Source organism: Mycobacterium sp. NGS56 (assembly GCF_059812425.1).
The window spans coordinates 55953-112939 of the sequence record NZ_JCALCQ010000001.1 but is presented as its reverse complement, the minus strand read 5'-3'; the positions used below and the strand labels follow the sequence as shown (position 1 = coordinate 112939).

Annotated in this window: 51 protein-coding genes (2 of these 51 cut by a window edge); 28 read left to right on the top strand and 23 right to left on the bottom strand. The window is 64.2% G+C overall.

Annotated elements, in window-relative coordinates:
• The 4 genes in view from AC5Y4F_RS00540 to AC5Y4F_RS00525 are tightly spaced (at most 12 nt apart) and all read left to right on the top strand, a layout consistent with a single transcriptional unit that may run on beyond the window.
• Positions 1-1281, top strand: partial view of a flavin-containing monooxygenase gene (locus AC5Y4F_RS00540; protein WP_499994549.1) — the 3' portion only. It extends 654 nt beyond the left edge of the window; only the last 1281 of its 1935 coding nucleotides appear in the window; its start codon lies beyond the left edge, outside the window; its stop codon occupies positions 1279-1281.
• A complete protein-coding gene (locus AC5Y4F_RS00535) occupies positions 1278-3596 on the top strand; it encodes a hydantoinase B/oxoprolinase family protein (RefSeq protein ID WP_499994547.1) in 2319 nt (772 codons plus the stop codon). The genes AC5Y4F_RS00540 and AC5Y4F_RS00535 overlap by 4 nt, the downstream gene beginning before the upstream one ends.
• Complete coding sequence (locus tag AC5Y4F_RS00530; protein ID WP_499994545.1) at positions 3593-5728, top strand: hydantoinase/oxoprolinase family protein; 2136 nt, start codon at positions 3593-3595, stop codon at positions 5726-5728. Before AC5Y4F_RS00535 ends, AC5Y4F_RS00530 begins: the two co-directional genes overlap by 4 nt.
• Before the next feature lie 12 nt (positions 5729-5740).
• On the top strand, positions 5741-6658 hold the full coding sequence (locus AC5Y4F_RS00525) for an SDR family NAD(P)-dependent oxidoreductase (RefSeq protein ID WP_499994541.1): 918 nt from the start codon (positions 5741-5743) through the stop codon (positions 6656-6658).
• A gap of 6 nt (positions 6659-6664) precedes the next feature.
• Here the strand turns inward: AC5Y4F_RS00525 and AC5Y4F_RS00520 are convergent, their stop codons facing one another.
• Entirely contained in the window at positions 6665-7561 is an 897-nt protein-coding gene (locus AC5Y4F_RS00520) for an amidohydrolase family protein (RefSeq protein WP_499994539.1), read from the bottom strand.
• A 276-nt stretch (positions 7562-7837) separates the two neighbouring features.
• Between AC5Y4F_RS00520 and AC5Y4F_RS00515 the strand changes: the two genes are divergently transcribed.
• Positions 7838-8101: a hypothetical protein gene (locus AC5Y4F_RS00515; protein ID WP_499994536.1), complete on the top strand. Its 264-nt coding sequence runs from the start codon at positions 7838-7840 to the stop codon at positions 8099-8101.
• A gap of 62 nt (positions 8102-8163) precedes the next feature.
• On the opposite strand, the gene AC5Y4F_RS00510 is transcribed toward AC5Y4F_RS00515, so the two are convergent.
• The 6 genes from AC5Y4F_RS00510 to AC5Y4F_RS00485 form a co-directional block, all read right to left on the bottom strand.
• The gene (locus AC5Y4F_RS00510; protein WP_067937825.1) at positions 8164-11082 is read right to left on the bottom strand and encodes an MMPL/RND family transporter; all 2919 of its coding nucleotides are present in this window, start codon (positions 11080-11082) and stop codon (positions 8164-8166) included.
• Entirely contained in the window at positions 11079-11627 is a 549-nt protein-coding gene (locus tag AC5Y4F_RS00505) for an MmpS family transport accessory protein (protein WP_067937822.1), read from the bottom strand. The genes AC5Y4F_RS00510 and AC5Y4F_RS00505 overlap by 4 nt, the downstream gene beginning before the upstream one ends.
• Before the next feature lie 80 nt (positions 11628-11707).
• Positions 11708-12394, bottom strand: a complete 687-nt coding sequence (locus AC5Y4F_RS00500) for a TetR/AcrR family transcriptional regulator (RefSeq protein WP_499994530.1) — start codon at positions 12392-12394, stop codon at positions 11708-11710.
• 410 nt (positions 12395-12804) lie between these two features.
• Entirely contained in the window at positions 12805-13614 is an 810-nt protein-coding gene (locus AC5Y4F_RS00495; RefSeq protein WP_499994528.1) for an aspartyl/asparaginyl beta-hydroxylase domain-containing protein, read from the bottom strand.
• Positions 13615-14708: 1094 nt separating this feature from the next.
• Positions 14709-15413 (bottom strand): methyltransferase domain-containing protein, encoded by a 705-nt coding sequence (locus tag AC5Y4F_RS00490; protein WP_499994524.1) that lies wholly within the window; start codon positions 15411-15413, stop codon positions 14709-14711.
• 285 nt (positions 15414-15698) lie between these two features.
• On the bottom strand, positions 15699-16421 hold the full coding sequence (locus AC5Y4F_RS00485; protein ID WP_499994521.1) for a ubiquinone/menaquinone biosynthesis methyltransferase: 723 nt from the start codon (positions 16419-16421) through the stop codon (positions 15699-15701).
• 377 nt (positions 16422-16798) lie between these two features.
• Here AC5Y4F_RS00485 and AC5Y4F_RS00480 point away from each other — a divergent pair, with 377 nt between their 5' ends.
• Both AC5Y4F_RS00480 and AC5Y4F_RS00475 read left to right on the top strand, forming a co-directional pair.
• Positions 16799-16927 (top strand): hypothetical protein, encoded by a 129-nt coding sequence (locus tag AC5Y4F_RS00480; protein ID WP_255405045.1) that lies wholly within the window; start codon positions 16799-16801, stop codon positions 16925-16927.
• A 577-nt stretch (positions 16928-17504) separates the two neighbouring features.
• A complete protein-coding gene (locus AC5Y4F_RS00475; RefSeq protein WP_067937809.1) occupies positions 17505-17834 on the top strand; it encodes a hypothetical protein in 330 nt (109 codons plus the stop codon).
• Positions 17835-17840: 6 nt separating this feature from the next.
• Here AC5Y4F_RS00475 and AC5Y4F_RS00470 read toward each other — a convergent pair whose 3' ends face one another.
• Positions 17841-18266: a thiol-disulfide oxidoreductase DCC family protein gene (locus tag AC5Y4F_RS00470; protein WP_067937807.1), complete on the bottom strand. Its 426-nt coding sequence runs from the start codon at positions 18264-18266 to the stop codon at positions 17841-17843.
• A gap of 277 nt (positions 18267-18543) precedes the next feature.
• Here AC5Y4F_RS00470 and AC5Y4F_RS00465 point away from each other — a divergent pair, with 277 nt between their 5' ends.
• The 3 genes from AC5Y4F_RS00465 (at position 18544) to AC5Y4F_RS00455 (ending at position 24059) form a co-directional block, all read left to right on the top strand.
• Complete coding sequence (locus AC5Y4F_RS00465; RefSeq protein WP_499994517.1) at positions 18544-21159, top strand: ABC transporter ATP-binding protein/permease; 2616 nt, start codon at positions 18544-18546, stop codon at positions 21157-21159.
• Positions 21156-22892 carry an ABC transporter ATP-binding protein gene (locus tag AC5Y4F_RS00460; RefSeq protein ID WP_067937803.1) on the top strand — a complete coding sequence of 579 codons (1737 nt, stop codon included), beginning with the start codon at positions 21156-21158 and terminating at the stop codon, positions 22890-22892. The genes AC5Y4F_RS00465 and AC5Y4F_RS00460 overlap by 4 nt, the downstream gene beginning before the upstream one ends.
• Positions 22893-22979: 87 nt before the next feature.
• Positions 22980-24059 (top strand): phosphotransferase family protein, encoded by a 1080-nt coding sequence (locus tag AC5Y4F_RS00455; protein ID WP_067937853.1) that lies wholly within the window; start codon positions 22980-22982, stop codon positions 24057-24059.
• 70 nt (positions 24060-24129) lie between these two features.
• Here AC5Y4F_RS00455 and AC5Y4F_RS00450 read toward each other — a convergent pair whose 3' ends face one another.
• The 3 genes from AC5Y4F_RS00450 to AC5Y4F_RS00440 are packed head-to-tail and all read right to left on the bottom strand — an operon-like array spanning position 24130 to position 26658.
• Complete coding sequence (locus AC5Y4F_RS00450; protein ID WP_499994514.1) at positions 24130-24558, bottom strand: pyridoxamine 5'-phosphate oxidase family protein; 429 nt, start codon at positions 24556-24558, stop codon at positions 24130-24132.
• A gap of 56 nt (positions 24559-24614) precedes the next feature.
• On the bottom strand, positions 24615-25436 hold the full coding sequence (locus AC5Y4F_RS00445; RefSeq protein ID WP_067937799.1) for a mycofactocin-coupled SDR family oxidoreductase: 822 nt from the start codon (positions 25434-25436) through the stop codon (positions 24615-24617).
• A 37-nt stretch (positions 25437-25473) separates the two neighbouring features.
• Positions 25474-26658, bottom strand: a complete 1185-nt coding sequence (locus AC5Y4F_RS00440; protein ID WP_067937797.1) for an acyl-CoA dehydrogenase family protein — start codon at positions 26656-26658, stop codon at positions 25474-25476.
• A 127-nt stretch (positions 26659-26785) separates the two neighbouring features.
• Between AC5Y4F_RS00440 and fabG the strand changes: the two genes are divergently transcribed.
• From fabG to AC5Y4F_RS00415, 5 genes are read left to right on the top strand one after another with little or no spacing between them, the layout of a single operon-like run.
• Complete coding sequence (gene fabG, locus AC5Y4F_RS00435) at positions 26786-27520, top strand: 3-oxoacyl-ACP reductase FabG (protein WP_067937851.1); 735 nt, start codon at positions 26786-26788, stop codon at positions 27518-27520.
• Positions 27517-28743, top strand: a complete 1227-nt coding sequence (locus AC5Y4F_RS00430; RefSeq protein WP_067937795.1) for an acetyl-CoA C-acetyltransferase — start codon at positions 27517-27519, stop codon at positions 28741-28743. The genes fabG and AC5Y4F_RS00430 overlap by 4 nt, the downstream gene beginning before the upstream one ends.
• Positions 28740-29966, top strand: coding sequence for a CoA transferase (locus AC5Y4F_RS00425; RefSeq protein WP_067937793.1), 1227 nt, complete (start codon positions 28740-28742; stop codon positions 29964-29966). The genes AC5Y4F_RS00430 and AC5Y4F_RS00425 overlap by 4 nt, the downstream gene beginning before the upstream one ends.
• On the top strand, positions 29963-31156 hold the full coding sequence (locus AC5Y4F_RS00420; protein WP_067937791.1) for an acyl-CoA dehydrogenase family protein: 1194 nt from the start codon (positions 29963-29965) through the stop codon (positions 31154-31156). The genes AC5Y4F_RS00425 and AC5Y4F_RS00420 overlap by 4 nt, the downstream gene beginning before the upstream one ends.
• A gap of 4 nt (positions 31157-31160) precedes the next feature.
• A complete protein-coding gene (locus tag AC5Y4F_RS00415; RefSeq protein WP_499994507.1) occupies positions 31161-31874 on the top strand; it encodes a GntR family transcriptional regulator in 714 nt (237 codons plus the stop codon).
• Here the strand turns inward: AC5Y4F_RS00415 and AC5Y4F_RS00410 are convergent.
• Entirely contained in the window at positions 31871-32827 is a 957-nt protein-coding gene (locus AC5Y4F_RS00410) for a GlxA family transcriptional regulator (protein ID WP_067937787.1), read from the bottom strand. The genes AC5Y4F_RS00415 and AC5Y4F_RS00410 overlap by 4 nt on opposite strands.
• Before the next feature lie 76 nt (positions 32828-32903).
• Here AC5Y4F_RS00410 and AC5Y4F_RS00405 point away from each other — a divergent pair, with 76 nt between their 5' ends.
• The 3 genes from AC5Y4F_RS00405 to AC5Y4F_RS00395 all read left to right on the top strand — a co-directional run bounded on the left by AC5Y4F_RS00405 (position 32904) and on the right by AC5Y4F_RS00395 (position 34308).
• The gene (locus tag AC5Y4F_RS00405; RefSeq protein ID WP_067937784.1) at positions 32904-33560 is read left to right on the top strand and encodes a DJ-1/PfpI family protein; all 657 of its coding nucleotides are present in this window, start codon (positions 32904-32906) and stop codon (positions 33558-33560) included.
• 1 nt (position 33561) lies between these two features.
• A complete protein-coding gene (locus AC5Y4F_RS00400) occupies positions 33562-33870 on the top strand; it encodes a hypothetical protein (RefSeq protein ID WP_499994501.1) in 309 nt (102 codons plus the stop codon).
• Between the two features lie 75 nt (positions 33871-33945).
• On the top strand, positions 33946-34308 hold the full coding sequence (locus AC5Y4F_RS00395; protein WP_499994498.1) for an Rv1352/Rv1906c domain-containing protein: 363 nt from the start codon (positions 33946-33948) through the stop codon (positions 34306-34308).
• Here AC5Y4F_RS00395 and AC5Y4F_RS00390 read toward each other — a convergent pair.
• The 6 genes from AC5Y4F_RS00390 to AC5Y4F_RS00365 all read right to left on the bottom strand — a co-directional run bounded on the left by AC5Y4F_RS00390 (position 34305) and on the right by AC5Y4F_RS00365 (position 41374).
• Complete coding sequence (locus AC5Y4F_RS00390; RefSeq protein WP_499994496.1) at positions 34305-35825, bottom strand: class I adenylate-forming enzyme family protein; 1521 nt, start codon at positions 35823-35825, stop codon at positions 34305-34307. The genes AC5Y4F_RS00395 and AC5Y4F_RS00390 overlap by 4 nt on opposite strands.
• The gene (locus AC5Y4F_RS00385) at positions 35818-37383 is read right to left on the bottom strand and encodes a class I adenylate-forming enzyme family protein (RefSeq protein ID WP_067937776.1); all 1566 of its coding nucleotides are present in this window, start codon (positions 37381-37383) and stop codon (positions 35818-35820) included. The genes AC5Y4F_RS00390 and AC5Y4F_RS00385 overlap by 8 nt, the downstream gene beginning before the upstream one ends.
• Positions 37373-38842 carry a class I adenylate-forming enzyme family protein gene (locus tag AC5Y4F_RS00380; RefSeq protein ID WP_067937773.1) on the bottom strand — a complete coding sequence of 490 codons (1470 nt, stop codon included), beginning with the start codon at positions 38840-38842 and terminating at the stop codon, positions 37373-37375. Before AC5Y4F_RS00380 ends, AC5Y4F_RS00385 begins: the two co-directional genes overlap by 11 nt.
• Complete coding sequence (locus AC5Y4F_RS00375) at positions 38842-39636, bottom strand: enoyl-CoA hydratase/isomerase family protein (RefSeq protein WP_197520646.1); 795 nt, start codon at positions 39634-39636, stop codon at positions 38842-38844. Before AC5Y4F_RS00375 ends, AC5Y4F_RS00380 begins: the two co-directional genes overlap by 1 nt.
• Entirely contained in the window at positions 39627-40439 is an 813-nt protein-coding gene (locus tag AC5Y4F_RS00370; RefSeq protein WP_067937771.1) for an enoyl-CoA hydratase/isomerase family protein, read from the bottom strand. Before AC5Y4F_RS00370 ends, AC5Y4F_RS00375 begins: the two co-directional genes overlap by 10 nt.
• Before the next feature lie 113 nt (positions 40440-40552).
• Complete coding sequence (locus AC5Y4F_RS00365; protein WP_067937770.1) at positions 40553-41374, bottom strand: enoyl-CoA hydratase/isomerase family protein; 822 nt, start codon at positions 41372-41374, stop codon at positions 40553-40555.
• Positions 41375-41549: 175 nt separating this feature from the next.
• Here AC5Y4F_RS00365 and AC5Y4F_RS00360 point away from each other — a divergent pair, with 175 nt between their 5' ends.
• A complete protein-coding gene (locus AC5Y4F_RS00360; protein WP_067937767.1) occupies positions 41550-42245 on the top strand; it encodes a hotdog family protein in 696 nt (231 codons plus the stop codon).
• Positions 42242-43150: an enoyl-CoA hydratase/isomerase family protein gene (locus tag AC5Y4F_RS00355; protein ID WP_067937766.1), complete on the top strand. Its 909-nt coding sequence runs from the start codon at positions 42242-42244 to the stop codon at positions 43148-43150. The genes AC5Y4F_RS00360 and AC5Y4F_RS00355 overlap by 4 nt, the downstream gene beginning before the upstream one ends.
• Positions 43151-43169: 19 nt before the next feature.
• Here the strand turns inward: AC5Y4F_RS00355 and AC5Y4F_RS00350 are convergent, their stop codons facing one another.
• Positions 43170-43970 (bottom strand): TetR/AcrR family transcriptional regulator, encoded by an 801-nt coding sequence (locus tag AC5Y4F_RS00350; protein WP_499994489.1) that lies wholly within the window; start codon positions 43968-43970, stop codon positions 43170-43172.
• Positions 43971-44161: 191 nt separating this feature from the next.
• On the opposite strand from AC5Y4F_RS00350, the gene AC5Y4F_RS00345 reads away from it, so the two are divergent.
• Both AC5Y4F_RS00345 and AC5Y4F_RS00340 read left to right on the top strand, forming a co-directional pair.
• Positions 44162-44959: an SDR family NAD(P)-dependent oxidoreductase gene (locus AC5Y4F_RS00345; protein WP_067937762.1), complete on the top strand. Its 798-nt coding sequence runs from the start codon at positions 44162-44164 to the stop codon at positions 44957-44959.
• A 43-nt stretch (positions 44960-45002) separates the two neighbouring features.
• Positions 45003-46019, top strand: a complete 1017-nt coding sequence (locus tag AC5Y4F_RS00340; protein WP_499994486.1) for a dihydrodipicolinate synthase family protein — start codon at positions 45003-45005, stop codon at positions 46017-46019.
• A gap of 61 nt (positions 46020-46080) precedes the next feature.
• Here the strand turns inward: AC5Y4F_RS00340 and mbp1 are convergent, their stop codons facing one another.
• Complete coding sequence (gene mbp1, locus AC5Y4F_RS00335) at positions 46081-46320, bottom strand: microaggregate-binding protein 1 (RefSeq protein WP_067937758.1); 240 nt, start codon at positions 46318-46320, stop codon at positions 46081-46083.
• A 353-nt stretch (positions 46321-46673) separates the two neighbouring features.
• On the opposite strand from mbp1, the gene AC5Y4F_RS00330 reads away from it, so the two are divergent.
• From AC5Y4F_RS00330 to AC5Y4F_RS00305, 6 genes are read left to right on the top strand one after another with little or no spacing between them, the layout of a single operon-like run.
• On the top strand, positions 46674-47519 hold the full coding sequence (locus AC5Y4F_RS00330; protein ID WP_499994484.1) for an enoyl-CoA hydratase: 846 nt from the start codon (positions 46674-46676) through the stop codon (positions 47517-47519).
• A gap of 33 nt (positions 47520-47552) precedes the next feature.
• Positions 47553-48755: an amidohydrolase family protein gene (locus AC5Y4F_RS00325; RefSeq protein ID WP_499994480.1), complete on the top strand. Its 1203-nt coding sequence runs from the start codon at positions 47553-47555 to the stop codon at positions 48753-48755.
• A gap of 31 nt (positions 48756-48786) precedes the next feature.
• Positions 48787-50412, top strand: coding sequence for an acyl-CoA synthetase (locus AC5Y4F_RS00320; protein WP_067937753.1), 1626 nt, complete (start codon positions 48787-48789; stop codon positions 50410-50412).
• Positions 50409-51239, top strand: a complete 831-nt coding sequence (locus AC5Y4F_RS00315; protein ID WP_067937847.1) for an amidohydrolase family protein — start codon at positions 50409-50411, stop codon at positions 51237-51239. Before AC5Y4F_RS00320 ends, AC5Y4F_RS00315 begins: the two co-directional genes overlap by 4 nt.
• 2 nt (positions 51240-51241) lie before the next feature.
• Entirely contained in the window at positions 51242-52288 is a 1047-nt protein-coding gene (locus AC5Y4F_RS00310) for an acyl-CoA dehydrogenase family protein (protein ID WP_499994478.1), read from the top strand.
• On the top strand, positions 52289-53482 hold the full coding sequence (locus AC5Y4F_RS00305) for an acyl-CoA dehydrogenase family protein (RefSeq protein WP_499994476.1): 1194 nt from the start codon (positions 52289-52291) through the stop codon (positions 53480-53482).
• A 79-nt stretch (positions 53483-53561) separates the two neighbouring features.
• On the opposite strand, the gene AC5Y4F_RS00300 is transcribed toward AC5Y4F_RS00305, so the two are convergent.
• The 3 genes in view from AC5Y4F_RS00300 to AC5Y4F_RS00290 are tightly spaced (at most 33 nt apart) and all read right to left on the bottom strand, a layout consistent with a single transcriptional unit that may run on beyond the window.
• The gene (locus tag AC5Y4F_RS00300) at positions 53562-54719 is read right to left on the bottom strand and encodes a thiolase family protein (protein WP_499994474.1); all 1158 of its coding nucleotides are present in this window, start codon (positions 54717-54719) and stop codon (positions 53562-53564) included.
• The gene (locus tag AC5Y4F_RS00295; RefSeq protein WP_067937845.1) at positions 54716-55933 is read right to left on the bottom strand and encodes a CaiB/BaiF CoA transferase family protein; all 1218 of its coding nucleotides are present in this window, start codon (positions 55931-55933) and stop codon (positions 54716-54718) included. Before AC5Y4F_RS00295 ends, AC5Y4F_RS00300 begins: the two co-directional genes overlap by 4 nt.
• A 33-nt stretch (positions 55934-55966) precedes the next feature.
• On the bottom strand, positions 55967-56987 hold the 3' portion of the coding sequence (locus tag AC5Y4F_RS00290; protein ID WP_067937746.1) for a cytochrome P450. 188 nt of this gene lie beyond the right edge of the window; only the last 1021 of its 1209 coding nucleotides appear in the window; the start codon falls outside the window, past its right edge — the gene reads right to left on this strand; the stop codon is at positions 55967-55969.

Below are 56987 nucleotides of genomic sequence, written 5' to 3'. Positions count from 1 at the left end.
CGCGCGCACAACCAGGCCTACTTCGACTGGGTCGCCGACGAACACGACATCCGCGATCACATCGAGTTCGACACCGAGGTGCGCGCGCTCACCTGGGATGAGGACCTGGCCAAGTGGAAGATCGACGTCAGCGGCCCCAACGGTGACCGCACGATCGAGTCGAACGCGGTCATCACCGCAGTCGGCTTCCTGTGCCAGCCCAACATGCCGAAGATACCGGGGATGGCCGACTTCAAGGGGCGGTCGTGGCACTCGTCGCGCTGGCCCGAGGAAGTCAAGCCGGACGGCAAACGCATCGCCGTGATCGGGACCGGTTCCACCGGATACCAGATGGTCCCGGAACTGGCGCTGACCGCCGAACATGTCGTCGTGTTCCAAAAGGAAGCGTCATGGGTGTTCGGAATCCCCGGTTACCGCGCGCCGTACCCCCCGCAGGTGATGTGGTTGGAGCGCAACCTCCCATTCCACAAGAACTTCATGCGGCTGCGCGGCGTGGATGTGACCAGCGGCTGGGACATCACCACAGATCGCGATCCCGACTACACCGCAGATCCCCAGGCGATCAGCGAGTTCAACAAGCAAATGCGTGACAACGCGATCGAGTTCCTGGCCGAGAAACTGCCCGACGATACGCTGCGGGCCAAGATGACCCCGGACTACCCGGTGTGGTCACACCGCCCGGTTCTCGTCGACACTGACTACAACGTGTTGGACGCCCTGAACCGTGACAACGTGACCCTGGTGACCGAGGCCATCGCCGAGGTCAACGAAACCGGCATCAAGACCGTCGACGGACAGCAGCACGATGTCGACATCATCGTCTACGCCACCGGCTTTCGTGCCAACGACTATCTGTTCCCGATGCGCGTCACCGGCCGGGAAACGACGCTGGAGCAGACGTGGGCGCGTACCGGCACGTGTGCGTACCGATTCTGCATGGTGCACGGCTTCCCTAATCTGTGGATGCTGCATGGCCCGAACACAATTGGCGGAATCACTCCCGGTCCGTGGGTGGAGCTTGCCACCCAATTCGCGCTGAAGTGCATCGACCGTCTCATCAACAACGACGAGAAGTCAATCGACGTCAGCGAACGGGCCTACCGCAAATACATGGCCGAAGTGTTCGAGCGGCAGAAGACCAAGGCTTGGAGCGATCCGCGCGCCGACAGCTATTACCAGGGCCAGGGCGGCGCTCCCTCGGCAGTCATGTCCCCATACCCACCGGGGATCATCTTCAGGCTCATGCGCTATCCGGACTTCGGCGAAATGGAGATCCGGTGACCGCAACCGGCGCGAGCGTCGAGGATTTCGTCTGGGACGGTCTGGTCCACAGTTATCGGCCACGGGATGACTGGCAGACCCGACTGTCGCCGAAGTTGAAGCTCGCGACCGAAGCCGCGGATGACATCGACCCAGTGACCTTCGAGGTGCTGCGAAATCGGTTGTGGACCATCAATATTGCACACGGCGACACGCTGACGAGGATGTCGGGGTCACCGGTGTTCCAAGGCCTCGACTTCAACATGTCGATCCTCACCGAGGACGGTGAGGCCGTCATGAGCGCGCCGTTCGTTCAGTATCTCAACGCTGGCGCGCCCCTCGTCGTCCGTTACCTGATGGAACACTTCAGCGACGCGCCGGGCATCGAGGACGGCGATGTATACCTCGCCAGCGACCCGTGGATCGGTGCGTCTCACCAGATGGACGTCTGCGTGGCCGCACCGCTGTTCATCGATGGCGAGTTGTTCGCCTGGGTGTCCAACGCCGCTCATCAGTACGACCTCGGCGGGATCGTCCCCGGCGGCTGGCCGCAGAACGCGCCCGACGTGTACAGCGATCCGGTCATGTTCCGGCCGTTCAAGCTGATCGAGAGTGGTGTGCTGCGTGACGATCTCGAGCAGATGTACCGGCGTCAGTCGCGGGTGCCCGATATGGTCGCGCTCGACTTGCGGGCACAGCTGGCCGGCTGCCAGTTCGCCATCCGCCGCCTGCAGGAGACGTGCGACGAATTCGGTGCGGGAGTCGTCAAGGCGGCGATGCGAAGGATCCTCGACAACGCGCAACTCGCGTTCGCACGCAAGCTCGAGCGCATCCCGGACTGCACGGTCAGCGACGTCTTCTACTTCGACGAGGAGATGCCCGGGGATCGCAAGACCCACCGGGTTCAGTTCAACCTGACCAAACGCGGCGATCGGCTCGTCGTCGACAACGCAGGCACCGACGCCCAGGGTATAGGCCCCAACGGGTTCACGTTCGTCAACTTCATGGGCATCGTGTTGGGGCTCTCGGCACTGACCCTGCTGCACGAACACACGTTCTCCATCGGCGGGGCCTACCGCCAGATCGACTTTCGTCCGTCGCCGGGAACGCTGACTTGTTGTGACTATCCCGCGGCGGTCAGCGGCGGCGTCATGAACATCATCAGCTCGTTCGTTCGGGTGCAGAACTCCTTGGCCCGGCTGATGGCTTGCGATCCAGAGTTGAAGCAGGATCTTGTCGTGTGCGGCGCCGATCACCCGCTGCTCGTTCTCGCCGGCGCTGACGATCGCGGCAACTTTTTCGGAACGGCGGTGCTGGAAGCGGTTGGTGCCGGCGGAGGTTCGCGCGCCCACTCCGACGGCATCAACACCGCCGGCCTCGTCATCGCGCCGATGTCGAAGATGCCGAACGTCGAGGACACCGAGCAGTACTACCCGATGCTGATGATGTACCGGACGGAGGCCACCGACACTGGCGGCCCAGGGCGCTATCGCGGTGGGGTGGGCATCGAAGTAGCTTTTACCCCTTACCGTTCCGCGCAGGTGGAAGCCATCACCAATGCCGGCGGCCAGGGCGTGTCGACGAATCAAGCGATGGGGTTATTCGGCGGCCTGCCGTCTCCCACTGCGCAGTACCACGTGTTTGGCGCCACGGACGTGGCTGAGCATTGGAAGGCTCAGCACATGCCCCGGTCGGTCGCCGAACTGACCTACGGCGGGTACCACCGCCTGCGGACCAAGTCGAACGGCACACCGCTTGCTAACGGTGATGTGATGAAGATGGTCTGTTGTGGCGGCGGTGGCTACGGGGATCCGATCGAGCGTGAACCGGACAGGGTCGCCGAAGATGTTGCCGGAGGATACGTTTCGGCCACGGCCAGTTTCGACCTATATGGCGTCGTGGTAGGGGACGACGGTCGTGTCGACGACGAGGCGACATCTGCACGTCGCGAAGAGATCCGCTCCGAGCGGCGCACCTGGACGCCCGTCGCCGAGCGGTTCGGGCACCGCAGTGACGAATCAATCACGGCCGCAACGGGTGAGCCGCCGCGATCCGTGCACGAGCACGTCACCGCGCGTGACGACGGCAGCCGCCGAAGGGTGCTTGCCTGCGCGCGCTGCGACACGGTGCTTTCCGACTATCGAGCCAGCTACAAAGACGGGTTGTTGATCAGTGAGACCGGCGTGGAGATCTTGCCCCGTGTTGAAGACCCCAGCTTCTTTCTCGACGAGGATATGGTGCTGCGGCGGTATTGCTGTCCAAGCTGCCAGATCTTGATGACAGTGGAAATCGCCCGCCGCTGCGAGCCTGCCCTTAACGAGATCATGTTCCTGTGAGCGGCTACACGGTAGGCATCGACATCGGTGGCACGTTCACCGATTGCGTTGCCGTGGATCCAGTCGGCAATGTTGCCATCGGCAAGGTGTCGTCGACCCCGCCAGAGTTTCAGCGGGGGTTCATTGGATCGATCGGCGAAGTCGCAAGCCGGATTGGGCTCTCGCACACCGACCTGCTCGCCCGCACCGATGCGATCCTGCACGGCTGCACCGTCGGCACGAATGCCCTCGTGGAGAAGCGCACCGCGAAAGTCGCGCTACTGGTCACAGCTGGGCACCGTGACACCATTTACATGATGCGTGCCGGCGAGAGGCTCGTCGGATCCCATGCACACGAGATCGCCCACCTTGCAGGGCATTACAAGCCCGAGCCATTGGTGCCGAAGTCGCTCGTCGTCGAGATCGACGAGCGGGTTGCAGCCGATGGACAGATCATCATGGCCCTCGATGAGGGCCGAGCCCGCGAAACGATTCACTCCTTGGTCGCCGACGGGGTCGAGGCGTTCGCTATCGCGTTGCTGTGGTCGACCGCCACCGAGGTCCACGAGCGGGCGCTTGCCCGTATCGTCGCCGATGAGGCGCCAACCGCCTTCGTTTCGGTCAGCTCCGAGGTTGTGCCCCGCGTCGGTGAGTACCAACGCACCGTGGCGACGTTGATCAACGCGATGATCGGTCCGGTCACCAGCGAGTACCTTGCGCGCCTCGAGGACGAATTGGCCGCCCTGGACTATCCAGGGTCGCTGTCCATCATGACGTGTGCAGGCGGTCTGATCGATATTGCTCACGCTCGTCGGATGCCCCTATTGACCATCGGCTCCGGCCCGGTGGCCGGGCTGATCGGTGCGGGTCGGCTCGCGCGCGCGGCTGCCTCCAGCGACATCGAAGTAGCGACTGGCGACATCAATGTGCTGACTGGTGACGTCGGCGGCACGACGTTCGACGTCGGCGTAATCCGTCGTGGCGAGCCGGTAACGCGAACGACGACGAGATATGGCCAGTACGAGTACTTCGTGCCGACTCTGGACGTGCGGTCGATCGGATCCGGCGGCGGGTCGATCGTCGCGTTCGACGAGGACACCCGCAGCCTGCGCGTAGGGCCTCGAAGTGCCGCCGCAGTTCCAGGACCGGCTGCCTATGGGCGCGGCGGCGACAAGGCGACCGTGACCGACGCCGCGCTGGTGCTGGGTTACCTCAACCCCAAACACTTTCTCGGCGGCGCACTTTCCCTGAATACGGAAGCGGCGACAGCGGCGCTCGAACGCGCCGGAGCGCCGCTGGGGTTCACCGCCGTCGAGACGGCCGCGGCTGCCATGCGGATCGTTGATGATCAGATGGCCGACGCGATCCAGCTGTCCAGCACACAACAGGGGTACGACCCGCGCGGCTGTGTCATGTACGCGTTCGGCGGGGGAGGCGGGACGCATTGTCCAATGGTCGCGCAGAAGCTCGGCATCTCGACGACGGTCGTTCCGCTCGGCGACCTGGCTGCCGGGTGGTCGGCGTTCGGCGTAGCAGCAGCCGACGCGTTGATCGTGCAGGACATGGCATTGCTCATGCCCTCGCCATTCGATCCCGAGGGACTTAATAACGCATGGTCACAGCTCGAGGGCAAGGTCCGAGCCGTGCTTCCCACCTCGGTTGCTGACGCCGATGTCCAATTCGGCCGTTTCGTGGAGTTGCGCTATCGCCAGCAGGTAAACGAGCTGAGAATCCCTGCCCCTGAAGGGATCTACAGGCAGGCCGAAGTCGATCAATTGATCGCTGCTTTTGAGCGGGAGTACGAGCTACTCTTCGGCCGCGGAAGTGGTTACCCAGCGGCCGGATTCATGATCACGTCGCTACGAGTGACCGCCCGCGCCAGCGTCACCGAGCACGAGTTCATCGCAACCGACGCCGGTGAGCCCGTCGACGTGGAGCCGGCCAGCTGGCGCGAAGTCGTCTGGTACGAGGTGGATACCACACCCCGGCGCACGCCGGTTTACGACGGTGGCCGGTTACGGCCCGGTGATCGGGTGACCGGCCGGGCCATCATCGAATTCATCGACACGACCGTCGTCCTTCGTCAGGGCCAGCGCGCAACGGTCGACGCCCGCAGCAGCATCGTCATCGAGCCGATCGGCTCCAACGAGTAAGGGGTCAAAGACATGAGCGGACTGCTACAGGATCGAGTGATCGCCATTACCGGAGCCGGGCGGGGGATCGGCGCCAGTATCGCCATCATGGCCGCCGCGGAAGGCGCGCGCATCGTGGTAAACGACCTCGGCTCGGCGGTTGACGGGACCGGGGCTGACAAGGAGACGGCGGCCGGCGTCGTATCTCGTATCACCGAGGCAGGCGGGGCCGCCGTCGCCAACAGTGGTGACATCTCGGATTACGACGAAGCCGGTGCGCTCGTCCAGCAGGCTATCGACACCTACGGTCGGCTGGACGTACTCGTCAACGTCGCGGGAATCCTGCGCGACAAAATGATTTTCAACATGACTCCCGAGGAGTGGTCTGCCGTATTGCGGGTGCACCTACGCGGCACCTACAACACGAGCAAGCACGCGAGCGTCTACTGGCGTTCGCTGCGCGACGAAAGCGCTCACCACCGCCTGATCAACTTCACCTCCGGCTCGGGCCTGCACGGGTCCCCGGGACAGCCCAATTACGCGGCCGCCAAGATGGGCATCGCCGGGCTGACCTACTCCTGTGCCGCGGGGCTTAAGCGCTACGGGGTGACGTCGAACGCGATCAGCCCCGACGCGAGCACCCGGATGACCGACTCGATGGGTGAGCACCGGCGCGAGGACCAAGACGTCCGCTCGCCCGACAACATCGCGCCAATCGTGCTGTACCTCGCCAGCGAACGCTCGGATTGGTGCAACGGCCAGATCCTGTACACATCCGGTCCGGATATCGGTTTGTTCAATGTCCCGTCGGTGGTCAGCGAGATATTCACGGACGGCCCGTGGGAACTGCCCGCTGCCTTCGATCAGATCGAGAGTGCGTTCCCGGCCGCCGTCATGCCGAATCATGTGCCCGCGATGACCGGTTCCGCGACGCCGAACGCTGTTCTGTGATGCGACCTATCCGAGTTTGAAGACCTCAAGACAGTTGTCGTGGCAGTAAGCCTGCATCGCATCGTCTTTGAGTGGTAGCTCGAGTGCGTCGCTTGCCGCACGTTCGACGCTGAGCAATGGGAAGTCCGACGCCCACATCACTTGTCCTTTGCCGCGGGTGTTCATGAAGTGGACGATCTCGGCGGGGATGTACTTCGGTGACCAGCCAGACGTCATCAGGTAGAAGTTCGGGTGCTTCTGTAGCAGCGCAAGCGTTTCCAGGTGCCACGGATGACCGATGTGGGTTCCTACAACCGTCAACTCGGGGAACGCGAGCAGGATGTCGTCCAACAAAGCCGGGTGCTGAAGCTTGGCACTGCGCATCGGGCCCGGGAAGCCGAGGTTCATGCTGATCGGAACGCCCAGCTCGGCGCACTTCGCATAGATCGGGTAGTAGAGCGGGTGGTCGTAGGGCTCACCGAACATCGCGGCCATGACACGGATCGCGACACACCCGTAGTCCTTGACGGCCCGGTCGAGCTGCCGGTAGGCCCGCAGCCCGCCCATCGGATCGATCAGGGCGCTTCCGTACAGGCGACCCTTGTGGTTGGTGGTCGCCGTCGCCATCTGCTCCAGGAACGCATCGAATATGTCGTCAGGCTGCCCGGCGGTCGCCTGGAACACGCCACGCGGTCGGGTGTCGGGGTGCGACCAGCTGTGCAGCGCCGAAATGATCGTCTTCTCCACCCCGGTCGCGTCCATCATCGCCACAAGTTCCTCGGCGCTGGTGCCCGGCCCGCGGGATCCGCCACCGGTCTTGAACCATTTGTTGACGTTGCTGTTCAGCACCTCGTCGGCGAACTCGTTGACCAGCTCGTCTTTGGTGAGCATCGGCATGTTCGACCAGCCGTCGATGAACTTCATGCTCGGGGTCCTTTCAGTCACGCCGTCCTCGGTTCGGTCCGATCCGGCCGTCTTATTCGAGGCGACCCCATCGCATTACATATCCCCGCGTTACCGAGTGCGCCGCATTGAGGCGGGGTGTCCTACGCATTCGACCGTCTGGTCGGTCTAAAATATCACAGCGCTCCGGTCGCCCGACGGAGTCCGGACAGTACATAGGCCAGGCAGAGAAGGCACACTAGAACTCGATCACGACTCGCCGTTGACATGCATCAGGAAGTTAACTTCACTGAGCTCATGGTTGATGACGGCCTGACCGCGCCTGAAGACGACTACGACCTGCTGACTCACCGAGAGGCGGGCAGGCGGCTTACTGACAACATCAATAACGAGCGCCAGCGGTGTGGTGAATCGCAGGGCGCCGAGGCGGAGGTCCATCGCTTGCGGATCGCCGAGCTAGAGGACGCCGTTAGACGGCATCGCGAGTGCCGTCCAGCCGACCGGCCGACATTCTTCAACGCGACGGGCCATCTAGAACGGGTCCAAACAGCGGAACACTAGTGGACGGACGCGCATTCACAGTTCACGCCAGCAGGGATCTCAAAGACCCACGCCTAGTCAGGTCAGCGCGGTTGTACCACTCCGCCCGCTGGGTGCTCGTCGACGTCCTTGAGGATCAGCTCGCGCACGGCGCGACGCGGTCCGTACGGCCGCAGCATGGTGCTGGCCGGCCGTGGGCGCACGTGCTGCGGCCACCAGAACCAGCGCCCTAGCAAGGTGGCCAGCGAAGGTGTCATGAACGACCGCACGATCAAGGTGTCGAACAACAAACCCAGCGCGATCGTCGTACCCACCTGGGCCATCACCAGCAGCGGGCTGAACATGAACGTGGCCATGGTGGCGGCGAACACCAGTCCGGCGGAGGTAACCACCGAGCCCGAACCGGCCATCGCGCGGATCGTCCCTGTCTTGAGCCCGGCGTGGATTTCCTCCTTGAACCGCGATATCAGCAGCAGGTTGTAGTCCGAGCCGACCGCCAGCAGCAGGATGATCGCCATCGCCAGCACCATCCAGTGCAGCTTCATGCCCAGGATGTACTGCCATACGAGCACGGAGAGTCCGAACGAGGCGCCCAGCGACAGCAACACCGTACCGACGATCACGAAGGCCGCCACGACGCTTCGGGTGATCACCAGCATGATGACGAAAATCAAAGTGGCTGCGGCGATTCCGGCGATCATCAGGTCGATGTTGGAGCCGTCGTGCATGTCCTTGTACGTCGCGGCGGTGCCGCCGAGGTAGACCTTGGCGCCCTCCCAGGGCGTGCCCTTGATCGCCTCGTGTACGGCCTGCTTGATCGGTGCGATGTGGTTGATGCCTTCAGGAGTCGCCGGATCGCCTTCATGGGAGATGATCAGCCGGACGGCGTGCCCGTTCGGCGAGATGAACTGTTTGAGACCCCGCGCGAAATCCGGGCTCTTGAAGGCCTCCGGCGGAAGGTAGAACGTGTCGTCGTTCTTCGCTTTGTCGAAGGCATCGCCCTGGGCGGTGGCGTTGTCGGACTGCGCTTTCGCCTGGTCGTTAAGGCCCTGTGTGATCGCATAGTTCGACATGATGGTGTCGAGGTTGCGCTGCTGGCTCTCGATCTGCGGCGGTATCAGCGCCACCAGTTTGGGCTGGATCCGATCCAGCTTGTCGAGGTTCGCACTGAGGTTCACGATGTTCTGGGCCACTTGATCGATGCCGTCGAGCGCGTTGAAGATCGACCGAAGTGCCCAGCAAGACGGAATGTCGTAGCAGTGCTTCTCCCAGTAGAAGTAGCTGCGGATCGGCCGGAAGAAATCGTCGAAGTTGGCGATGTCGTCGCGCAACGCCTCAGTGATCTGCACGGTTTCTCTGGTGAGCCTGGTGGTTTCGTGCGTGGTGTTGCTGAGGTCCTGGGTCACCTGCATCTGCTCATGCAGCGTTGCCATCGTCTTGCGCAGCTCGTCGGCCTGCTTGAGCAGGTTTGCCGCCTGCTCCTCTTGGTAGTGCTGGGTCTGGATCCGACCCGCAGCTTGCGCGCCCATCTGGAAACCGAGGGTGCTGTGGTCGAGTGGCGTGCCCAATGGCCGGGTGATGGTCTGCACCCGGCCGATACCGGGGATGTGGAAGACCGCCTTGGCGACCTTGTCCAGGACAATGAAGTCGGCCGGGTTACGCAAGTCGTGATCGGTCTCGATCATCAACAGTTCAGGATTGAGCCGAGCCTGGTCGAAGTGCCGGTCGGCCGCGGCGTAGCCGACATTGGCCGGGGTCTCCGCCGGCAGGAAGTGGCGGTTGTCGTAGTCCGTCTTGTAACCGGGCAGGGCGAGCAGACCAACCAATGCGACCGCGATGGTTACCGCGAGAACCGGTGCGGGCCAGCGGACGATGGCGGTGCCGATGCGACGCCAGCCCCGGGTCTGCAGCTTGCGCTTCGGATCCATGAGCTTGAAGAACGAGGCCACCGTCAGGACCGCCGGACCCAGTGTCAAAGCGGCCAGCACCGCGACCAGCATGCCGATGGCGCACGGTGCGCCCAATGACTGGAAGTACGGCAGCCGGCAGAAGCTCAGGCAGTACATCGCGCCGGCGATGGTCAGGCCCGATCCCAGCACGACATGCGCGGTGCTGTGGAACATGGTGTAGAACGCTTGTTCGCGGGTCTCACCCAGACCGCGTGCTTCGTGGTAGCGGCCGACCACGAAGATCGCGTAGTCCGTGCCGGCGGCGATCGCCATCAACACCAATAAATTGTTGGCGAACGTGGAGAGTCCGATGATGTCGTAGTTGGCCAGCAAGGCAACGACGCCTCGGGCTGCCAACAATTCGACGAAGACCATGAACATCACGCCCAGGACGGTGACGAGCGAGCGATAGACGAACAGCAGCATGACAATAATCACCAGGATCGTGACCATGGTGACTATTGCGACGCCCTTGGCGCCCGCGTGGGACTGGTCGGCGAACAGCGGACCCGCGCCGGTGACGTATGCCTTGATCCCCGGCGGGGCGGGCACCGAGTTGACAATCTTGCGGACGGCGTCGGCAGAGTCGTTCGCCTGCCCGCTGCCCATGTTGCCGGCGAGGTAAACCTGGACGTATGCGGCCTTTTGATCGTGGCTCTGGGAACCCGCCGCGGTCAGCGGATCACTCCAGAAATCCTGGACGTGCTCAACGTGTTCCTTGTCTTGCTCGAGCCGCCTGACGATCTCGTCGTAATAGCGGTGCGCGTCGGCGCCGAGTGGCTTGTCGCCCTCCAGCAAGATCATGGCCGAGTTGTCGGAATCAAACTCTTTGAACGTCGATCCGACGCGCATCATCGACTGGAAGGATGCCGCGTCCGTCGGACTCATCGACACCGAGTGGGTCTTGGCGACGGCCTCCAGCTGCGGGGCCACGGTGTTGGTGATAAAGACGATGCCCAGCCACACCAGCACGATCGGCAGCGCCAGCCGGTGGATCATCCGCGGCAGGAACGGCGGGATCAGCGGCTGATCGACGCGCGGCGGCTCGCTCATGCGGACTTGTCCAGGCAATAGACGAAGGCGTTCACGGTTTGGTTGGGATCTGAGCGGTTCGGAGTCTTGATGACGTCACCGCTCCCGTCGTGCTTGTTCACCACGAACTGGCAGGCTATCCAGCTGCCGTCTCCTTGCGCCACCAGGTTCGCCGGGATGCCGGGCTTCGTTGAACTCAATACTTTGCTCCAGGGCAAGGGCACGTTGAGGGCCTGCTGTGGATGGGAGTTCTCGTCGAGGTAGTTGATGGTTGCCGTGCTGCCCGGTGGGCCCCAGACCTCGAGGGTGATCGTCTTGGCGTTGAACTCGTCGAGTACCTCGCCCGAGGTGCCGCCACCGAACGAACCGCGGTGAACGCCAAAGACGCCGTGCAACCGGTACACCACGAACCCTGAGAGCGCGACGACAGCTGCGATCGTGAGCACCAGCCAGAAACGCCCCAGAAAACTTTTTTTCCCAGCGCGCTGCGGGGCGGCCGTGTCGCCCTCGCTGCCCGCGGAGTTCTGCGTCTTCAGCGGCTCGGTCCTTGGCTCAGTCGTCGTCATGGGCTCTTCAAGTCCTTCACCACGGGTGTCTTCACCGGCTGCAGTTCGCCAAGCCACAGGGCTCCGGCTCCTTTCTGAGTTCATGAGGATTCCGCGATCAGGCCGACGCAGGTGGCTGTCAGCAGCCGGGTGAGGGCGGACGCGAAGTCCAGATTCCACTCGGGCGGAACCACTTCGGGCTCCTCGGCGTAGACGTCGGTCAGGTGCTCCGGCGGGTTCGCGACCTGCCACAGCGTCGCGGCCAGCGAGTACGCGGCCAGCAGGATGTCGAGCGAGCCCGATCGTCCAAGTTCGGGCAGCGCGCATCCGATCGAATCGGCCAGCGACAGTGTGGCCGCGGTGCTGATCCGCCTGACCTCGATGACCCGCTCCGCGTCCACCTCGTGCTCCAAGTGCAGGTGCAGGTTGGCCAGCAGGTCACAAAACAACGGGTCCTCGGCCAGCGCTTCGGCCAATGTCTCGGCGATGCGCGAGGGCGACTTCACGCCGGGCTCGGCCAGCTTCTGCGACACCGTGTTGGACCACCGCACCCAACCCTCGGCGGACAGACGCAGCAGAACTTCCTTGTATGAGGTGAAATAGCGACGCACCGCCGAGTAGTGAATCCCGGCGCGGCTGGCGACCGCGGTCAGGGTGACCGACGCGACGCCCGTCTCCATCGCCAGCGAGCGTGCGGCCTCCACCAAGGCCTCCGCACGTTGGCGTTTCTCTTCCTCAGTGCGAGCGCGCTGAAATGTCAGTTGCGCCACCGGCCGAGCGTAACGCACATTGTGTGATTTGCATAACGCACAAGTTGTTTGCACCTCGGGACGCCCGATCATTGCGAAATCGTCCGACTTCTGATTGCGATTTGGCGCGAGATCCCCAGACGCGTCGCCAACCTGCGCGAGCGCGCTGTGCGCGAAGCCAAAGCGGCCAGAGGGGACATAAAAAACAGCGACCCGCGCTGTGGACATGAACCGCGACCGTCACCTATGACCCGACTCATCAACGATCCCAGCACGTGTGACCCATGACGCAACTCATCTGTCAGCTATGTCTGAACTCAGACACCCTCAGCTAAACGACGCTTCGGCCATGACGAACCGCTTGGGCATCGGTGTCTGGCGCGGCTCGGAAGAGTGCCACCTCGGGCGGCTATGAGAGAGGATTGCTGGATGGCGCGGACAGGGTCGTGCTATGGACTCCGGACTAGATCCGCGGACTGCCTGTCACCCTGATTGGTGATCGCCTCGAAACGCTTCTCCCAACGACGATGGTTATTGAGGGCCCCGAGCACCAAGGGTGACAAAGCGATTCCTCGAGTGATCACCGAATTGAGCATATTCGCCAGAAAGCCCATCGGCCGCATGATGTCGACGAAAAGAACTACTCGTACTCCGTCCGTCCGGTTCCAAGCCTCATGCTCGAATACGTCGTCGAAGATCATTACTCTGCCTTCTTGCCAATGACGGGTCTGCGATCCCACTCGGATGGCACACATGTCCGTTGGTTCGGGAATGACGAGGCCAAGATGAAGACGCAGCACCCCCTTATATAGACCTCGATGGGGGGGAATGTGCTTGCCGGGGGCAAGGATGGAGAAGAACGCAGTCTTCATGCCCGGTATCTGCCGGAGTACTTTGCTTGTTTCCGGGCAACGACGGCAGTTCCCCACCGACTTAACACCATATGCGTAGAAGAAAAATGTCTTCCAGTCGTCGCCCTGGGTGAGGCTCTCAGCTACACCTTTCTGGATGTCCTGAAAGTTCGGCATGTGCGACAGATAGGGCAAAAGCGTGTCCAGCTCGGCGCGGACCTTGCGCCAGTCAGCCTCGATAGCCTTCACCCAGGGAAAGTCCTGTTCATCGAAGAACTCGCGATCGCCGACCAACGAGGCTCGCCCAAAGTAGGCGCAAAGCTTTCGGTCTAGCGCGGTGAGTGTTCGCAGCAGGAATTTCTGTTGCTCGTCGAATGTGGCTGTGTTCGCGACGTTCGTGCCAGTCATTGGTGCGGCCCATAACGAAACAACATGGCTCCGGAACCTCTCCGTGTGTTGGCATTTGCGTTCATGAGGTTGCGCGATTCGTCAATGGAAACGTAAAAGCCAGTGGGGCTTAATTACATCAGGAGATGTGTCAAGCTTGCGCCGACAAGTTCATGCCATTTTCATAACGGCGGATAGCGGAGAAAACCCGCCCGCCGCGTCTGACGAAGGCAACAGCGTGCCACTTTCGAGCAGCACTGTGCATCGCCACCAACGGTCGCAGCTCAAGGTCGATGGTCTCGGTGTCGCGCCCGTTAGGCCGACCATGCGCGCGGCCTGCGGACCGCGACTGGCCGGGGGTGCAGAGTCCAACGCAACCGGCCGCACGGTAGACGGACTTTTCGATCCGGTGAACCGGATGGCTCATGCTGCGACGAGCCGTATGGTGCTCACCCGTCTCATCCGCCTGAACGGGCCGGATGCTCGTGGAGCGGTGCTTAAAGTCAGCTGGCCGCGGCGAAAGGTGTATCCGTCGAGGTCGCCACCGAGTCGGCAAATCGGGGCAGATTCTCGGCTATTACGGGACCACAGAAATAGCAGGGGTCAGGTTCGAGCGTGAGATAGCCGCACACGGGGCACACATCCGGACAAACATTGGTGGTGACCATCCGCACCTCCTAGTGGCGCGTACCTGATGCTCCTCGGTTACCCTCATTCCCGGCCATCGACACGCCGCATCGATCGGTAATGAACTGAAATGTTCATCCAGCAGCCGATCCGCCATCCCGGTGCGGGTACTCGCACGGTCACCGGCAAGAACTGTCATGTTCTCGACCGCTCCTGCCATGAACCGCTACAGGACCTCACGCTCACTTGGCTCACCGTTCACGGGGGTCTGCCCGGGCTCTGGTGTCAGACACGGGGCTACCGTGCAAATCTTGAGCAGCGCCATCATCATCAATAGAGCCACACCAGCAATAACAGCGAAGACTGCGAAGGCCACAACCATCGAGAAGATGCAGGCTATGACACTGGGATGACCGGTCCAAAACTCTGTCATGACGTTGCTGACGATCGGGACGAACGCACAGACAAAACTTACTCCGGGGAGCGTGTTACCTCAGGCCGTCGGCCTGACCTACGCACAACCTGAACAGGTGCCAGGAGATGTCGGCTTGCACCCCGGCCTGGGCCAGGTACTCGCGCCAATCGCTGCGGCGGAAGCCCCGCGCGATGGAGATGACCCCGTCCTCCCGCAGGATGCGATGCCAGCCCATCAGCCGTGCCAGAGCCGGGAAACTGTAGTAGGGCAGCGCGTGGCGCTGCAGGTCGACGATGTGCCAACCGCGCCTGGAATTTTCGTTAAGCCAGGTCAAGAACTTGACGACATCCTCGTCGCTGAGGTGATGGGTGAAGTCTGAACTGACAATGAAGTCAGGCCGCTGCGCGAGCGGGTACCGGAATACATCCGCCGTCCGGTAATCGATATTCATCCACCGAGGGGTCGCTTCCCGTGCGATGGCTGTGCTGCGCGGGTTGACGTCGATGCCCGAGAGTTGGACCTTCAGCCCGCGCCGGTGCGCCCATGTGGCGATAGCGCGCAACAGATCACCGTGCCCGCAGGCCACGTCCAAAATGGTGACCGTGCTGCCGGCGTGGCGTGCTCTTGTGGCCCGCGCCAGCCAGCGAAGCGTCGGGTAGTGGGTGAAGGTCACGCGATTGACGACGGCGAGCTCATCGAGGCATCGCTGATAGGTGGCCAGGTCGGTGCTCTCGTCGTCCAATGTTTCCGATTGCGTGCTGCGCGCTGAGAGGCGCATCGGCTGCCCCTTAGCTTGCCTCTGCTTATCGCAGCGAGCGTATGACGCACAGACGCGGCGCGGGTGCGAAAACGGGAACATGCAGAGCCGGAAGGGATGGAGTTGCCCGACCGTCAGGGTCTAGGCTGCAGCGGTCTTGCTCGCTCCGCATACGAAAATTACACAGGCTTTCCGTGGTAGAACGTGCACAACGGCGCAGCGGATTGCGCTGACGTTTAAAAACTTTGGGCGCAAGCAGCGGCAGCGGATAGGGGATCGGGCCAAGGCTGTCGCCGAGTGCTCGACTTATCCTGCGGGACGCGAACCGAAATGGGCCGTTCCGAAGCCGGTGCGTAGCGAGACGTAGCTAATGTTCTCGAAGCCGGCTTGCAGCATTGCCTCGCTCAGTTCCTCGCGTGACAGCCAGGTGCGGATGGAATCGGACGTGTAACGGTGGGCGTCGCGATGCCAGGAAAACGCCCAGCCCGCCCTCGGCATCAGGCCGAAGTAAAGCAGGTCATGAATGACTTTGAGCGGCTTGGCGTTCGGCTTGCTGAAGTCGAGCACCATCAAGCGGCCGCCCGGCCGTAGAACACGACGGAATTCACGTAGCGCCTGCCGGCGATCCGCAACGTTGCGCAGCCCGAAGCCGATCGTGACTACGTCAAACCATGCATCCGGGAACCGTAGATCCGTGGCGTCGCCGTCCTGGAAGTCGACGGACCCGTGCTGCCGGCCCCGGGCGACCTCAAGCATCGCCGCGCAGGAATCGACGGCCACCACCACGCCTTCCGGTCCGACTGCGGCCTCCTCCGCCAGCGCCAGGTCGCCGGTTCCAGTGGCAACATCCAGCACTCGTTCGCCCGGCCGAAGGGCGCAAAGCTCGATGGCCTGTCGCTTCCACACCCGGTGCAGCCCCACCGTCCAAACATCGGTCATCACGTCGTAGCGCGGCGCTAGCGCAGAGAACAGCTCCTTGACGTACCTGCTTTTGGCTTCGTCCGACTGGTTCCATCGCCGTGTAATCATCGGGAGCCTCCGCAGATCGCGACGTTGCCCCCGAATCGTCGATGGGAGCATAAGCGCTTCCGTGCTCACCCATATCCTTAATTCCGGAAATCACCGCGGCTGGTGGTAGGCCAACGGGACCAGCACGCGACCCGAAACGGGCATCGAGCGTCCGAATCGTGGCTATCTGCACTGGAGAAAAAACCGGCAATCCTACTTTGGGTGTCGGCGTGAAATTGGTCGGTTCAGACGACCCGGCCCAAGACGGTCCAAAGCCGCCGACATCAGAATTTCTGCGGAGTTTTTCAGAGTATTGCACACGCGCGTAACGACCGCTATAACATCAAATAGCCGTACTTCGATGCCACGGTGATTGAACTAGGAGAAAGGCTTGATTCATGAAGACGAAGACCACCAAGAAGATGCTGAAAGCCGTCGCGCTAGCCACAGTGCTGACGGGCGTGATGCTGGGATCGTCGGGCTGCATAACGATCGACCTTTCGCCAGGCACAATCGCAACGAGGTGACCTCCCGGCGCGATGCTGGAGAGCACGCTTGTTCAAACGGTCAAGTCGTCGGCTGACGCTTAAACTGACTGCCGTGCAATCGCTTACGCGACGGCGCCAAGTCAAGTAGAGCGGTGATCGCTAGTCGCGGGAAGCGGCTCGATTTCGCGGCTGATTGTCGAGATCATCCATCCGCCGGCCCGGCGGCTGATTTCGTCAGTGATGTCGCGATGACCGCTGCGGTGAGCACCGAACGGAATCGCATGGACCCCGGTTCATGACATTGTTTTTCATTGTCATGGTCCGGCGCGTATGACAGCGCAACGGCTTCATGTTTATCGTCTCGAGCGGTGGGCGAAGAATTGCACCAATTGCAATCGATGGTGTCGGTGTCGCGCTTCTTGACGGGTCGTGTTCGTAATTCAGGGCGCGGGTTCGATATTACTCGCTAGGCCAGGTAAACATCGGCATCCACAAAAGAGGGCTGTGCCCCGGCGAGAGCTGGGGCGACCCCAGCACGCCCTAGACGACCTCGACCGGGGTGTGCGTCAAATCCTTCCTGGCGGGTACCTGGAACTCACGGGATAAAGGAGGCGCCATGCCCACCGGGAACGAGTCATCACCACGAAGCGAAAAGGCCGTCACCGCAGAAGATGTCAAGCTCGCCGAACGTAAAGCCGCCGCGGCGCGCGAACGCGCCGCTCGCGCGGGACTGTCCGCAGCGCGGAGCTTTGAACAATCCGCAGTTCAGCACGAGCGGGTCGCGAAGATCCAAGATCAAACCATCCAACAAGGGGTCTCGCACACGGAGGTTCACCGCAGGTCTGCGTTGAAGCACCGCCAAGCGGCGGCAGAGGACCGCAAGCTGGCCGAGCAGAAGCGCCGGGAATCCGAAGCGGACCTTGCGTCGGCGCCGCTCACCGACTGACGCCGGTCAGTGCTCCACGAAGCGGGCGCGAACCTGCGGCGAAGGCAACGGGCAGGTGTCGTACTTGCCGCCGACGCGATAGCGGACTGCGGCGAACCTGTCGTAGAGCCAGTCGAGCAGCGGAGCCGGGATGACACGCGCGATCGTAACCAGCCGCCACGCTCCGCCGAGATAATTCGCGACACGCAGCACGGCCTCGGATCGGACAGCCACCCGTTCCGATGGCCCGCCGGGATCATCGACGAACACCACCGAGTCGACGCTGCCGATCTCCGGGTGCCGCTCGATGATTCCTTTGGCGAAGACACTCTCCAGCGCCGCGAAGCGCAGGGGACCGGTCGGATCGAATCGCAGGATCGTCCGAACCGACCGATTGCACACCCCGCAGACCCCGTCGTACAGCAGCACGGGCGTCGCCGATTCACCGCTCATATTGCGAGGTTACTGGCCGGAGCGCCCAGCGCACGGGCACCAAGATTGACCTTTGGTAAGGCAACCCTTAGTTTGTGGGGGTAACGTACCGAGTCGTGACCGGCTGGTCGGCGATCCGCGGCGGGACGCGGGCGAGCCGGGTCGCCCGCCGATGTCGAGTTCAGGGTGCGCGGTCGATGCCGGCCGCATCGATCCGTGACCCGTGGCAGTGAATCCGCCGGGTCGTCCAGATCGCCGAGGCCGTCGCTCCGCCGAGCGCCGCGAGAAAGGACCGCCAATGGCACGCGGATTCTCCGGTGTGATGCTGCGCAGCTTCGGCGCGCGCGACCACAGCGCAACGGTCACCGAAACCGTTCGGATCGCCCCGCACTTCGTCCGGGTCCGCATGACGTCGCCGACGCTATTCGAAGACGTCGACGCCGAACCGGCGGCGTGGCTGCGGTTCTGGTTCCCGGACCCGGACGGATCGAAAACGGAATTCCAGCGCGCGTACACGATCTCGGAGGCGGACGTTGCCAGCGGACGCTTCGCGGTCGACATCGTGCTGCACGATCCTGCCGGCCCGGCGTCGCTATGGGCGCGCACCGTGCGGCCTGGAGCCACCATCGCGGTCATGGCACTGATGGGTTCGTCGCGGTTTGACGTACCCGACGAGCAGCCGGCCGGTTACCTGCTGATCGGTGACTCCGCATCCATACCGGGGATGAACGGGATCATCGGAGTAATCCCCGACGACGTCCCGATCGAGATGTACCTCGAACAGCACGACGACGACGACACGTTGATCCCGGTCGCCCAGCATCCTCGGCTGCGGCTGCGCTGGGTTGCCCGCCACGACGAGAAGTCGCTCGCCGCCGCGATCGAGAGCCGGGATTGGTCCAACTGGTATGCATGGGCGACCCCAGAAGCCACGACGCTCAAGCACGTGCGGGCCCGGCTGCGTGACGAATTCGGCTTTCCCAAATCTGAGGTTCACGCCCAGGCCTACTGGAGCGCGGGGCGCGCGATGGGTACCCGGCGCGGTGGCGAGCCGGAGGCATCCGACAGCGTCGCGCCCACCGTGTCCGCGGAAGACACTGCTGTGCAGCTGGAGGCGGCACAGCAGGTAGCCGACACGAAGCCCGCGCCAGCGGCCCGCGGTAACTGGCGTGCCCAGGCCGCCGGCCGATTGCTCGCGCCGCTGCGGTCGGCGCTGATCGTCTCGGGCGCGTTGCAGACGCTGATCACGCTGGTGCAACTGACACCCTTTGTGTTGCTGGTCGAGCTGGCTCGGCGCCTGGTTTCCGGGGCGCCCGCTTCCCGACTGACCGACATCGGCATCGCCGCGGTGTCGCTGCTGGGCCTCGGGGCGTTGTTCGGTGCCGCCCTCACTCTCTGGCTCCATGTCGTCGACGCGCGGTTCGCCCGTGATTTGCGTTCGCGACTGTTGCACAAGCTGTCTCGGCTACCGCTGGGCTGGTTCACCGCGCGCGGGTCGGGATCGATCAAACAACTGCTGCAGGACGACACGTTGTCCCTGCACTACCTGGTCACCCACGCCATCCCGGACGCGGTCGCCGCGGCCGTCGCGCCGGTCGCGGTGTTGGTGTACCTGTTCGTTGTCGACTGGCGGGTGGCGTTGGTGCTGTTTGTGCCCGTCCTCGTGTACCTGGTCCTGACGTCGTCGCTCACGATCCAGTCGGGCCCGCGCATCCCGCAGTCGCAACGCTGGGCGGAGACGATGAGCGGCGAGGCCGGCGCATACCTGGAAGGCCAGCCGGTGATTCGTGTCTTCGGTGGGGCCGCCGCATCCAGCTTCCGGCGCCGCCTGGACGATTACGTCGGCTTCCTGGTCAGCTGGCAGCGACCGCTAGCCGGCAAGAAGACAGTCATGGATTTGGTCACCCGTCCCTCCACGTTCCTTTGGCTCATCGCGGTCACGGGAACATTGCTGGTGGTCACGGGCCGGATGAATGCGGTGGATCTATTGCCGTTCTTGTTGCTGGGCACCACATTCGGCGCACGACTGCTCGGCATAGCCTACGGGCTGGGCGGCATCCGCGCCGGCATGCTCGCCGCGCGGCGCCTGCAGAACACGCTCGACGAGGCCGACCTCGCCGTGCTGGACGACGACCAAGTCCACCAAAGTTCGGCGGCCACAGTGATGTTCGACAACGTGGGCTTCGGCTACCGCCCCGACGTTCCGGTCATCCACGATGTCTCGCTGACCTTGCGGCCCGGCACGGTCACCGCGCTGGTCGGCCCGTCCGGATCCGGCAAGTCGACCTTGGCGGCCTTGCTGGCCCGGTTCCACGACGTCGGGCAGGGCGCGATACGTGTTGGGGGACAAGATATTCGGTCGATGACCGCCGACCAGCTGTATGCCCAGGTCGGATTCGTGTTGCAGGAAACGCAATTGGTGCACGGTACCGTCGCAGAGAACATCGCGCTGGCCGTCCCCGATGCCACCAGGGCGGAAATCGAGCGAGCGGCGCGCGAGGCCCAAATCCACGATCGCATCATGCGACTGCCGGACGGCTACGACACCAGGCTGGGCGCCGGAAAGAGGCTATCGGGCGGCGAACGCCAACGGCTCACCATCGCCCGTGCGATCCTGGCCGACACCCCGGTGCTGATCCTCGACGAGGCCACTGCATTTGCCGACCCGGAATCGGAATACCTTGTGCAGCAGGCGCTTAATCGGTTGACGCAGGACCGCACCGTGCTGGTGATTGCGCATCGCTTGCATACGATCACCCGGGCCCATCAGATCGTCGTGCTTGACCACGGCCGCATCGTCGAACGCGGCACGCACGACGAGCTGCTGAGCGCCGACGGCCGCTACCGACGGTTATGGGAGGGTGGCCGCCGCGACCAGTTGACCGCCGGCACGACTGGCGAGGGGGCACGATGATTCGTACGTGGTTGAGCCTGGTCCCGGCGGATCGCCGCAACCGGGTCGTCACCTACACGGTGCTGGCGTTGATCTCCGTGGTGGTGCGCGCGGTGGCCAGCGTGTTGCTCGTCCCTCTGGTCGGGGCGCTGTTCAGTGACGACCCGGGGCGCGCGCTGGTCTGGCTGGGGTGGCTCACTGCGGCCACCGTGACCGGCTGGGTGATCGACACCGCAACGGCGCGTATCGGTTTCGATTTGGGCTTTGCCGTGCTGGACCACAGCCAACACGACGTGGCGGATCGGCTGCCGGGTGTGAAGCTGGATTGGTTCACCGCCGAGCACACGGCGACGGCGCGGCAGGCGATCGCGGCCACCGGCCCGGAACTCGTCGGTCTGGTCGTCAACCTACTCACGCCGCTGATCTCCGCCATCCTGCTGCCCGCGGCCATCGCGGTGGTCTTGTTGCCGGTCTCCTGGCAGCTCGGGGCCGCCGCGCTGGGTGGTCTGCCGCTGCTGCTGGGCGCGCTATGGGCATCGGCCCGCATCGCGCGACGCGCGGATGCCGCGGCAGCCGACGCCAACAGCGCGCTCACCGAACGGATCATCGAGTTCGCCCGAACCCAGCAGGCGCTGCGAGCCGCGCGCCGCGTCGAGCCGGCGAGGAGCCTCGTCGGTAATGCACTGGCCGCCCAGCACGGTGCCACGATGCGCTTGCTCTCCATGCAGGTTCCTGGGCAACTGCTGTTCAGCCTCGCCAGTCAGCTTGCGCTGATCCTGCTCGCCGGGGCGACCACCGCGCTGACCGTGAATGGAACGGTCACGGTGCCCGAGGCCGTTGCGTTGATCGTCGTCATCGTGCGCTACCTCGAACCGTTCACCACCATCAGCGAGCTGGCTCCGGCGCTGGAAAGCACCCGCGCCACGCTCGAGAACATCCGCTCGGTGCTCGCCGCGCCGCTGGTGAACGTCGGCGCCGCCACGCTGGCGGGCGCAGCGGCGCCCCGCATCGAATTCGACGACGTGGTGTTTCGTTACGACGGTGCCGGCTCGCCGGTGCTCGACGGGGTGAGCTTCACGTTGGAGCCGGGTAGCACCACGGCGATCGTCGGGCCTTCCGGTTCGGGCAAGAGCACCATCCTGGCGCTCATCGCCGGGCTGCATGAGCCCACCGGCGGCCGGGTGCTGATCGACGGAGTGGATGCGGTGACGCTGGACGGCGCAGCGCGGCGGGCAGCCAGCAGCGTGGTGTTCCAGCATCCCTACCTGTTTCACGGGTCGATCCGCGACAACGTGCTCGCCGGAGATCCCGGCGCGGGCGAAGAGCAGTTGACGCGGGCGGTGGCGCTCGCCCGCGTCGACGAGCTCGTCGGGAGGCTGCCCGACGGTGCCGACACCGTCGTTGGAGAGGCCGGCTCGGCACTGTCCGGTGGTGAGCGGCAACGGGTCAGCATCGCCCGCGCGTTACTCAAGCCCGCGCCGATACTGCTGGTAGACGAGGCGACCAGCGCGCTGGACACCGAGAACGAGGCGGCGGTGGTCGACGCCCTAACCGCCGACCGGCAATCGCGTACCCAGGTGATCGTCGCCCATCGGCTGGCCAGCATCAGGCACGCCGACCGGGTTCTGTTCGTCGACAACGGCCGAGTCGTCGAAGATGGAACCGTTGACGAATTGCTCGCTGCGGGCGGCCGTTTCGACGAGTTCTGGCGCCAGCAGCACGAAGCCGCCGAATGGCGGATTCTGGCCGACTAGCACACCGCGGTCGACCGCAACTCTTGCGGTATGCCTTACAGTTTGTCGGTCGGACCGAGCTGTCTGCTTACAGGAGGCGTGCTGCTTATGAGTGCCGTGCTGTCGATACCGCGTTACCCCGGCGACGTGACCCCGCAGTGGTTGTCGGCGGCGCTCAGCGGCGGCGGCACACCTGTCGCGGTCGCCGACGTGGAGGTGATCGCGATCGGCACGGGACAAACCGGGGCGACCTACCGGGTCACCGCTCGCTATGCGACGGATCCCGGCGACCTGCCGCAGACCTTTGTGATCAAGCTACCCGCCCAGGACGACGCGGTACGTGACCGGGTCGTCATCGGCTACCGCAGCGAATGCGCCTTCTACTCCTCGGTGGCGGATCGGGTCCAAGTGCCGACACCACGATGCTTCTATTCGGAGATCACCGAGGATGCAACGGACTTCGCCCTGCTACTCGCCGACCAGGCGCCGGCGGTGCAGGGCGATCAGCTCATCGGGTGTGGCGAAACCGAAGCGCGGCTTGCGGTTACCGCTCTGGCGGGCCTACACGCGCCGAGTTGGTGCGATCCCGTCTGGCTCGATTTTCCGGGCATCGCGTTCGGCCGGCCGGATGAAGCCGGTGCCGGCGGTATGGGTGAGGTGGCGAAGATGAGCGCCGACATCACCCTGGAGAAGCTGGGTGATCGGATGAGCTCGGAAGATCGCGACACCTTCAGCGCGGCAATGGGTTCGATCGCACCGTGGCTGATGTCCGACTACGACCGGTTCGCCTTGTTGCACGGCGATTATCGGCTGGACAACTTGCTGTTCGATCCCGATCGAACCAGGGTCAGCGTGGTCGACTGGCAGACGCTCGGCGTCGGCTTGCCGGCCCGAGATCTGGCCTACTTCACCGCAACCAGCCTCAACTCGCAGTTGCGGGCCAACATTGAAGAAGAGCTCGTTGCCGACTATCACCGGGCCTTGACGGCCGGCGGTGTCGCCGGCTACGACCGCGAAACATGTTGGCGCGATTACCGGCTCGGGGTGTTGCAGGCACCCCTGATCTCCGCGCTGGGCTTCGCATTCGCCGCGGCCACCGAGCGTGGCGACGACATGGTGCTGACCATGCTCAGCCGTGGGTGCCAGGCGATCCGCGAGCTGGGGACGCTGGAATTAATCGAGCACTGATCGGCGAGCCGCTTCCTGTGCCAACTGCATGCGTGAGGTGAGCCCGAGTTTCGCCTAGACATGGGTGAGGTCAGAGATCGCCGGTGAAGTCGGCGCTCAACCAGCGGTCGGGCCGGATGGTGAACAGCACCTCCTCGACGCCTTCCATGCTGCGCACGAACGCCCGACCGCCCTCTTCGCCGAGGTAACGGATCGCGATCGATTCCTGTACGTCGGCGGGCGCCGGGTTGGTGGTCTCGACGACGGTGCCTTCCACCACCACGTACTGATACGGCGGCTCCTCGCGCTGAACCACCAGCGTCACCACCCCCGTTTGGGCGATGAGGCGGGCCTTGCGGCTCGACGGCCCAGTCATGAGCCGGATATTTCCACCGGGGGTGTAGTCGTACCAGATCGGGACACTGGCCGGCGGCCGGCCTTCGGTGGCGGCGACGGATAGCACCGCCACATGCTTGTCGGCGAGAAACTTCTGGCGCTCGGTTTCACTGAAGGCTTTCATGCCGTGTGCAAACGCCGCGACGGTGGAGCTATTCCCGGGTGACCTGCCAAAAGCGATCAGTACTGTGTCGAGCCCTGGTCGATCGGGATTTGTGCGGCCGTGACCTTGCGCGATTCGTCGCTGGCCAGCCAGCAGACGGTATCGGCGATCTCCTCGGGCTCGGCGACCCAGTCCGGCAGAAACGGTGTGAGGACGTGCGACAGCTGCGGGTTGGTCTCCATGGTCTTGCCCACCGCGTCGACCATGTCACCGGAGCCCATCGCGGTATTCACCGGACCCGGGTGAACACTGTTGACCCGAATCGAATGCTTCCCCAATTCCGCGGCGAAGGCCCGCGCCAGCCCGGTGACGGCATGCTTGCTGGCGGTGTAGTGGATCATGAAGGGCTGCATCTTCATGCCGGCGGCAGAACTGACGAGGATGATGGAGCCGCCGCGGCCCCCGGCGATGATCTTGTCCGCGCCGGCCATCACGGTGTTCCAGGTGCCCGTCACGTTGATGTCCATGACGTCGCGGAAGTTCTCCGGTGTGATGTCGTCCCATGCCTGCGGGGCCGCGACGCCCGCGTTGGCGACGATGATGTCCAGCCGGCCCAGCTCGGCGACGCCATCGACGACCGCCTTTCGCAGACCGTCGAAGTCGCGGGTGTCCACGACCGAAGAGATGATCCGGCGATTCGCCGCTTCGACCAGGCGCACGGTCTCGCTCAGGTCGTCGGGAGTCGCCGGATCGTAGGGCACGCACGGCGGCAGCTTGCCCGCGATGTCGACCGCGATGATGTCGGCGCCCTCCTGGGCCATGCGCACGGCGTGCGCCCTGCCCTGACCGCGGGCCGCGCCGGTAATGAATGCCACTCTTCCGGCGAGCTTGCCGCTCATAGGTGCTCCTCTAGTGCGTTCGGTCGCGCGGCCACGCTCAACCCTGTGCCGCCTTGACGAGGTTGGATCCGATGATCAAACGCTGAATCTCACTGGTGCCCTCGTACAGCCGCAGCAGGCGCACATCGCGGTAGATGCGTTCGACGGCAACGCCTCGCATGTAACCCGTGCCGCCATGAATCTGCACCGCGAGATCGGCGACATTGCCGGCCATTTCGGTGCAGAAGACCTTGGCGGCTGACGGCGCGATCCTGCGATCCTCCTCCGTGACCCATAGCCGAGCGGCTTCGCGCACCAGCGCCCGGCCGGCCATCACGCCGGTCTGCTGGTCGGCGAGCATGCCCTGCACCAGTTGGAAGCTCCCGATCGGCGTCCCGCCCTGCGTTGCGGTGGCGGCGTACGACACCGATTCGTCGAGCGCGCGTTGCGCCGCGCCCACCGCGAGCGCGGCGATGTGCACCCGCCCACGGGCCAACGACGTCAGGGCCGCCCGGTATCCGTGGTCTTCACTACCGCCGACAAGCGCATCGGAGCCGACGCGCACGTCGGTGAAATTGACGTCGGCAGTCCAGGCGCCTTCCTGGCCCATCTTGGCGTCCTTGGCGCCCACCTCGACGCCCGCGGCGTCTGCGGGAACCAGGAAGACGGCGATTCCCGGGCCCTTGTCGTCGGCCGGTCGGGTACGTGCGAACACCACAAAGAGATTCGCGACGGGTGCGTTGGTGATGAAGCGCTTCTGTCCCGAGATCACCCAAGCCGCGTCGTTTCCGGAGCCGTCGCGAACGGCTTTGGTGCGCAAGCCGGTCGGGTTAGACCCCGCGCCGGGTTCGGTCAACGCGAAGGACGCGACGACGTCGCCGGACGCGATCGACTCCAGCCAGCGGGACTTCTGTTCGTCGGTGCCGAACCCCACCAGCACCTGCCCGGCGATGCCGTTGTTGGTGCCGAACATCGAACGCAGCGCCAGTGACGTGTAGCCCAACTCCATCGCCATCTCCACGTCCTGCATGAGGTTGAGCCCAAGGCCGCCCCACTCCTGGGGAATCGCGTAGCCGAACAGGCCCATCTTCTTTGCCTCATCACGCAGGTCATCGGGGACGCGATCGGCCTCGAGGATCTCCTGCTCGCGAGGGACAACTGCGCTACGGATGAATTGCTTTGTCTGAGCGAGGATCTCGCGGAAGTCCTCGTCGGAGACTTCAGCGCCTTCGGCCGTGGCCATGGGCTCCACACTCCTCTCTCGATCCGGGACACCCCGGTTCAGAGCAGGATCCTATATCAAATATGATATTGCCTTTAGGGCGCCCGACCGAGGCGATGACAGTGAAGGAAGTGTGATCCAGGTGGCGATGTTGTCAGGTCAGACCGCGGTTATCACAGGTGGAGCGCAAGGGCTGGGTCTGGCCATCGCGGAGCGTTTCGTCGCCGAAGGTGCGCGAGTCGTGCTTGGCGACGTCAACCTCGAGGAAACCCAAGTGGCGGCCAAGCAGTTGGGTGGCGATGACGTCGCGGTCGCGGTGCGATGCGATGTCACCCAGTCGTCCGACGTGGAAAACCTGATCCAAACCGCGGTCGAGCGCTTCGGCGGCCTGGACATCATGGTCAACAACGCCGGGATCACCCGGGACGCGACGATGCGCAAGATGACCGAGGAGCAATTCGATCAGGTGATCAACGTGCATCTGAAGGGAACCTGGAACGGCACTCGGCTGGCCGCCGCCGTCATGCGCGAAAACAAGCGAGGCGCCATCGTCAACATGTCCTCGGTGTCCGGCAAGGTCGGCATGATCGGCCAGACCAACTACTCGGCGGCCAAGGCGGGCATCGTCGGCATGACCAAGGCGGCCGCCAAAGAACTGGCCTACCTGGGTGTCCGGGTGAACGCGATTGCTCCCGGTTTGATCCGCTCCGCTATGACGGAGGCCATGCCGCAGCGCGTTTGGGATTCCAAGGTCGCCGAGGTGCCGCTGGGCCGGGCCGGTGAGCCCAGCGAGGTCGCCAGCGTGGCGCTGTTCCTGGCCTCCGACCTGTCGTCATACATGACCGGTACCGTTCTGGAAATCACCGGCGGCCGCCACCTATGAGCGCAAATCGTCAGGCCGTAATCTGCGAACCCGTTCGCACGCCGATCGGCCGCTACGGCGGAATGTTCAAGGCGTGCAGCGCCGTCGACCTCGGCGTCACCGCGCTGAAAGGGCTGCTCGAGCGAACCGGGCTGGCGCCCGACGCGGTGCAGGACGTGATCCTCGGGCACTGCTATCCCAACAGCGACGCGCCGGCAATCGGACGCGTGGTGGCGCTGGATTCCGGTCTGCCGGTGACGGTTCCGGGCATGCAGGTCGACCGTCGTTGCGGCTCGGGCCTGCAGGCGGTTCTCCAAGCGTGCCTGCAGGTAGGTGCGGGTGACCATGACCTCGTCGTCGCCGGGGGCTGCGAGAGCATGAGCAACGTGGCCTTCTACTCCACCGACATGCGCTGGGGCGGAGCCCGCACCGGTGTACAGGTGCACGACGGGCTGGCCCGCGGGCGCACGACAGCCGGCGGCCGCAATTACCCGGTACCCGGCGGCATGCTGGAAACGGCCGAGAATCTGCGCCGCCAGTACGGCATTTCACGCCAGGAGCAAGACGAACTCGCGGTGCGATCCCACCAGCGTGCCGTGGCCGCCAAGAAAGACGGCATCCTGGATGCGGAGATCATCCCGGTCGCCGTCCGCACCCGCAGCGGCGAGGAACTCATCGACACCGACGAACATCCGCGCGCCGACACGTCGGTCGAGTCGCTGGGCAAGCTCAAACCTGTGCTGTTGAAGGATGATCCGGAGGCGACAGTGACGGCCGGCAATGCCAGCGGGCAGAACGATGCGGCGTCGATGTGCGTGGTAACCACCCCGGAGAAGGCCGATGAGTACGGCCTTCGGCCGTTGGTGCGTCTGGTGTCGTGGGGCGTGGCGGGTGTCGCTCCCAATGTCATGGGCATCGGCCCGGTGCCTGCGACCGAGGTAGCGCTGGCGAAGGCAGGCTTGCGGCTGTCCGACATCGACCTGATCGAGCTCAACGAAGCCTTTGCGGCGCAAGCGCTTGCCGTGATGCGGGAATGGAAGTTCGGTCCCGCCGATCACGAGCGGACCAATGTGCACGGTTCGGGGATCTCGCTGGGCCACCCGGTGGGCGCGACGGGCGGACGGATGCTGGCGACCTTGGCGCGCGAGCTCCATCGCCGCGAGGCGCGCTACGGCCTGGAGACCATGTGCATCGGCGGCGGCCAGGGCCTGGCCGCCGTCTTCGAGCGGGTCGTCTGCGGATGATCGATTCGGCGTTGCCGCTGCGCGGCCTGACCGTCGTCGAGGTATCGAGCTTCGTAGCCGCGCCACTGTGCGGCATGACGCTGAGTCAGCTTGGCGCAGAGGTCATCCGGGTCGACCCCATCGGTGGCGCATCCGATGTGCAGCGGTGGCCACTGGCGTCGGACGGTACCTCGATCTACTGGACCGGCCTGAACAAAGGAAAGCGTTCGGTCACCATCGATCTGAGGTCTCCGGAGGGCCATGAACTGGTCCAGCGACTGATCATCGAGGGTGACGGCATCGTTGTGACCAACGCCGCGGGCTTGACCTGGCTCAGCCACGAAGTTCTGGCGGCCGAACGCCCCGACGTGATTCACGTTCAGTTACTCGGGCGCGGTGACGGTTCCACCGGCGTGGACTACACGGTCAACGCCGGCCTCGGCTATCCGCTCGTCACCGGTCCGACAGATCATGGCGGTGCGATCAATCACGTGCTTCCGGCCTGGGACGTATGCTGCGGACTGTACGCCGCGTTGACGGTCGTTGCCGCCGTCCGCCGGCGCGACCAGTCCGGGGCGGGGGCGCGGATCAGCCTGGCGTTGGAGGACGTCGCCCTGGCCACCGCGGCCAACCTGGGGTTGCTCACCGAGCCGCAAGTCAATGGGACACAACGCGAACGGTTGGGTAACGCGATATACGGCCAGTACGGGCAGGACTTCGTCAGTAGCGACGGGGCCAGGTTCATGGTGGTTACGTTGACCGGTCGGCATTTTCGCGACCTGCTTGCGGTGACGGGCACCGACAGGGCGGTGTCGGCGCTCGCCAAGGCGCTGGGCGCCGACTTCGGGTCCGAAGGCGATCGCTACCGCTACCGTGATGTGCTGTCGAGTTTGTTCGCCACCTGGTTCAGCGATCACACCGCCGACGAGATCACCACCGCGCTGTCCGGCACCACGGTGCTGTTCGAGCGGTACCGCACCTTCGCCGAGGTTGCCGCGGGACCGAAAGTCACTGACAATCCAATGTTCTCGCGATTGCGGCAACCGGGCCTCGGCGACTACTTCGCGCCGGGCCTGCCGGCCGCTTTCAACGGCATACATCCGGTCAGCGCCCCCGCCCCCGCCCTGGGGCAGGACACGGCAGACGTCCTCGCGCGGTTGGGGTTGAGCGCCGTCGACGTCGAGCGTCTGGCGAACGCCAAAACCATCGCGTGCGCAGCAGCGGGAAGGGAACACAGCACATGACCAAACTCGCCCAGACCCTCGGATTGACCGAGCTGCAGACCGAGATCATCGCCACCGTAAGAAAATTCGTTGAGAAGGAGGTCATTCCCCACGCGGCCGAGCTGGAACGGGCCGATACCTACCCGCAGGCGATCGTCGACCAGATGCGGGAGATGGGCCTGTTCGGGCTGATGATTCCCCAGGAGTATGGCGGACTGGGGGAGTCACTGCTGACCTATGCGCTATGCGTCGAGGAGCTGGCACGCGGCTGGATGAGCGTTTCGGGCGTGCTCAATACCCACTTCATCGTGGCGTACATGCTGCGCCAGCACGGCACCGACGAGCAGAAGCAGCGGTTCCTGCCGCGCATGGCGGCCGGTGAGACTCGGGGCGCCTTCTCGATGTCGGAGCCCGAGCTGGGTTCCGACGTGGCCGCGATCCGCACGCGGGCTCGGCGCAATGACGACGGCACCTACACCATCGACGGCCAGAAGATGTGGCTGACCAACGGTGCCACCTCGACTCTGGTGGCGGTGCTGGTGCGCACCGACGAGGGCTCGGACAAACCACACCGCAACCTCACCGCGTTCCTCGTGGAGAAGCCGGTTGGGTTCGGCGAAGTTGTTCCAGGCCTGCGCATTCCGGGAAAGATCGAGAAGCTGGGCTATAAGGGCATCGAAACCACGGAGATGATTTTCGACGGCTACCGGGCCGGCGCCGGCGACGTGCTCGGCGGCACCACCGGCCAAGGCTTCTTCCAGATGATGGATGGCATCGAGGTCGGCCGGGTCAACGTGTCGGCGCGTGCCTGCGGCGTCGGGATTCGTGCCTTCGAGCTCGCGGTGCGATACGCGCAACAACGCGAGACCTTCGGCAAGCCGATTGCCGAGCACCAGGCCATCGCGTTCCAGCTCGCCGAGATGGCGACCAAAGTCGAAGCCGCACACCTGATGATGGTCAACGCGGCACGTTTGAAGGATTCGGGGGAGCGCAATGACGTCGCGGCCGGGATGGCGAAATACCTGTGCAGCGAGTATTGCACCGAGGTCACGCAGCAGAGCTTCCGAATCCACGGCGGCTACGGCTATTCCAAGGAATACGAAATCGAACGGCTGATGCGCGACGCGCCGTTCCTGCTGATCGGTGAGGGCACCAGCGAGATCCAGAAAAACATCATCAGTAAGCGGCTGCTCGCCGAGTATCAGGTGTAGACAGATGAGCGTTCCGGAATTCGCTGCGCGGCCTCAACTTTCCGAGGACGTCGCGCGGATCATCCGTGGCCGGATCTTCGACGGAGCATACGCCGCCGGGTCCTACGTCCGGCTGGATCAACTGGCCGCGGAGCTCGGTATCAGTGTCACACCGGTGCGCGAGGCGCTGTTAGCGCTGTGCGCCGAGGGCCTGATCAACCAGCAGCCACGCCGTGGCTTTGTGGTGCTCCCGGTTACCAGGCGCGACGTCACCGATGTGGCGAATGTGCAGGCGCACGTCGGCGGTGAGTTGGCCGCGCGGGCGGCGCTGAACGTCACCGATGAGCAACTGCACGAGCTCAAGGAAATCCAGGCCCAACTCGAGGACGCCTACGCCGGCGATGCACACGAGCGCACCGTGCGGCTGAATCACGAATTTCATCGCGCCATCAATGTCGCGGCCGATTCGCCCAAGCTCGCTCAGCTGATGTCGCAGATCACCCGTTATGCGCCCGAATCGGTGTTTCCCGCCATCGAGGGCTGGCCCGAGCAGTCGATGCAGGACCATCGGCGGATCCTGTCCGCGCTGAAGAAGCACGACGACAAGCTCGCTCGCGCGGCGATGTCGAAACACCTTGCCGCCGGTGCGGTACCGCTGATCGATCACCTCGTCGCACGCGGCGTGGTGGCCGATGCCGGCGGTCCGACGTCTGCACCGGATCGCAGCGACCAGGTTTAGGCGCCGCCGTCGGCACCCCGGTCGCGAAACGTGTGTCGATAACTCTGCGGCGATACCCCGGCGAGTCGGCGAAACTGCTCGCGAAAATTCGTCGCCGATGCGAAACCTACTTTCCGCGAGATGTTTTCCACGCTGTCATCGGTCCTCTCCAAGAGCTGCTGTGCATGTCTGATCCGGACGTGATTCACCCATTGCATGGGGGTCTGACCGGTCTCGCTCTTGAACCGGCGATTGATCGTCCGCTCGCTGCTGGACGCCCGGCGCGCGATGTCACGCAGCGTCAGTGGCAGGTGCGCGTGGTTCTCGATCCAGACCAGCAAGCCATCCAGTTCGGTGTTGGACATGCGGCGATTGCGGATGATGAATTGCGCCTGGCCGCCGCTGCGGTGTAGCGGGGTGACCGCCAGTCGGGCGGCGTCGGCGGCTACGGCCGAACCGTAGTCGCGGGCGACCATGTGCAGACAGAGATCTAGTCCCGCGGATGCCCCTGCCGAAGTGAGAACCTGACCTTCATCGACGTAAAGCGCATCGGTATCGAGCTGGACCTTCGGAAAGGTCGCCGAGAACAATTCCGCGGCCAACCAGTGTGTGGTCGCGCGTTTCCCGTCAAGGATGCCCGCGGCGGCCATCGTGAAAGCGCCGCTACAGATGGAGGCGATTCGAACGCCGTTCTCGTGGGCAGACTTCAGCGCGGCGATGACGTCGTCGCGCACCGGCGCCGCGGCATCGTTGCGGCCCGGCACGACGATGGTGTCGGCGGTGGCGAGTTCGTCCAAGCCATAGTCGGTCGCGATCCCGATCGGCCCGGCCGCAACAATGGGTTCGCAGCCGCACACACGAACTCGGTAGCCCGGCGCCCCGCCGTCGAGCCGAACACGGCCGAACACCTCGATCGCAATGGCGAGGTCGAACGCGATGGCATCGGGCTCGGCCAGAATCGCGATCGCATGCATGGCTTGGCAATATACCGGCGCAAAGTGGCAATCTAGCCACTGGCCCCCAGCGCGGCGACCGGTAACCATTGGCCGGGTGCATGCGCAGATCGTGTTGTACGACGGGTTCGATCCGTTCGACGTCATCGCTCCGTTCGAAGTTCTCGCCGCCGGCGCCGATATGGTGGCCGGAGATCTCGCGGTGACCTTGGTAGCGGCTGAGGGTCCACGCCGTGTGATGAGCGGTACGCGTGGTCTCGCGCTGACCGCCACCGCCGTTCTGGACCCGGGCGACAGGGGGTGCGTCATCGTGCCCGGTGCCAGCGGGCCGACCGTGGGTGACCCCGACGAGGGTGTCGAGACCATTCCGGTCTTGTTGGCCCGAGCGACGCAGACCAAGCTGACCCCACTGCTGCACAGAGCATTTGCCAATCCGGACACGACGGTCGCCGCGGTGTGTGGCGGTTCCGTGGTAATCGCGATGTCGGGGCTGATCGAAGGGCGCCACGCGGTGACGCACCATTTGGGCTTGGAGTTGCTCGAGGCCGCCGGTGTGCATCCGGTAGCGGCCCGCGTCGTCGACGATGGAGACCTGGTCACGGCCGGCGGCGTGACGTCCGGACTTGACCTGGGCCTGCATCTGCTCGATCGCTTCTACGGTCCTCGGATCGCGCACGCCGTCGAGCAACTCTTCGAATATGAGCGGCGGGGCACGGTGTGGCGGCCCGTGGGCCGGGAGCCAGTGGAGGTATAGGTTGAGCATCGAAGGCGACTGGGACGTGACGATCAAAACCCCGATCGGCACCTTGCCGGTGCTGTATGCATTCACGCAGCTTTGCGACGGGATCGTCGGAACGGCGACGTATCGAGAAGAAACTGTTGCGTTGCAGGACTTTACGAGCGAGCCGGTCGATGGTGGGACTCGGCTCACCTGGCGTCAATCGGTGACCAGGCCGATCCGCCTGCACCTCACGTTCGACGTTCTGGTCAAAGGTGATGCGCTGAGTGGACACTCGCGCGCGGGCCGGTTACCACGTTCGGCGGTATCCGGGACCCGTCGGTAGCCACTCCATCTCTTGTCGCACAGTGCGCTTGGGCATACGCTGCCCTCAGGGTGGGCGACAGTTTGGAGAAAGGCAATGCCGCCGGCACTTCGCATATCGGCCGTCTTCGTTGTGACCCTGACGGCGATCGCCCTTGCGCCGACGGTCGCCGCCGAGCCGGTCGACCCGATCCCCGGAAATGGTGTGTTTGTGGTCGGTCCCGATATCGCGCCGGGTCTCTACCGAACGGCGGGTTCGGCCTCTACGTTCGGGGTGTGGATCAACAATGTGCCGACCCAGGACTCAATGTGCGCGTGGTTCACCTACAGCACGCCCGATGCGAACAAGGACCATGTGGTCCAAACGAATATGTCCGTCGGTCCGATGTTCGCGAACATCAACACAACGATCAAGGCCTTCGAGTCGCAGAACTGTCAGCCCTGGACGCGAGTTCCCTAAGTCTGGTCTGACAGCATCTCGCGCAGTCGACGGACGTCGACCTTGCCGGTGCCGCCGCGCGGAACCTGCTCGTCGGAGTCCAGCAGTAGCCATACCGTCGGGACCTTGAAGGCGCTCAGCAGAGTTCGCGCGGAGCCGCGTAGCTGCTCGACGGTCAGCGCAGCGCACACCACCGCCGCGCCCACCCGATTACCCCCGGCTCCGGGAACATTGGTGACAAAGGCGGTGTCGACGCCGTCGATTGCGCGCAGGGCGCTCTCGACCTCGCTGGGGTAGACGGTCGCGCCGCTGACTTTGAACATGTCGTCGGATCTCCCGTGGTAGAACAGAAATCCATCATCGTCGAGGTAACCGAGGTCACCGGTGGGGTAAAAGCCGTCGGCGGTGAAGATTTCCTCGCGGGTGCGCCCGCAGATGCCGCGCAGTGTGTGCGGTCCGCGAATCTGGATCATCCCGGTGACGCCCGCGGCGAGGGGGGCGCCGCTGTCGGTGTCGACGATGCGGACCTCCATGCCGGGAAAAGGCTTCCCGCAGCTGCCCCAGGCCGAAGCGGGCATGTCGGTGTCGGCGGCGTATCCGCAGTACGGGCCGAAGGCCTCGGTCATGCCGAATAACGTGGCACGCGCGCCCGGTTGGGCGCGCTGCCCGGGTGGTAACAGGGCCTGCAGGCTCCCCGGCTGAAGAGCCGACAGGTCAGCGCCGACCTCGCTGGCGTGCCGTGCCAACCTCTCCGCTTGGTCCGGCCAGCCCCGAAACAGCGTGACCCGTATGTCTTCCAGCAGTCTCAGGGTTGTTTCCGGCCGCGGTATTTCTTCGGTCGCCAGGGTGGCGCCGGCCAGCAGGGCGGACAGTATTCCGCTGCCGAAACCGCCCACCCAGAAGAAGGGCATCGGAAGATACAGGCGGGTGTCAGGCGTGATGCGGCGAGCCGCTAGGCCCGACTGCACGGCGCCCAATGCGCTGCCGTGCGAGTGGATTACCCCCTTGGGGGATCCGCTGGTGCCCGAGGTGAACATGATCACCAGGGGGTCGGCGGGCGTGACCGTCGCTGTCATGGGGTCGACGATGTTGCGGGCGTGCACGCTCGCGCAGGCGTTTTCGAGCAGGTCGACCGACCAAACCGCCCGTAACGCTGGAAAGTCGGTTTGCCGGATCGTCTTGAGGTCGTCGAGGTAGCGGTGACCGCGGAATTCGTCGACGCTGATAAGGAATTGCACCGAGGCCGCGCGTAGCTGCGCGGCCAGCTCTGCGGGCGTCAGCAGGGTGCTGAGCGGGACCAGCACCGCACCGATACGGGTCACGGCGACGGCGACCTGCACCCAGCGGACGCTATTGGGCATGATGAGCCCTACCCGGGTGCCTTTGCCCACACCGGCTTCGATAAAGGTGGCTGCCAAATCACGTGTGGTCGAGTTGATTTCGCGGTAGGTGATCCGGATGGCGGGATCGATCACCATCGGCGTGTCGCCATCGTGGTCGGCCCGTAACCGCACCAACCGGTCGATGGTGCTAGCCATCGAAGAGTTCTCTGAGTCGGCGCACGTCGACCTTGCCGCTGGACAGCAGCGGAACCTCGTCACCGCGTAGGGCGAGGAATCGCTTGGGGATCTTGTACGCGGATAATTCTGCTTTGAGGAGTGCAACCAGTGCGGCTTCGTCGAAAGGCGCGGCGCCGTCCGCCCGGACAACCACCGCGGCGACGGCCTGCCCACGCCGCGCATCGGGAATGCCGATCACATAAGCCGGCGCTCCGTCGGTGACCTTGCTGATGGCCTTCTCCACCTCGGCCGCCGAAACATTGGCGCCCGCCGTTTTGATCATCGCGCTGCGCCGGCCGACGAAATAGACGAACCCGTCGACGTCGACGCGCACCAAGTCGCCGCTGTGGAACCATCCGTCGGCATCGAAGCACTCTTCGCGGCTGCGCTTGTGATAGCGCTGCATCAGGTAGGGCCCGCGAATACACAGCTCGCCGACCTCGCCGACCGGTTTGACCGCGGCGGTGTCGGGATCGACGACCTTGGTCTCAAACCCCGGTGCCGGCCGGCCGAACGAGCCGCGCCGGTGCACGGGCTGGTCGGATTCGTCATCGCCGATCAGCACGATGCTGCCGGCCTCGGTCATTCCCAGCATGTTGTGTCGCAGTTCCGGGTCGGCCGGGCGGGCCTCGGGAGCCATGATCGGGTACAGGTTGCCGCGCCGCATCGACGACAGGTCGCGCCGGGGGAAGCTCGGGTGATCGGCCAGGTGGGCGATGCTGGCCACGAATCCGTTGGTCATGGTTGGCTTTTCGGCTTCCAGCAGGTCGAGCGTCGTCTCCGCATCGGTGGCGTTGGAGCACACCAAGGTCGATCCGGCCGCCAAAGTTGCGAGCAGGCCGAATGCGAGCCCACCGATCCAGAAGAACGGCGAATTGCAGAACAGCCTGTCGTCGGCCGTCAGGCCCCGAATCCGATTGAGATTCTGCTGATGCGCCAGCAGGGCACCGTGGGTGTGCACCACTCCCTTTGGCGCGCTGGTGGAACCCGACGTGTACACGATCGTCAGCGGATCGCATTCTGCGACGTCATCCTCGAGCGCCGTCAGCAGCGCGCGGTCGACGGTGTTCGCCAGTCCGAAGACGGTCTCATGAGTGACCGCGACGTGGCGCAGTTGCGGCGTTGCGGCACAGAACAATCGAGAACCGAGATCGGCTTGCGAAAGAATCTCCGATAGCCGTTGCACGTAATCGTGAGAGCGAAAAGATCTGGCGGTCAACAGGATTTCCACGTCGCCGTCGACCAGTTGCTCGCGCAGCTCGCTGGCGGTGACAAAGGTGGAGAACGGAATCACCACCGCACCGATTCGCGCCGCCGCCAGCATCCCGACGACGAACTCGGGTCCGTTCGGGTAGAGCAACCCCACGTGGGTTCCCTTGCCGGCACCGAGGGCAATCAGACCGCGGGCGAGTTCCGCCGAGCGGCGATCGGCCTGGGCGTAGCTGATGCGGTCACGGTCGCAGACGAGAAGAGGGTGGGTTTCACGCGAGCGGGCTTGGCGCCGCAGGATCTCGGCGACGGTGAAATCAGCTGGCATGGTCGTGCTGCGGTGCGGTCTTTTCGAAGTAGCGCCGGATCTCGCGCAGGTCGGCTTTACCCGAAGGCGTGCGCGGGATGGTGTCGACGATCGCGATTGCGGTGGGTATCTCGTAGCGTGCCAGCCGCTCTCGCAGGTACTCCACCAGCACCTCGGCGTCGGAGCAGTCCCGCTCGCGTAGCTCAACCATGGCGACCGGCGTCTCGCCGAGCCGCTCGTCCGGTCGGGCTATCACGGCCGCACCGGCCACGGCGGGGTGGCTTTCCAGTGCGGCGCGAACGTCGTCGGGCATCACCTTGAAACCGCCACGGATGATCGCCTGGTCGGCGCGCCCGACGATCCAGAGAAACCCATCGGCGTCGATCCGCGCCATGTCCGTCGTCCGCATCCATTGGGCGGAGGGCCCCAACTGGCCCGGTTTGACCTCGAGCAGCCCGACTTCATCCGGGCCCAAGGGGGTTCCGTCCCCGGCGACCACCCTGAGCTGAGCGCCAGGATTCGCCCGACCGACGCTGCCCCGTTTCGTCTTCCAGTACCGCTGATGGTCGGGGAGCGTCCACCCGGCCACGCCACCTCCGAATTCGGTTGCCGCATAGGAGGTAAGCACGGGGATGCCGTACTTCTCGGTGAAGCTATCGGCGTCTTCGGCCGACAGCGGCGCCGTGCCGCAGGTGACGGCCTTCAGGCTTTCCAGGTCGGCGCGCGGAACATCGGAGTGCAATACGGTGCGCAGGGCGGCCGGTACCAGCGAAGCCGCGCGGGGTCGATGCTTGCGCACCGCGTCGGCCCATGCGTTCAGTTCGAAACGTTCCAGCAGCACGAACGGTCGTGCCTCGGCGATGCATTGCAGCACCCGGAAAACCCCGCCGATATGGACCAGCGGTGAGTTCACGATCGCGATGCCGCGGCGCAGGTCTTCAGGCGACGCCGCATGCTCGAAATCCGGCCCCATCACGCTGCGCGCCAGCACGTCGTAGCCCAGATCGATTCGCTTGGGCGGGCCGGTCGTGCCGCTGGTCAACATGCGCACCGCGACACCGGAGAGCGGGCCTGCGCCATTGGTGGGTGACCCGGATGGCTCGGGCTCGTCCAACACCCCCGAGATCGGGACCGTCGGTGTGCCCGCGGGGACCAGCTTCGTCAGATCGTCCCGCTCACCAGCGATCACGGAAACTTGCAGCCCCGCGATGTCGGACTTGGTGCGCGCATCACCGCGAGACGGGTTGATGACGACGACGGTTCCACCGCCCAGCAGCACGCCCAGAAACGCTGCCACGTGCCCAGGCCGGTTGCGCAACAGCATCCCGACTTCGGATCCCGAGGTGATGGCCGCGATGCGTTGCGCCGACGCGGCGACCTGAGACCACGAGACCCATTGCCCGCCATACTCGATGGCATGCGAGTCGGGCTGGAGGCCGAGCACGTCGGCGATGCGTCGAACCAGTGGGTGACGCGACATCAGCGAATCTTCGGTTTGCGCGCCGGGGTTTGGGAATCGTTCTGAGCGGCCAGCTCGGCGGTGCCCAGCGGGTTTCCCAGCCGGGTGTAGATCAGGCCCTGGTCCAGCGCGGCGCGGTACGGCTTGTCCAGTGATTCCCAAATCGCCTTCACCGTGCCCGCGGTCGCGGTCGGCGGCTTGGCGGCGATGGTCGCCGCAATCTCGTGGGCACGGTCCCAGAGCTGGTCGGCGGCGACGATCTCGGAGACCAATCCGATCCGCAGGGCGGTGTCGGCGCTGACGCGTTCGTCGTTGCCCATCAGTGCGATACGCAGGGTCTCGCCCAGGCCGATGCGTCGTATCAGGCCGATCGGCTCCAATGCGCAGACCAGGCCCGCCGACACATGCGAGTCGAAGAAGGTAGCGTTTTTGGAGCAGATCACCACGTCGGACTCGTTGATGAAGTAAAACGCGCCGGCGGTGCACATGCCCTGGACCGCGCAGACCACGGGTTTCCACATCTTCTGCCACTTGGGACTCAGGGCTTCGCCGGGATCATCGTGGTTCCAGATGTTTTCGGGCTGCCCGTATGGCGTGTTGATATCCAGGCCGGCGCTGAACGCCCGGTCTCCGGCGGCACGCAACACCACGGCATGAACCGACTGGTCGAGTTTGACCGTTTTCCACGCGCGTGCCATCTCCTCGCACATGGTCCGGTTGAAAGCGTTGAGCTGATCAGGGCGATTCAGCGTAATGGTGGCGACATGGTCTTGCGCGTCCACCTCGAGCAAAATGGTTTCGAAAGTCATCGGCATTGCCAATTCGGTTTGCGCTTCTCGACGAACGCCTTTGGACCTTCCTGCGCGTCCTCGGTGCGCAGCACCCGCTCGCGGAAGGTTTCGGCGAGTATCTCCGCCTCGTGCAGCGGCACGTTCAGGCCCTTGAGAATCGCCTGCCGGGTGCCCCGGACGGCCAGCGGTGCATTGGAGTTGACGACGCCGGCGATCTCGTGGGCCCGCTCCAGTAAGCGGTCATGCTCGACGATCTCGCTGATCAACCCGAGTTCGTAGGCGCGTTGTGCGCTCATCCGCTCGTGCTTGCCCATCAAGGCCATGCGCAGCGCGATCGAGCGGGGCAACACCCGAGACACTCGCACCAATTCGCGCCCTGCCACCAGTCCGATGCTGACATGCGGATCAAAAAAGCTCGCCTGCTCGGAAGCGATCACGATGTCAGTCGTGGTAACCCAATCCATGCCTGCGCCACAGCAGATTCCGTTCACGGCGGTCAACACCGGCTTGGCCGTGGTGCGAAACGGAGGCGTACCCTCCTGCGGCGCCTCCCATTGGTCGTATGTCGATAGGTACGGCCGCTCGTAGATGACCTTGCCGTCTTCCGGAATCTCTTTGACATCGGCGCCGGTGCAAAAGGCGCGGCCGGTGCCGGTGACGATGGTGAGCCAGACGTTGTCATCGTTTTCGGCCTCGTCGTAGGCGACCCGCAGCTCGGTGATCATGTGCGGGCTGAGCGCATTGAGGGCGTCCGGCCGGTTCAGGGTGATAGTCGCGGTGTGCCCGTCGACTTCGTACTTGATCGTGTCGAACGAATCAGTGGGCATCGATCATCCCTTCGTCTGGCGCCGGGGCCAACCCACGAGCGTGGGGCTTCTGGACGCATTCGAGGCAAATCCCATTTGCAGACCCCAGCGCCCTTGAGTTGTCACCTCTTTGGTCAGCGTCCACGAAATTCCGGGTCCCGTCGCTGCCGGAAGGCCTCCAGGCCCTCCTTGAAATCGCTTGTTCGGCAGGATAATTCCAAGTTGAACAGCTCCTGGGTCAACGATTGGCTCAGCGTTGCATGCTGACCGAACCCCAGGGCCTGCTTGGCCAGGCCGATTGCGGCCGTCGGTCCGGAGGCCAGCCGGCCCACCAACTCCTCTGCGGTGTGGTCGAGGTCCGAGCCGCTTACCGTTTGGTGAATCAATCCCCAGTCGGCCGCATCAGGCGCGCTCACCTTCTCACCAAGCAGCAACATGCGCCTGGCCCGCACCAGGCCGACCATGCGCGCCAGCAGCCAGGTGGATCCCGAGTCGGGGCTGAATCCACGGCCGATGAAGGGTTCCCAGAAGACCGCATCGTCGGCGGCCACGGTGAAGTCCGCGGCCAGCGCGAGATTGCAGCCGAGTCCCACCGCCCAGCCTCGCACGCTGCACACCACCGGCAGCTGGATGGTTGCGACGAGCTCGATGACCCGGTGCGCGGCGTGGGGGACCCGGCGCACCAGATCCCCGCTGCGCGGACGCTGCCCACCGGGGTCGTTGGCGGCCACCCAGTCGGAGCCGGCACAGAAGTCGTCGCCCGCCCCGCGGATGTGTACGGCTCGCAGCGAATCGTCGGCGGCGGCCTTCGTGAGCGTTTCGACCAACGTGCCGATCATCAACCGTGTCAACGAGTTACGCCGAGATGCGCGATCGAGCGTCACCAGTAACACCGCACCGTCGCGGTGCACTGTTACCGAACCCTCGGCACCGGCCGTGTCGGCCCCCTGACTCACCGTCGAATCCGGCCTTTCTCCGCCGATACGGTTACCCATACAGTAGGCAATACGATTGATACGCTGTATAAGTTAGCAAGGATACGCTGCCTGCGGAACAACTCAGGTGAAAGAGAGAACCATTGGCCGCGCCGGCGACGATGCAGAGCGGCAGCGATGAGGAGGAGTGGCGTCGATGACAATGGCGGAGGGGCATGCCACGCCGACGTCGACGAGCAACGGCGACGCGAAGTTCGGTGAGGCGCCGCTTGCCCAGACCGTGGCCGCAGCTGCCGCCCTGCGGCGCCTGAGCTCGTTGCTGATATCCCTCGAGCATCCGCACCCCACGGTGGACGCCATGCTGCAAAAATTCGCCGAGTGGGAAAGCGAACTGGCGAGCGCGGCGCCGACGGACAATGCGCCCCGTATCGGCGAATTGCCCGACGACCACCGGCGCGTCTACCTCAACCACGCAACCGACATCGGCGTTTACAACCCGTGCTTTCCCGAATACCGGTTCGAGCGACTCGATGCCGAGAATGCAACGGGCACTGTTGAGTTCCCCCTGGTCTACGAGGGACCGCCAGGACTGGTACACGGTGGATTCCTGGGCGTCTTCTTTGACTGCGTCATTCAGCACCACAACTGCGTCACCGGGCTTTCCGGCAAAACGCGGTCCCTGGTGGTGACCTTCCGCCGGCCGACGCCGGTGCTGACCGAGCTGCGATTCGACATCACCCGGTCTGAGGACGAACGCGGCATCACGTCGACCGGTCGGCTGTTGCTCGACGACGAAGTCCTGTGTACCGGCGAGGTCAACACGTTGGCGTCACGGCCGGAAAAGCTCGCCGGAACGCGATTCGGCAGGCGCCGAAAGGAGTCCGACAGATGACCGCCTCGAGCACCTCAGACGATCGCGTGCTCTTCGACATCGATCCCGATCGGCGCATTGCGACCATCACGCTGAACAACCCCAAGCAGAAAAACTCCTACGATGCCGCGATGCGTGAGGCCATCGCCCGCTGTCTGGACCAGGTGGCCGAAGACGACGACCTGACGGTGGTGCTACTGCGTGGTGCCGAGGGCGTCTTTTCCACCGGGGCCGACATGAACAATGCGTACGGCTGGTACGGCTCTTCGGCACCGCCCGGCCAGACGGACGCAGAAGAGCGGGCAGACAAACGTCGCCCGAGCCAGCGCCGACGACTGACCGTGGACCGCAGGTCTTTTGGCTTCTACCACAATTTCATGGGCTTCCCGAAGGTAACGGTGGGCGAGATCGCCGGCTACGCTCTCGGGGGCGGTTTCGAGATGGCGTTGATGACCGACATCTCGGTGATCGCGCGTGACACGAAGATCGGCATGCCGGCAACCCGTTTCCTGGGCCCCGCGCTCGGTAGCCTGCACATGTTCTTTCACCGGCTCGGGCCGGTGCTGGCGCGGCGCCTGCTGCTGACCGGGGACATCATCGAGGCGGCTGAGATCGAACACCTCGGAATCTTCACCGACACCTGCGCGCCCGCCGCGGTGACGGCCAGAGCGCGATACTGGGCCGAGAAGGCGGCGAAGATGCCCGCCGACGGAGTCGTCATCGCCAAGGAGGCGTTCCGGCTTGTCGAGCAAAGCCAGGCTTATCAGGGCGAAGAGGTCGCCAGTTACCTTTTCCACGCCTTCGGCACCAACCTGCATTTCGGCCCTGGCGAATTCAACTTCGTCAAAACCCGTGCGCAGCACGGCGCACGAGAGGCGTTTCGGTTACGCGACGAGCACTTCCACGTCCCCGAACCCGAAGGCTGACAGAGAGTTTCGGGCGGAATCAGCGAGTCGCTGCCGCCTTGGTTCGGCCCCGACTGGTGGCCGTCTTGGGCGGCTTGCGCTGCCGTGCCGGCGCGGCCTTGCCGCGTTTCTCGTCGATCAGCCGGCCGGCGTGATCGAGAATGCAGGTGAGCCCATACTCGAAATTGGTTTCATCGGGCGCGCCGATGCGGTGACCTATCCGAGTCACCTGAGCGAGGAGCGGGGTCTTTTCCGGGTCGATGGAGACGGCGTCTTCGATGGCCCGAGGCCCGACGTCCGACGATTGATTCTTTTCGTAGAGCCGTTGCAGTACCACCGATCCGCGCACGTGAACCGAAACCGCCGAATAGGTGTCGAACGCATCCTCCGGTGACAGGCCGGCCTCCACCAGATTGGCCACCGCCTTTTCCATCTCCTGGGCACCCATCCGCGCCGCCTTAGGAGAAAGCGCCGCCCGAATCAGAATCAGGTCGCACAGAATTGGGTTGCCCATGAAGGTCTTACGCATCGATCGCGCGTGGTTGCGCAAAGTCTCGCGCCAGTCGCTGGCCTCGACGTAGGGAGTAGCGAAGACGTACTTGCTCAGGGCGCGGTCGGTCATCGCGTTGAGCAGGTCGTCTTTCTTGCGGAAGTACCAGTAAATGCTCGTCACACCGACGCCGAGATGTTTGCCGAGCAGCGGCATGCTCAGGTTGTCGATCGACACCTGCTCGGCGAGTTCGAATGCGCCGCTGATGATGTCATCGGGATTGATGGACCCGCGTTCGCGTCGCTGGCGTTTGTCGGCGGTTGCCTGTTTTGCCACTACGGGCACCTCCATCAAATTCTGATCCGTGCATGCGGTCTGGCAGCCGTGCTGCCGGTACAGTTGAATTTACCGGCACTTCTCTTCTGACCTGCGTATACGCCTTCGTGTCGCATTCTTCCTCTGCTACTGTAATACCTATCGTAGGCTTTTTGGTAAATCGGCTGGACGGGCGAAATGACCAGACTAGAGCTACGGACTAAGCAATGGATCGAGGACCGGCGAATGCCACCGCCGTGGTAGTCGGTGGTAGTCGAGGTATGAGTTTGGCGACGGCACGCTGCTTGGCCGAGGAGGGCGCCCGGGTGGCGGTTATCGGCCGCAGCCGCGAGGCACTCGATGCCGCGGTGACCGATCTCACGCGACGTGGTAGCCCCGACGCGATCGGATTGACGGCCGACATCGGGGACGACGGAGCGGTCAACAGTGCTTTCAACGAACTCGCCGAGCGTTGGGACGGCGAACTCAACCCTCTGGTCATCACGGTGGGGCCGGGCGCGGCGGGCACGTTCGAAGATCTGACCGATGACCAGTGGCGCCAGTCCGTCGAAGACGGCGTACTGCGAATGGTGCGGTGCGTGCGTGCCGCGCTCCCGCTGCGGCGCAAGGCACACTGGGCCCGGATCGTCAACTTTTCGGCGCACTCGACTCAGCGGCAAAGCATCATGCTGCCCGCCTACACAGCCGCAAAATCGATGCTGGCCAGCGTTTCGAAGAACCTGTCACTGCTGCTGGCCAAAGACGAGATCCTGGTCAACGTGGTGTCACCGGGCAGCATTGCGTCCGAATCGCTGGTCGGCTGGGCGAAGTCGGTGGGGGTCGACGGCGACGACCCCTACGCCCTGATGGAGGCCATCGCCAAGCATTTCGGTCATCCCGCACACATGCCGCGTGCGGGCCTGCCGGACGAAATCGGCCCGGTCGCAGCGTTCCTGGCCTCTCGGCGCAACTCCTACATGACCGGGGCCAACATCAACGTCGATGGTGGTTCAGACTTCACCTGACGACGGATCGAAGAAATCGACTGGCAGACAAAAGGAGTCGACTGTGGCTACGGCAGCGGAGGCGCGCGCGTGGGCGCCCGGAGCATTGCGGGGGATAGGTGACTCCCTCTACACCCCGTTCTGCGGCACCGACGGCGATGATATCGACTGGGACGCCTATCGGATGCTGGTGCGCTACTGCGTCGGTGATCTCGCCCATCCGATGTTGTGGTGCACCAGCGGGATCGCCGAATTCTGGTCTCTAACACTCGACGAGCGCAAACGTCTGTTGGAGGTGGCCGTCGAGGAAGCGCGCGGCATCAATCCCGATGTGGTTGTGCAGGCGTGCACGGTGGCCACTTCGGCGAAGGACTGCGTGGATTTGACGTTGCATGCCCAGGAGGTTGGCGCTGACATCGTCTACATTCAAACGCCGATGATGGAGACGCACGGCGGCGACGGCGTACTGCGCTTCTTCAAATACGTGGCGAGGCGTACGAACATCGCCTTGGGCATGTTCAATTCGCCGTCGTCGGGTTACGTGCTGACGCCGGCCGAAAGTGCCCGGATTTACAACGAGGTTCCGGCGGTTTGTGCCACCAAGGAGGGCGCCTTCCGGCCTGCGAGCAGCCGGATGCTGCATGAACTGGCGCCCGGTCTTGTGGTGTGGGAATGCGACAAGACGGTTTACCGGGCCGGCTGGCTGCGCGACGGGATAGTCTGTGCGGCGCAATTGGGCACCGCCGGTTATCTTTTCGAAACACCCACCCGGCGATTGTTTTCCGAATACTGGGATCTGGTTCAGAGCGGCAGACTCATCGAGGCCATGGACTACGGCCGCGAGTCCGGCATGGACCAGTTCGACTTGGACGTCGGATCATGGTGGACGTGCTACCCGGGGCGAGCTGATTACTTCACCCACTGGGGCGGCGCATTCAAATACGCCGCGTCGCTGCTGGGCCTGCCAATCGGCGGGTACCCGCATTCCCGTCCCCCGCAGGCCGAACTTCCCGCCGAGGCAAAGACGCAGATCGAAACCGCTTATCAGCGCCTGGGCCTACTCGAAACCGTGTTGCGGTAACAGGGATTAGGCAGCGAAGGGGCCCGGTCAGTGACCGGGCCCGCTCGCCTAGCCGGGACCTTTAGTTCTGCTCGGCCCGCTCGCGCTGCTCGTAGGCCTTGGCCTTACCGCGGGCTTTCTCAGCGGCGGCTTCTTTCTTCCCGGCGTTGCGCTGGGCTTCCGCCTTGTCCTGCTGAGCCTTGCCCTCGTCCACCAGGCTGTCGTTGCCGATGATGATCCCGATGACCTGCTTGGTCTTACCCAGGGCATCATCGACGATGCCGCGAACCAGTTCGATCGGGCCACTCTTGACGTCAACCATTACGACTACCTCCCATTGTTGGCTGGCTCTTTGGGGGTTTCCCGATCGCGGGTCCGTTGCAAACGTGGCGCGACCGTGTCACACACCACAGAATTTAAGTCTTGCCATGTCGTCGACCGTTTGTGCGGCGAAAATCCGTGCCGAGGTTCGGTGTTTCGCCGGGTTACCACCGCGTCAAAATCGTGGTCCGCCGCGATGTCGATCTGTGCGCCGTTGCACCGGCTTCCCCCGCACGAAATCGCAGTTGAGTTGGGGTTTCACACCCAAATGGCGGCGGTTGTGGAATGCAGTACCGATAGATATACAGTATGGGTACAAACTCACCTGTTGGTTCGGCTATGAGGGGATGTCCGATGAGCGCCGCCGACCCTGTGCTCACCGACGAGGCGGTGCTGTATGAGACCACTGAAACCGGTGTTGCGATTCTGACGTTCAATCGTCCGGATCGCCTCAACGCCTGGGGCCCCGACATGGCCGCGGGGTTCTATACCGCGATTGATCGCGCCGAGCAGGACCCCTTTATCCGGGCCGTCGTGTTGACCGGGCGGGGCCGGGGGTTTTGTGCGGGCGCATATTTGGGCGCACCGAGTTGGGCGCCCACCTACGGCGAGAAGCTCGAAGAGGCAGGCCGGTCGAACCTGGCGGACCTGGTCGGGGAGCGCCCGCCTCATTTTCTGACGACACTGCGCAAGCCCGTCATCGCGGCCGTCAACGGTGCTTGTGTCGGCATCGGGTTGACCCAGGCGTTGATGTGCGACGTCCGGTTCGCCGCCGCCGGAGCGAAGTTCGCCGCCGTGTTCGCCCGCCGCGGCCTGATCGCGGAGTTCGGAATTTCGTGGATACTTCCGCGGCTGACCAGTTGGGGCGTCGCTCTGGATCTGTTGCTCAGCGGGCGGACGTTCCTCGCCGAGGAGGCGGCCGAGATGGGCCTGGTGAAAGAGGTTGTCGCTCCGGAAAGTCTGATGAAGCGCGCCCTGGACTACGCCGAGGACATCGCCGCGCATTGCTCTCCGGCGTCGATGGCGGTGATCAAGAGGCAGGTATATGGTGACGCGACTCGCGACGTCGCAGAGGCCAATGCGCTCGCGGAGATTTTGCTGCATGAGGCCATGCCGCGCCCCGACGTCATCGAGGGCATCACAAGTTTTCTCGAGAAGCGGCCCCCGCAATTCCCATCGCTCGACTCGACCGACGCTTAGTGTTCGTGTCGGTAACTGGCGGAAAGGACGATCATGGCTGGCTTGGGTTACCGGGCGATCGACGTTGACAACCACTACTACGAACCGCTGGACTCGTTTACCCGCCACCTGGACAAGAGGTTCAAACGGCGCGGCGTCCAGATGCTCAACGAGGGCAAGCGGACGTGGGCCGTCATCGGGGACCGCGTCAACCACTTCATCCCCAATCCCACCTTCGACCCGATCATCGTCCCGGGTTGTCTCGACCTGTTGTTCCGCGGTGAGATTCCAGACGGCGTAGACCCGGCATCGCTGATGAAGGTCGAACGGTTGGCGGACCATCCCGAGTACCAGAACCGCGATGCCCGGATCACGGTGATGGATACCCAGGACATCGAGACGGTGTTCATGCTGCCGACCTTCGGATGCGGGGTCGAGGAGGCGCTCAAACACGACATCGAGGCGACCATCGCGTCGGTGCACGCGTTCAATCTGTGGCTCGACGAGGACTGGGGCTTCGACCGGCCCGATCACCGAATCATTGCCGCGCCGATCATTTCGCTGGCCGACCCGGCCAAGGCCGTCGAGGAGGTCGAGTTCGTGTTGGCGCGCGGCGCCAAGCTGGTGCTGGTGCGCCCGGCGCCGGTGCCGGGCCTGGTCAAGCCGCGGTCGCTGGGCGATCGCAGCCACGACCCGGTGTGGGCCCGGCTGGCCGAGGCGGGGGTGCCGGTGGGGTTCCACCTCTCCGACAGCGGTTATTTGCACATCGCGGCGGCCTGGGGCGGCAAGGCGACGTTCGAGGGCTTCGGGGCCAAGGATCCGCTGGATCAGGTGCTCCTCGACGACCGGGCCATCCACGACACGATGGCCTCGATGATCGTGCACGGGGTGTTCACCCGTCATCCGAAACTCAAGGCCGTCAGCATTGAGAACGGCTCGTACTTTGTGCACCGGCTGATCAAGCGCCTGAAGAAGGCGGCGAACACCCAGCCCCAATATTTCCCCGAAGACCCGGTGCAACAGCTGCGCAACAACGTGTGGATCGCCCCCTACTACGAGGACGACCTTCCGGAGCTCGCCGAGGCCATCGGCGTCGACAAGATTCTGTTCGGTTCCGACTGGCCGCACGGCGAAGGCCTCGAGACGCCGGTGTCGTTTGCCGACGAGCTGAAAGGCTTCAGCGACTCCGATATTCGAAAGATCATGCGGGACAACGCGCTAGACCTTCTCGGTGTCCAAGTCGGCTCGGCTGCCTGATCGAGATGACTACCCAAGGCCGGCTACATCCGTGAGCGAATGGACCATAGGGGCGGTTCTTGACGAAATCGCCGCCGTTATCCCCGACCGGACGATGACGGTCTGCGGCAGCCGCCGCAGCACCTTTCGCGAATCGGCGGAGCGCACGCGCCGACTGGCGAACTTTCTGGCGGGCAACGGATTAGGAGCGTATCGGGAACGCGCCAACCTGCAGAACTGGGAATGCGGACAGGACCGGGTGGCGCTGGTCATGCACAACGATCTGTACCCAGACATGGTCGTCGGCTGCCTCAAAGCCCGGACCGTCCCGGTGAACATCAACTATTACTACACGCCACGCGAGGTCGGCGAGCTGCTCGACTACGTGAAACCCCGAGCGGTCATCTATCACCGCGGGCTGGGCGCAAAATTCGCCGACGTGCTCACCGATGCCGGCGTTGACCTGTTGCTGTCGGTGGACGACGCGAGCAACGACCGGGAACCGGCCGGTGCGATTTCGCTGGACGACGCACTGGCGCAGGGGAATACCGACCATACCGTGACGGCGTCCCCGGACGATCTGCTGATGATCTGCACCGGCGGCACGACCGGCCGGCCCAAGGGTGTGCTGTGGCGACAGTCCGACATCTACGTGTCGTCGATGGTGGGGGCCGACCATGCCTGTGCCCAGGAGATCCACGACAAGGTGCGTGGTGACGCCGGTGCCCCATGGTTCGCCGTCTCGCCTCTGATGCACGCGGCCGGCATGTGGACAGCATTCGCGGCGATCATGGCGGGTACCCCCGTGGTGCTTTATGACACCTCCAAAAAACTTGATCCGCACGTAGTCTGGGAGACGGCCGAGCGCGAGAAGGTCGGGATGATGACCATGGTCGGGGATGCCTACGCCGCGCCGCTGGTGGCGCAGTTGCAGGGTGGTTCCTACGACTTGTCGGCGCTGTATGCGATCGGCACCGGCGGTGCCGCGACGAATCCGAAGTATCAGCAAGCCCTGTTGGAACTGCTACCCCATATCACGCTCATCAACGGTTATGGCTCGTCGGAGACGGGAAACATGGGCTTCGGCCACAGCAGGATCGGCACGCAAGCCGACACCTTCACGCTGCGCGAGGGTGGACTGGTTCTTTCCGAGGACTACAGTCACTTCCTTTCCCCCGGTGAATCGGAGGTGGGCTGGGCCGCCAGGCAAGGGCGAATACCGTTGGGGTACTTCAACGATCCCGATGCCACCTGTCAAACGTTTCCCGTCATCGACGGCAAGCGGGTGGTGATATCCGGTGACCGTGCCGGCTTGGAACCCGACGGATCCTTGCGGCTTCTCGGCCGTGACTCGCTGGTGGTAAATACCGGCGGCGAAAAGGTTTTCGTCGAGGAAGTCGAAGAGGTGCTGCGCGGCCACCCGGCGATCGCCGACGCCCTGGTGGTCGGTCGCCCCAGCGAGCGCTGGGGCGAAGAGCTCGTCGCCCTCGTCGAGCTCCGCGATGGAGCCGACGCGGCCGCCGCGGAGCTGCTCACGCTCTGCACGTCGCGACTGGCACGGTTCAAGGCGCCCAAGGAGTTCCTCGTCGTCGAGCAGGTTCGGCGCTTGGGCAATGGTAAGGCCGATTACCGTTGGGCGAAACGTCACGCGACAGCGAAAGCACCGATGCCGACATGAAAGTTATCGATTGCCTGATCAACGTGCACTTCGGCGAGACGGAGCAGCAGCCCGCCTGGATGCTCAAGGTGCGTGACGACTACTTCAAGGGGCCGGAGTCGATGTTCTCACCGGTCGGGTTGTCAAAGCTGCTCGAGGAGATGGACGCCCAGGGCGTGCGCAAGGCGATCCTGATGGACAACCTGGCCAAGCCGTCAGTGACCGCGCGCAAGTTCGTCGAGGAGAAGCCCGACCGCTTTGCGCTGGCGATGGGCGGGGTCAGCCTGTTGCGGCCGATGCCGTCCCTGCGGGAACTTTCGTCCATCGTCAACGATCTGCCCGTTGCCTATGCCGCCGTCGGCCCGAGCTTTTGGGGTGACGGCCTGTACCCGCCCAGCGACGCCGTCTACTACCCGCTGTACACCAAGTGCGCCGAGCTCGAGCTGCCGCTGTGTATCAACACCGGCATTCCCGGGCCCCCCATTCCCGGGGAGGTACAGAACCCGATTCACCTAGACCGGGTCTGCGTGCGATTCCCCGAACTGAAGTTGTGCATGATGCACGGTGCCGACCCGTGGTGGGACATCGCGATCAGGTTGTTGATCAAATACTCGAATCTGCGGTTGATGACGTCGGCCTGGTCACCAAAGCGGTTGCCGGACAGCCTGTTGCACTACATGCGGACTCGCGGACAAAACAAGGTGATCTTCGCTTCGGATTGGCCGGTGCTGAAAATGCACCGCGTCGTTCCCGAAGCGGCCGCGCTGGACCTGCCCGACGCCGTGCTGGACAACTATCTCTACAACAATGCCCAAGAATTCTTCTTCGGTGGCCAGAAGGAAGGCTGAGGATGGACCGCTATGAACTACGTAGGCTCGACTACAGCCTGACGTCGGACCACGAGGCGTTGCAGGCCGCCTACCGCGATTTCTTCAAGACACATTGCTCGATCGAAACCGTGCGCGCCGCGGAGGAAACCGGCTTCGACAAAAACCTGTGGGAGCGGTTGTGCGCCATGGGCGCCACGACCATGGCGGTCCCGGAATCCGCGGGCGGCGACGGCGCGACGATCGTCGATATGACCTTGGTGGCCGAGGAGATCGGCCGGGTGCTGGCGCCGGTACCGTGGATCGACCAGGTCTGTACCGCACGGCTGCTCGCGCGCCTCGGTGCCGTCGAGCCTGACGTCGTGCATGGTAAGCGGCTCGCCGCATTCGAGCCGCAGCAGGACAACGCGTCCGGCGCTCGGCTGCTGCCCACCGGATCGATCGCTGACCAGATCATCGTGCGCGATGGTGACGACGTCGTGGCGCTGACGTTCGGCACCCGCCCGACCAAGGTGGACAACATCGGCCGGTTGCCGATGGCCTGGGTGGATCCGGCGACCGCTGACACCCGCACCATACTGGCCAGCGGATCGGATGCGTTGGCGGAATATCAACGAGCGCTGGATGAATGGCGGGTGCTGAGTGCGGCCGCGTTGGTGGGCCTGGTGGAGGAGACCATGACCATCGCGGCGGAGTTCGCCAAAACGCGCTACACACTGGGGGTTCCGATCTCGACGCTGCAGGGCATCTCTCATCCGCTGGCCAACATCGCGATCACCGTGCAGGGCGGCCGCAACCTGGCGCGGCGCGCGGCCTGGTTCCTGGACAACGAGCCGCACGAGCGACCGGAGCTGGCGCCCTCGGCGTTCGTGTTCATGGCGGAGGAGGCGGCCAAGGCCGCGACGATGGCGGTGCATATTCAAGGTGGACTTGGGGTTTCGTCGGAGGCCGCCGCCACGGCGTATCTGGTGCGTGCCCGTGGTTGGGCGCTGGCCGGTGGAGATCCGGGCGCCAGCGCCAAGTACATCGGTGAGCTGGTCGCAGCGCGCGAAAGTGGAGAGGGCGCCTAAGTGGATTTCTCACGAGTCATGCTGTCCGACGACGATCAGCGCTTCCTCGACGAAGCGCGTGAGTTCCTGCGAACCCACGTGACAGAAGGGGTCAGGCGCCGGGACCGGGAAACGGGCGACAACTTCGACGAAGGAGTGCACCTGGCGTTCGGTGCCGCCGGTTACCTTGAGCGCGAATGGAAGCCGGAGGCTGACGGTGGCTTCAGCCGGCTGCGTCGCCGCATCTGGGAGCTGGAAAAGCGACGCGCACATGTGCCCTGGGTGACCTGGGGTACCACCGCCATGGTGGCCCGGTCGGTCGCGAAGTTCGGCTCTGCCGCATTGCAGGACGAAGTGCTACCAGGTGTCTTCAGCGGGCACGTACGGCTATGCCTGGGCTACACCGAACCAGAAGGCGGTTCCGACATCGCCACCTGCAAGACCCGTGCGGTGCGTGACGGCAACAGCTGGATTATCAATGGCTCCAAGATGTTCACCACCGGTGCGCACAACTGCCAATACGTTTTCCTCATCACCAATACCGATCCGGACGCGCAGAAGCACAAGAGCCTGACCATGTTCCTGGTTCCGTTGAACTCTCCGGGCATCGAGATTCAGGGCATTCGCACCGTCGACGGCGACCGCACCAACATCGTCTACTACAGCGACGTGCGCGTCGACGACAAGTACCGCCTGGGCGACGTGAACGCGGGATGGACGGTGTTGCGTGAACCCCTCAACACCGAGCACGGAGCCGTTGCGGCCGCCCCGGACGGGCTGCAGGATGTGTCGATCATGATGCACCAGGCCGGTTTCATGGCCGACGCCCTGGACAAGGCCGCAGCAAAGGTCGGCGAGCGGGATCCGAACGGGCACAGGCTCATCGATGATTCATCGGTGGCATATCGCTTGGGGCGCAGCGCCGCGCGGATGGAAGCGTCATTGAGCGCGCCCAGCATTTTCGGCCGCGTCGCCCTGGCGCAGACGATGCGTGACATCTCCCCGGACCTGATGGACATCCTGGGCACCGCGTCGGTGCTGCCGCAGGGCACGGACGGCGCGGCCGACAACGGGGCCGCGGAGTACGTGTATCGATTCGCCCCGCTGGTCGGGATCTACGGCGGGACCTTGGAGGTGTTCCGCAACATGATCGCGCAATACGTGCTGGGCCTGGGCAAGCCGGCGTACGCGCCGCTCGCGCGAAAAGCCTCCTAGCTTGCGCCGAACGTGATTTGACGGCGGCTGCCTTCGGCGTGTCGTCGCCACCAGTTCACGTACGGCGCAAGGGCTGTCGTCAGGTGGTGAGGATGGTCGCGGCGGCGGTGCCCGGCGCGCCGTACAACTGGGTGAATCCCACCTTAGGGCGGCCGGGCACCTGGCGATGGCCCGCCTCACCGCGAAGTTGGCGCACGATTTCATGGATCTGCCGCAGACCGGAGGCGCCGATGGGCTCGCCGTTGGCGATCAGCCCGCCGTCGGTGTTGACCGGCATCGCGCCGTTGATCTCGGTGGCGCCGTCGGCTAGGAGCTTCTGCTGATCGCCATGCTCGCAGAAGCCGCACTCGGCCATGTGGATGACCTCGGCGCCGGCGTCGGTGTCCTGCAACTGGATCACATCGACCTCGTCGGGGGCGATCCCGGCCTTCTCGAATGCGCTGCGGGCGGCGTAAACCGTTGGCGCCACTTCCTGTTCGACGGGTGCGCAGGTGGTGTTGACCTCGTAGGCGCCGTAGCGCCGGGTGCGGACCTCCACCGCCCGCAGGTAGACGGGCTTGGCGGTATAGCGGTGCGCGATGTCCGCTCGGCACATGACCACGGCGGCGGCGCCCTCGTCGGGGACGCAGAACATGTATTGGGTGAGCGGATAATTGAGCATCGCCGAATTCAGGATATCTTCTTCGGAGATCGGTCTCCGGCGAAACGCGTTGGGGTTTATGGCGCCGTTGCGGAAGTTCTTGGCGGCAACCTTGGCCAGGGTCTGCTGGGAGATGCCGTGCTCGTGCAGGTAGCGGTTGGCCTTCATGCCGAAGAACTGGGTGGTCAGGTACTGCCCGTTCTCTGCATACCAGCGCGGCATTCCGACCAGGGCGGGGTCCTCGGTGAACGCCCCGCGGGGGTGCTTGTCCAGGCCGACGGCCATCCCGATGTCGTAGTCGCCCAATCGAATACCGTCGGCGCACGCCTTGGCGGCGCTGGCGGCGGTCGCGCATGCATTGAACACGTTGGTGAACGGGATGCCGGTCAGACCGACCATGCCGACGATCGCGTCCGGGTTGGCCACCGTCCAGCTCCCCCCGGTGGCGAACTCGACGTCCCGCCAAGCGATACCGGCATCGGCGACCGCCGCAAGGATGGCGTCGACGCCCATCTGCATCGCCGACTTGCCCTCGAAACGCCCGAACGGGTGTAGCCCCACGCCGATGACGGCGACATCGTTGCTACTGGGGGTCACGCAATAGCTCCCGCATTCTTGAGTTGCTCAATCCGGTCCCAGTCCATCCCGAGCTCCATCAGGACCAGCTCGGTATGCTCACTGGCCTGGGGCGCCCGGGTCGTCGTCAACGGCTCGTGATTGAACTGAACGGGGCCGCGGACCACGCGGAACGGCTTGCCGCCACTGGCGAGCCCGACTTCGGCGATCATGTCGTTGGCGATCGCCTGCTCGTCGTCGACCAGGTCGAGGAGGCTCTGGAACGGCGCCCATTGGCCCTTCATCGTCTTGAGGTGCTGCCGCCAGTAGTCAAACGGCTTGGCGGCGAAGGCCTTCGCAATCAGCTCGGCCGCAGCATTCGCGTTCTGGATCAGCGGCAGCACGTCGGCGAAGCGCGGGTCGTCGGCCGCCTCGGGAATGCCCAGGTGTTCGAAAGTGTCGCGGATCAGCCCGGTCGGGCTGATGATGCACAGGTTGATCGTGCCGCCGTCGGAGGTTTCGTAGTTGCCCATGAACGGATTCACCGACATGGCAGTGGCGGAACCCGGCATGGGAGTGCGCATGACCTCGCCGGTCTCCATGCCCTGCGTCACGCTCGCGCCGGCCGCCCACCAGGCGGTGCTCAGCAGCGACACGTCGAGTTCGACGGCTTCGCCGGTGCGCTCGCGATGCAGCAGGGCGGCCGAGATGCCGCCGGCGATGAACATGCCGCCGATCGAATCGCCGAAAGCGGGAATGCCTTGTCCCAGTGCGCCGCCCAGCTCCTCGGGCGTCAGGGCGTATCCAATGCCGCTGCGCGTCCAGAACGCCGTGCCGTCATAGCCGCCGGTATCGCGCTCGGCTCCTTTATCGCCGTAAGCCGAGCCGCGGGCGTACACGATGTTCGGGTTCACCGCGCGAATGTGCTCGACATCGAACTTGTGCTTCTGGCGTTGCGCGGGCATGTAGTTGGTCAGGAACACATCCGCGGTCTTGGCCAGCTCGTAGATCACTTCCTGACCGCCCGGTGTGGAGACGTCGATCCCGACGCTGCGTTTGCCGCGGTTGGGATGCTCCATCAGCGGGTGCCGTTCCGGATCGATTTGAATCCCACCCATATTCAGGAACCCACGCTGAGTATCGCCGCGTGCCGGGTGTTCGACTTTGATGACGTCCGCTCCCCAGTCGGCGAGGATGGCACCCGCCGCGGGAACGAAGGTGAACTGCGCGAGTTCGAGGACCCGAAAGCCCGTCATGACTTTGGTCATTTCAAGACCATATCCTCACTCCTACTTCGCGTCGAACGTCACCGGAAGCGCATTCGGTGACCGGAACGGCTGGCCGTGGATGTGCGGATCATCGTCGGCCAGCAAGGTGACATTGGTCAGCCGGTCCAGCAGGCATTCCATCGCGACGCGCGTTTCCAGCCGGGCCAGATGCAAACCCAGGCAGGTGTGCTCACCGGCGGCGAAGGAAATGTGTGGCGTGTGCTTACGGAAGATGTCGAACTCTTCGGAGCGTTCCCAGCGGTGTTCGTCGCGGTTCGCCGAACCGATGCATACTCCAATCACCGAACGTGCCGGAATCTGTACACCTTCCACCTCGGTATCTTCGGTCGTGAAGCGTTGCACGACGGTCAGCGGTGTCTCGTAGCGCAGTCCTTCCTCGATGGCCGGTGCCAGCAGCTCCCGGTCGGCTTGCAGCGCGGCGAATTGATCGGGGTGCGTCAAGAGCAGATACAACAGGTTTCCCGACGAGCGGTAGGTGGTCTCCAGGCCGGCGGGTAGCAGTAGCCGAAGGAACGAGTAAATGGCTTCGTCGGTGAGCTTTTCGCCGTCGATCTCCGCGGTGACCAGATCACCGATGATGTCGTCGGTGGGCTTGGACTTGCGCTGTTCGATCTGCTCGACGAAATAATCCTTGAGTGCGGTGGAGGCCTCGAGGGCGCCTTCGTAGTTGACGTGGTAGCTGATCAATTGCACGGCGCGCCTGCGGAACATCGGCAGGTCGTCGGCCGGCAGTCCCAGTAGCTGGGCGATGACGCGGGTGGGGAATTCGAAGGTTAAGTCGCGGATCAGGTCGGCGTGACCGGTCTTGATGAACTCGTCGATAAGGGCATTGCAGATCGGCCGCACGATGGTGGGCTCCCAGCGGGCCAGTGCCTTGGACTTGAATGCCGCGGATACCAGGTTGCGGTGTTCGCGATGTTTCTTGCCCTCCATCGCCAGAATCGTCGGACCCATGAACAGGCCGATGGTCTTGTTGTACGGCTTGGAACTGAACACCCGGCTATCCCGGAGGACCGCATTG

Coding starts and splice junctions, on each gene's coding strand:
- AC5Y4F_RS00525 (WP_499994541.1), top strand. CDS start 5,741: ATGAGCGGACTGCTACAGGATCGAGTGATCGCCATTACCGGAGCCGGG.
- AC5Y4F_RS00520 (WP_499994539.1), bottom strand. CDS start 7,561: ATGAAGTTCATCGACGGCTGGTCGAACATGCCGATGCTCACCAAAGAC.
- AC5Y4F_RS00515 (WP_499994536.1), top strand. CDS start 7,838: ATGGTTGATGACGGCCTGACCGCGCCTGAAGACGACTACGACCTGCTG.
- AC5Y4F_RS00510 (WP_067937825.1), bottom strand. CDS start 11,082: ATGAGCGAGCCGCCGCGCGTCGATCAGCCGCTGATCCCGCCGTTCCTG.
- AC5Y4F_RS00505 (WP_067937822.1), bottom strand. CDS start 11,627: ATGACGACGACTGAGCCAAGGACCGAGCCGCTGAAGACGCAGAACTCC.
- AC5Y4F_RS00495 (WP_499994528.1), bottom strand. CDS start 13,614: ATGACTGGCACGAACGTCGCGAACACAGCCACATTCGACGAGCAACAG.
- AC5Y4F_RS00490 (WP_499994524.1), bottom strand. CDS start 15,413: ATGCGCCTCTCAGCGCGCAGCACGCAATCGGAAACATTGGACGACGAG.
- AC5Y4F_RS00485 (WP_499994521.1), bottom strand. CDS start 16,421: ATGATTACACGGCGATGGAACCAGTCGGACGAAGCCAAAAGCAGGTAC.
- AC5Y4F_RS00480 (WP_255405045.1), top strand. CDS start 16,799: ATGAAGACGAAGACCACCAAGAAGATGCTGAAAGCCGTCGCGCTAGCC.
- AC5Y4F_RS00475 (WP_067937809.1), top strand. CDS start 17,505: ATGCCCACCGGGAACGAGTCATCACCACGAAGCGAAAAGGCCGTCACC.
- AC5Y4F_RS00470 (WP_067937807.1), bottom strand. CDS start 18,266: ATGAGCGGTGAATCGGCGACGCCCGTGCTGCTGTACGACGGGGTCTGC.
- AC5Y4F_RS00465 (WP_499994517.1), top strand. CDS start 18,544: ATGGCACGCGGATTCTCCGGTGTGATGCTGCGCAGCTTCGGCGCGCGC.
- AC5Y4F_RS00460 (WP_067937803.1), top strand. CDS start 21,156: ATGATTCGTACGTGGTTGAGCCTGGTCCCGGCGGATCGCCGCAACCGG.
- AC5Y4F_RS00455 (WP_067937853.1), top strand. CDS start 22,980: ATGAGTGCCGTGCTGTCGATACCGCGTTACCCCGGCGACGTGACCCCG.
- AC5Y4F_RS00450 (WP_499994514.1), bottom strand. CDS start 24,558: ATGAAAGCCTTCAGTGAAACCGAGCGCCAGAAGTTTCTCGCCGACAAG.
- AC5Y4F_RS00445 (WP_067937799.1), bottom strand. CDS start 25,436: ATGAGCGGCAAGCTCGCCGGAAGAGTGGCATTCATTACCGGCGCGGCC.
- AC5Y4F_RS00440 (WP_067937797.1), bottom strand. CDS start 26,658: ATGGCCACGGCCGAAGGCGCTGAAGTCTCCGACGAGGACTTCCGCGAG.
- fabG (WP_067937851.1), top strand. CDS start 26,786: ATGTTGTCAGGTCAGACCGCGGTTATCACAGGTGGAGCGCAAGGGCTG.
- AC5Y4F_RS00430 (WP_067937795.1), top strand. CDS start 27,517: ATGAGCGCAAATCGTCAGGCCGTAATCTGCGAACCCGTTCGCACGCCG.
- AC5Y4F_RS00425 (WP_067937793.1), top strand. CDS start 28,740: ATGATCGATTCGGCGTTGCCGCTGCGCGGCCTGACCGTCGTCGAGGTA.
- AC5Y4F_RS00420 (WP_067937791.1), top strand. CDS start 29,963: ATGACCAAACTCGCCCAGACCCTCGGATTGACCGAGCTGCAGACCGAG.
- AC5Y4F_RS00415 (WP_499994507.1), top strand. CDS start 31,161: ATGAGCGTTCCGGAATTCGCTGCGCGGCCTCAACTTTCCGAGGACGTC.
- AC5Y4F_RS00410 (WP_067937787.1), bottom strand. CDS start 32,827: ATGCATGCGATCGCGATTCTGGCCGAGCCCGATGCCATCGCGTTCGAC.
- AC5Y4F_RS00395 (WP_499994498.1), top strand. CDS start 33,946: ATGCCGCCGGCACTTCGCATATCGGCCGTCTTCGTTGTGACCCTGACG.
- AC5Y4F_RS00390 (WP_499994496.1), bottom strand. CDS start 35,825: ATGGCTAGCACCATCGACCGGTTGGTGCGGTTACGGGCCGACCACGAT.
- AC5Y4F_RS00385 (WP_067937776.1), bottom strand. CDS start 37,383: ATGCCAGCTGATTTCACCGTCGCCGAGATCCTGCGGCGCCAAGCCCGC.
- AC5Y4F_RS00380 (WP_067937773.1), bottom strand. CDS start 38,842: ATGTCGCGTCACCCACTGGTTCGACGCATCGCCGACGTGCTCGGCCTC.
- AC5Y4F_RS00375 (WP_197520646.1), bottom strand. CDS start 39,636: ATGCCGATGACTTTCGAAACCATTTTGCTCGAGGTGGACGCGCAAGAC.
- AC5Y4F_RS00370 (WP_067937771.1), bottom strand. CDS start 40,439: ATGCCCACTGATTCGTTCGACACGATCAAGTACGAAGTCGACGGGCAC.
- AC5Y4F_RS00360 (WP_067937767.1), top strand. CDS start 41,550: ATGACAATGGCGGAGGGGCATGCCACGCCGACGTCGACGAGCAACGGC.
- AC5Y4F_RS00355 (WP_067937766.1), top strand. CDS start 42,242: ATGACCGCCTCGAGCACCTCAGACGATCGCGTGCTCTTCGACATCGAT.
- AC5Y4F_RS00350 (WP_499994489.1), bottom strand. CDS start 43,970: ATGGAGGTGCCCGTAGTGGCAAAACAGGCAACCGCCGACAAACGCCAG.
- AC5Y4F_RS00345 (WP_067937762.1), top strand. CDS start 44,162: ATGGATCGAGGACCGGCGAATGCCACCGCCGTGGTAGTCGGTGGTAGT.
- mbp1 (WP_067937758.1), bottom strand. CDS start 46,320: ATGGTTGACGTCAAGAGTGGCCCGATCGAACTGGTTCGCGGCATCGTC.
- AC5Y4F_RS00330 (WP_499994484.1), top strand. CDS start 46,674: ATGAGCGCCGCCGACCCTGTGCTCACCGACGAGGCGGTGCTGTATGAG.
- AC5Y4F_RS00325 (WP_499994480.1), top strand. CDS start 47,553: ATGGCTGGCTTGGGTTACCGGGCGATCGACGTTGACAACCACTACTAC.
- AC5Y4F_RS00315 (WP_067937847.1), top strand. CDS start 50,409: ATGAAAGTTATCGATTGCCTGATCAACGTGCACTTCGGCGAGACGGAG.
- AC5Y4F_RS00310 (WP_499994478.1), top strand. CDS start 51,242: ATGGACCGCTATGAACTACGTAGGCTCGACTACAGCCTGACGTCGGAC.
- AC5Y4F_RS00295 (WP_067937845.1), bottom strand. CDS start 55,933: ATGACGGGCTTTCGGGTCCTCGAACTCGCGCAGTTCACCTTCGTTCCC.